This is a genomic window from Streptomyces sp. NPDC040405, assembly GCF_055595765.1.
In genome coordinates, this window is sequence record NZ_JBVIVI010000021.1 from 1 (window position 1) to 55,441 (window position 55,441).

General features: G+C 70.0%; 63 protein-coding genes (1 of these 63 cut by a window edge). 39 read left to right on the forward strand and 24 right to left on the reverse strand.

The annotated features are described in order from the left end of the window. The first annotated feature begins 1,273 nt into the window (after positions 1–1,273). Both ACZ59A_RS42285 and ACZ59A_RS42290 read left to right on the forward strand, forming a co-directional pair. On the forward strand, positions 1,274–2,038 hold the full coding sequence (locus ACZ59A_RS42285; protein WP_470970492.1) for a hypothetical protein: 765 nt from the start codon (positions 1,274–1,276) through the stop codon (positions 2,036–2,038). Further along, positions 2,035–2,508, forward strand: coding sequence for a helix-turn-helix domain-containing protein (locus ACZ59A_RS42290; RefSeq protein WP_470970494.1), 474 nt, complete (start codon positions 2,035–2,037; stop codon positions 2,506–2,508). The genes ACZ59A_RS42285 and ACZ59A_RS42290 overlap by 4 nt, the downstream gene beginning before the upstream one ends. A gap of 121 nt (positions 2,509–2,629) precedes the next feature. On the opposite strand, the gene ACZ59A_RS42295 is transcribed toward ACZ59A_RS42290, so the two are convergent. The 3 genes from ACZ59A_RS42295 to ACZ59A_RS42305 all read right to left on the reverse strand — a co-directional run bounded on the left by ACZ59A_RS42295 (position 2,630) and on the right by ACZ59A_RS42305 (position 5,086). Beyond that, positions 2,630–3,217, reverse strand: coding sequence for a transcriptional regulator (locus ACZ59A_RS42295; RefSeq protein WP_470970496.1), 588 nt, complete (start codon positions 3,215–3,217; stop codon positions 2,630–2,632). After that, positions 3,217–4,785 carry a helix-turn-helix transcriptional regulator gene (locus ACZ59A_RS42300; protein ID WP_470970498.1) on the reverse strand — a complete coding sequence of 523 codons (1,569 nt, stop codon included), beginning with the start codon at positions 4,783–4,785 and terminating at the stop codon, positions 3,217–3,219. Before ACZ59A_RS42300 ends, ACZ59A_RS42295 begins: the two co-directional genes overlap by 1 nt. Positions 4,786–4,927: 142 nt before the next feature. Beyond that, the gene (locus tag ACZ59A_RS42305) at positions 4,928–5,086 is read right to left on the reverse strand and encodes a hypothetical protein (protein ID WP_470970501.1); all 159 of its coding nucleotides are present in this window, start codon (positions 5,084–5,086) and stop codon (positions 4,928–4,930) included. 301 nt (positions 5,087–5,387) lie between these two features. Here ACZ59A_RS42305 and ACZ59A_RS42310 point away from each other — a divergent pair, with 301 nt between their 5' ends. After that, on the forward strand, positions 5,388–5,804 hold the full coding sequence (locus ACZ59A_RS42310; protein ID WP_470970503.1) for a hypothetical protein: 417 nt from the start codon (positions 5,388–5,390) through the stop codon (positions 5,802–5,804). Positions 5,805–5,823: 19 nt separating this feature from the next. Here ACZ59A_RS42310 and ACZ59A_RS42315 read toward each other — a convergent pair whose 3' ends face one another. The 7 genes from ACZ59A_RS42315 to ACZ59A_RS42345 all read right to left on the reverse strand — a co-directional run bounded on the left by ACZ59A_RS42315 (position 5,824) and on the right by ACZ59A_RS42345 (position 14,655). Beyond that, positions 5,824–6,321 (reverse strand): hypothetical protein, encoded by a 498-nt coding sequence (locus tag ACZ59A_RS42315; RefSeq protein WP_470970505.1) that lies wholly within the window; start codon positions 6,319–6,321, stop codon positions 5,824–5,826. A gap of 87 nt (positions 6,322–6,408) precedes the next feature. Then, a complete protein-coding gene (locus tag ACZ59A_RS42320) occupies positions 6,409–6,693 on the reverse strand; it encodes a hypothetical protein (protein ID WP_470970507.1) in 285 nt (94 codons plus the stop codon). 36 nt (positions 6,694–6,729) lie between these two features. Next, positions 6,730–7,038 (reverse strand): hypothetical protein, encoded by a 309-nt coding sequence (locus ACZ59A_RS42325; protein WP_470970509.1) that lies wholly within the window; start codon positions 7,036–7,038, stop codon positions 6,730–6,732. A gap of 66 nt (positions 7,039–7,104) precedes the next feature. Further along, a complete protein-coding gene (locus tag ACZ59A_RS42330) occupies positions 7,105–8,445 on the reverse strand; it encodes a hypothetical protein (RefSeq protein WP_470970512.1) in 1,341 nt (446 codons plus the stop codon). 409 nt (positions 8,446–8,854) lie between these two features. Then, on the reverse strand, positions 8,855–9,076 hold the full coding sequence (locus tag ACZ59A_RS42335) for a hypothetical protein (protein ID WP_470970514.1): 222 nt from the start codon (positions 9,074–9,076) through the stop codon (positions 8,855–8,857). Positions 9,077–10,885: 1,809 nt separating this feature from the next. Beyond that, entirely contained in the window at positions 10,886–14,050 is a 3,165-nt protein-coding gene (locus ACZ59A_RS42340; RefSeq protein ID WP_470970516.1) for an ATP-binding protein, read from the reverse strand. A 389-nt stretch (positions 14,051–14,439) separates the two neighbouring features. Beyond that, complete coding sequence (locus tag ACZ59A_RS42345) at positions 14,440–14,655, reverse strand: hypothetical protein (protein ID WP_470970519.1); 216 nt, start codon at positions 14,653–14,655, stop codon at positions 14,440–14,442. Positions 14,656–15,316: 661 nt separating this feature from the next. Between ACZ59A_RS42345 and ACZ59A_RS42350 the strand changes: the two genes are divergently transcribed. From ACZ59A_RS42350 to ACZ59A_RS42360, 3 genes are read left to right on the forward strand one after another with little or no spacing between them, the layout of a single operon-like run. Then, positions 15,317–15,556: a hypothetical protein gene (locus ACZ59A_RS42350; RefSeq protein ID WP_470970521.1), complete on the forward strand. Its 240-nt coding sequence runs from the start codon at positions 15,317–15,319 to the stop codon at positions 15,554–15,556. 55 nt (positions 15,557–15,611) lie between these two features. Beyond that, positions 15,612–15,803 carry a hypothetical protein gene (locus ACZ59A_RS42355; protein WP_470970523.1) on the forward strand — a complete coding sequence of 64 codons (192 nt, stop codon included), beginning with the start codon at positions 15,612–15,614 and terminating at the stop codon, positions 15,801–15,803. Further along, the gene (locus ACZ59A_RS42360) at positions 15,800–16,015 is read left to right on the forward strand and encodes a hypothetical protein (protein WP_470970526.1); all 216 of its coding nucleotides are present in this window, start codon (positions 15,800–15,802) and stop codon (positions 16,013–16,015) included. The genes ACZ59A_RS42355 and ACZ59A_RS42360 overlap by 4 nt, the downstream gene beginning before the upstream one ends. Positions 16,016–16,266: 251 nt before the next feature. Here the strand turns inward: ACZ59A_RS42360 and ACZ59A_RS42365 are convergent, their stop codons facing one another. The 5 genes from ACZ59A_RS42365 to ACZ59A_RS42385 all read right to left on the reverse strand — a co-directional run bounded on the left by ACZ59A_RS42365 (position 16,267) and on the right by ACZ59A_RS42385 (position 20,619). Further along, positions 16,267–17,358, reverse strand: coding sequence for a phosphoenolpyruvate carboxykinase (ATP) (locus ACZ59A_RS42365; RefSeq protein ID WP_470970528.1), 1,092 nt, complete (start codon positions 17,356–17,358; stop codon positions 16,267–16,269). A gap of 70 nt (positions 17,359–17,428) precedes the next feature. Next, positions 17,429–18,331, reverse strand: a complete 903-nt coding sequence (locus ACZ59A_RS42370) for a lactate/malate family dehydrogenase (protein ID WP_470970531.1) — start codon at positions 18,329–18,331, stop codon at positions 17,429–17,431. Next, entirely contained in the window at positions 18,328–19,554 is a 1,227-nt protein-coding gene (locus tag ACZ59A_RS42375; RefSeq protein ID WP_470970533.1) for a phosphotransferase, read from the reverse strand. The genes ACZ59A_RS42370 and ACZ59A_RS42375 overlap by 4 nt, the downstream gene beginning before the upstream one ends. 172 nt (positions 19,555–19,726) lie before the next feature. Further along, complete coding sequence (locus tag ACZ59A_RS42380; protein ID WP_470970535.1) at positions 19,727–20,128, reverse strand: DUF6415 family natural product biosynthesis protein; 402 nt, start codon at positions 20,126–20,128, stop codon at positions 19,727–19,729. Then, a complete protein-coding gene (locus ACZ59A_RS42385) occupies positions 20,125–20,619 on the reverse strand; it encodes a hypothetical protein (RefSeq protein WP_470970538.1) in 495 nt (164 codons plus the stop codon). Before ACZ59A_RS42385 ends, ACZ59A_RS42380 begins: the two co-directional genes overlap by 4 nt. A gap of 195 nt (positions 20,620–20,814) precedes the next feature. Between ACZ59A_RS42385 and ACZ59A_RS42390 the strand changes: the two genes are divergently transcribed. Further along, positions 20,815–22,122, forward strand: a complete 1,308-nt coding sequence (locus ACZ59A_RS42390; protein ID WP_470970540.1) for a hypothetical protein — start codon at positions 20,815–20,817, stop codon at positions 22,120–22,122. After that, entirely contained in the window at positions 22,119–22,718 is a 600-nt protein-coding gene (locus ACZ59A_RS42395; RefSeq protein WP_470970542.1) for a GNAT family N-acetyltransferase, read from the forward strand. Before ACZ59A_RS42390 ends, ACZ59A_RS42395 begins: the two co-directional genes overlap by 4 nt. Positions 22,719–22,802: 84 nt before the next feature. On the opposite strand, the gene ACZ59A_RS42400 is transcribed toward ACZ59A_RS42395, so the two are convergent. The 4 genes from ACZ59A_RS42400 to ACZ59A_RS42415 all read right to left on the reverse strand — a co-directional run bounded on the left by ACZ59A_RS42400 (position 22,803) and on the right by ACZ59A_RS42415 (position 25,842). Beyond that, a complete protein-coding gene (locus ACZ59A_RS42400) occupies positions 22,803–23,441 on the reverse strand; it encodes a hypothetical protein (RefSeq protein WP_470970545.1) in 639 nt (212 codons plus the stop codon). A gap of 571 nt (positions 23,442–24,012) precedes the next feature. Then, positions 24,013–24,405: a DUF6083 domain-containing protein gene (locus ACZ59A_RS42405; RefSeq protein WP_470970547.1), complete on the reverse strand. Its 393-nt coding sequence runs from the start codon at positions 24,403–24,405 to the stop codon at positions 24,013–24,015. Positions 24,406–25,112: 707 nt separating this feature from the next. Continuing rightward, positions 25,113–25,271 (reverse strand): hypothetical protein, encoded by a 159-nt coding sequence (locus tag ACZ59A_RS42410; RefSeq protein WP_470970549.1) that lies wholly within the window; start codon positions 25,269–25,271, stop codon positions 25,113–25,115. A 94-nt stretch (positions 25,272–25,365) separates the two neighbouring features. Continuing rightward, a complete protein-coding gene (locus ACZ59A_RS42415; RefSeq protein ID WP_470970552.1) occupies positions 25,366–25,842 on the reverse strand; it encodes a hypothetical protein in 477 nt (158 codons plus the stop codon). Between the two features lie 24 nt (positions 25,843–25,866). Here ACZ59A_RS42415 and ACZ59A_RS42420 point away from each other — a divergent pair, with 24 nt between their 5' ends. Further along, on the forward strand, positions 25,867–26,337 hold the full coding sequence (locus tag ACZ59A_RS42420; RefSeq protein ID WP_470970554.1) for a DUF6233 domain-containing protein: 471 nt from the start codon (positions 25,867–25,869) through the stop codon (positions 26,335–26,337). Between the two features lie 92 nt (positions 26,338–26,429). On the opposite strand, the gene ACZ59A_RS42425 is transcribed toward ACZ59A_RS42420, so the two are convergent. From ACZ59A_RS42425 to ACZ59A_RS42435, 3 genes are all read right to left on the reverse strand, one after another. Next, positions 26,430–28,850, reverse strand: a complete 2,421-nt coding sequence (locus tag ACZ59A_RS42425; protein ID WP_470970556.1) for a helix-turn-helix domain-containing protein — start codon at positions 28,848–28,850, stop codon at positions 26,430–26,432. An 838-nt stretch (positions 28,851–29,688) separates the two neighbouring features. Beyond that, the gene (locus ACZ59A_RS42430; RefSeq protein WP_470970559.1) at positions 29,689–30,345 is read right to left on the reverse strand and encodes a GNAT family N-acetyltransferase; all 657 of its coding nucleotides are present in this window, start codon (positions 30,343–30,345) and stop codon (positions 29,689–29,691) included. Between the two features lie 2 nt (positions 30,346–30,347). Beyond that, complete coding sequence (locus ACZ59A_RS42435; RefSeq protein ID WP_470970561.1) at positions 30,348–31,121, reverse strand: GntR family transcriptional regulator; 774 nt, start codon at positions 31,119–31,121, stop codon at positions 30,348–30,350. A gap of 433 nt (positions 31,122–31,554) precedes the next feature. Between ACZ59A_RS42435 and ACZ59A_RS42440 the strand changes: the two genes are divergently transcribed. The 29 genes from ACZ59A_RS42440 to ACZ59A_RS42580 all read left to right on the forward strand — a co-directional run bounded on the left by ACZ59A_RS42440 (position 31,555) and on the right by ACZ59A_RS42580 (position 53,048). Further along, positions 31,555–32,340, forward strand: a complete 786-nt coding sequence (locus ACZ59A_RS42440; RefSeq protein WP_470970564.1) for a hypothetical protein — start codon at positions 31,555–31,557, stop codon at positions 32,338–32,340. Positions 32,341–32,484: 144 nt separating this feature from the next. Then, positions 32,485–32,931 carry an RNA polymerase sigma factor gene (locus tag ACZ59A_RS42445; RefSeq protein ID WP_470970566.1) on the forward strand — a complete coding sequence of 149 codons (447 nt, stop codon included), beginning with the start codon at positions 32,485–32,487 and terminating at the stop codon, positions 32,929–32,931. A 326-nt stretch (positions 32,932–33,257) separates the two neighbouring features. Then, the gene (locus ACZ59A_RS42450) at positions 33,258–33,632 is read left to right on the forward strand and encodes an ATP-binding protein (RefSeq protein ID WP_470970569.1); all 375 of its coding nucleotides are present in this window, start codon (positions 33,258–33,260) and stop codon (positions 33,630–33,632) included. Beyond that, a complete protein-coding gene (locus tag ACZ59A_RS42455) occupies positions 33,629–33,787 on the forward strand; it encodes a hypothetical protein (protein WP_470970571.1) in 159 nt (52 codons plus the stop codon). Before ACZ59A_RS42450 ends, ACZ59A_RS42455 begins: the two co-directional genes overlap by 4 nt. 203 nt (positions 33,788–33,990) lie before the next feature. Further along, positions 33,991–34,275: a hypothetical protein gene (locus tag ACZ59A_RS42460; RefSeq protein WP_470970573.1), complete on the forward strand. Its 285-nt coding sequence runs from the start codon at positions 33,991–33,993 to the stop codon at positions 34,273–34,275. 147 nt (positions 34,276–34,422) lie between these two features. After that, positions 34,423–34,569 carry a hypothetical protein gene (locus tag ACZ59A_RS42465; RefSeq protein WP_470970576.1) on the forward strand — a complete coding sequence of 49 codons (147 nt, stop codon included), beginning with the start codon at positions 34,423–34,425 and terminating at the stop codon, positions 34,567–34,569. A 239-nt stretch (positions 34,570–34,808) separates the two neighbouring features. Continuing rightward, positions 34,809–35,054: a hypothetical protein gene (locus ACZ59A_RS42470; protein ID WP_470970578.1), complete on the forward strand. Its 246-nt coding sequence runs from the start codon at positions 34,809–34,811 to the stop codon at positions 35,052–35,054. A gap of 106 nt (positions 35,055–35,160) precedes the next feature. Further along, complete coding sequence (locus tag ACZ59A_RS42475; RefSeq protein ID WP_470970580.1) at positions 35,161–35,739, forward strand: DUF6197 family protein; 579 nt, start codon at positions 35,161–35,163, stop codon at positions 35,737–35,739. Positions 35,740–35,889: 150 nt separating this feature from the next. Then, entirely contained in the window at positions 35,890–37,941 is a 2,052-nt protein-coding gene (locus ACZ59A_RS42480; RefSeq protein ID WP_470970583.1) for a hypothetical protein, read from the forward strand. Between the two features lie 121 nt (positions 37,942–38,062). Next, complete coding sequence (locus tag ACZ59A_RS42485) at positions 38,063–38,533, forward strand: hypothetical protein (RefSeq protein WP_470970585.1); 471 nt, start codon at positions 38,063–38,065, stop codon at positions 38,531–38,533. Then, positions 38,533–38,736 (forward strand): hypothetical protein, encoded by a 204-nt coding sequence (locus ACZ59A_RS42490; RefSeq protein WP_470970587.1) that lies wholly within the window; start codon positions 38,533–38,535, stop codon positions 38,734–38,736. Before ACZ59A_RS42485 ends, ACZ59A_RS42490 begins: the two co-directional genes overlap by 1 nt. 336 nt (positions 38,737–39,072) lie before the next feature. Beyond that, positions 39,073–40,875 (forward strand): hypothetical protein, encoded by a 1,803-nt coding sequence (locus ACZ59A_RS42495; protein WP_470970590.1) that lies wholly within the window; start codon positions 39,073–39,075, stop codon positions 40,873–40,875. 2 nt (positions 40,876–40,877) lie between these two features. Continuing rightward, the gene (locus tag ACZ59A_RS42500; protein ID WP_470970592.1) at positions 40,878–41,459 is read left to right on the forward strand and encodes a hypothetical protein; all 582 of its coding nucleotides are present in this window, start codon (positions 40,878–40,880) and stop codon (positions 41,457–41,459) included. 77 nt (positions 41,460–41,536) lie between these two features. Continuing rightward, complete coding sequence (locus ACZ59A_RS42505; RefSeq protein WP_470970593.1) at positions 41,537–42,397, forward strand: hypothetical protein; 861 nt, start codon at positions 41,537–41,539, stop codon at positions 42,395–42,397. Next, positions 42,394–43,818, forward strand: coding sequence for an ATP-binding protein (locus tag ACZ59A_RS42510; protein ID WP_470970596.1), 1,425 nt, complete (start codon positions 42,394–42,396; stop codon positions 43,816–43,818). The genes ACZ59A_RS42505 and ACZ59A_RS42510 overlap by 4 nt, the downstream gene beginning before the upstream one ends. 70 nt (positions 43,819–43,888) lie before the next feature. Continuing rightward, complete coding sequence (locus ACZ59A_RS42515) at positions 43,889–44,401, forward strand: hypothetical protein (RefSeq protein ID WP_470970598.1); 513 nt, start codon at positions 43,889–43,891, stop codon at positions 44,399–44,401. Between the two features lie 166 nt (positions 44,402–44,567). Further along, on the forward strand, positions 44,568–45,437 hold the full coding sequence (locus ACZ59A_RS42520) for a hypothetical protein (protein WP_470970600.1): 870 nt from the start codon (positions 44,568–44,570) through the stop codon (positions 45,435–45,437). Beyond that, positions 45,434–45,700 carry a hypothetical protein gene (locus tag ACZ59A_RS42525; RefSeq protein ID WP_470970602.1) on the forward strand — a complete coding sequence of 89 codons (267 nt, stop codon included), beginning with the start codon at positions 45,434–45,436 and terminating at the stop codon, positions 45,698–45,700. The genes ACZ59A_RS42520 and ACZ59A_RS42525 overlap by 4 nt, the downstream gene beginning before the upstream one ends. A gap of 52 nt (positions 45,701–45,752) precedes the next feature. Continuing rightward, positions 45,753–46,229, forward strand: a complete 477-nt coding sequence (locus ACZ59A_RS42530) for an RRQRL motif-containing zinc-binding protein (RefSeq protein WP_470970604.1) — start codon at positions 45,753–45,755, stop codon at positions 46,227–46,229. A gap of 83 nt (positions 46,230–46,312) precedes the next feature. After that, positions 46,313–46,555 (forward strand): hypothetical protein, encoded by a 243-nt coding sequence (locus ACZ59A_RS42535; RefSeq protein WP_470970606.1) that lies wholly within the window; start codon positions 46,313–46,315, stop codon positions 46,553–46,555. Beyond that, entirely contained in the window at positions 46,555–47,181 is a 627-nt protein-coding gene (locus ACZ59A_RS42540) for a GGDEF domain-containing protein (RefSeq protein ID WP_470970609.1), read from the forward strand. The genes ACZ59A_RS42535 and ACZ59A_RS42540 overlap by 1 nt, the downstream gene beginning before the upstream one ends. Positions 47,182–47,633: 452 nt before the next feature. Further along, a complete protein-coding gene (locus ACZ59A_RS42545; protein ID WP_470970611.1) occupies positions 47,634–48,005 on the forward strand; it encodes a hypothetical protein in 372 nt (123 codons plus the stop codon). 70 nt (positions 48,006–48,075) lie between these two features. After that, the gene (locus tag ACZ59A_RS42550) at positions 48,076–48,861 is read left to right on the forward strand and encodes an NUDIX domain-containing protein (RefSeq protein WP_470970613.1); all 786 of its coding nucleotides are present in this window, start codon (positions 48,076–48,078) and stop codon (positions 48,859–48,861) included. Between the two features lie 211 nt (positions 48,862–49,072). Continuing rightward, entirely contained in the window at positions 49,073–49,426 is a 354-nt protein-coding gene (locus ACZ59A_RS42555) for a hypothetical protein (protein ID WP_470970615.1), read from the forward strand. Next, positions 49,423–49,980, forward strand: a complete 558-nt coding sequence (locus tag ACZ59A_RS42560; RefSeq protein WP_470970617.1) for a hypothetical protein — start codon at positions 49,423–49,425, stop codon at positions 49,978–49,980. Before ACZ59A_RS42555 ends, ACZ59A_RS42560 begins: the two co-directional genes overlap by 4 nt. Then, positions 49,980–50,822, forward strand: coding sequence for an AAA family ATPase (locus ACZ59A_RS42565; protein WP_470970620.1), 843 nt, complete (start codon positions 49,980–49,982; stop codon positions 50,820–50,822). Before ACZ59A_RS42560 ends, ACZ59A_RS42565 begins: the two co-directional genes overlap by 1 nt. Positions 50,823–50,948: 126 nt before the next feature. Then, complete coding sequence (locus tag ACZ59A_RS42570; protein WP_470970622.1) at positions 50,949–51,539, forward strand: hypothetical protein; 591 nt, start codon at positions 50,949–50,951, stop codon at positions 51,537–51,539. A 141-nt stretch (positions 51,540–51,680) separates the two neighbouring features. After that, complete coding sequence (locus ACZ59A_RS42575) at positions 51,681–52,244, forward strand: hypothetical protein (protein WP_470970624.1); 564 nt, start codon at positions 51,681–51,683, stop codon at positions 52,242–52,244. An 84-nt stretch (positions 52,245–52,328) separates the two neighbouring features. Continuing rightward, complete coding sequence (locus ACZ59A_RS42580) at positions 52,329–53,048, forward strand: hypothetical protein (RefSeq protein WP_470970627.1); 720 nt, start codon at positions 52,329–52,331, stop codon at positions 53,046–53,048. A gap of 6 nt (positions 53,049–53,054) precedes the next feature. Here the strand turns inward: ACZ59A_RS42580 and ACZ59A_RS42585 are convergent, their stop codons facing one another. Both ACZ59A_RS42585 and ACZ59A_RS42590 read right to left on the reverse strand, forming a co-directional pair. Beyond that, complete coding sequence (locus ACZ59A_RS42585) at positions 53,055–54,053, reverse strand: hypothetical protein (protein WP_470970629.1); 999 nt, start codon at positions 54,051–54,053, stop codon at positions 53,055–53,057. After that, on the reverse strand, positions 54,050–54,691 hold the full coding sequence (locus tag ACZ59A_RS42590; protein WP_470970631.1) for a ParA family protein: 642 nt from the start codon (positions 54,689–54,691) through the stop codon (positions 54,050–54,052). Before ACZ59A_RS42590 ends, ACZ59A_RS42585 begins: the two co-directional genes overlap by 4 nt. A gap of 202 nt (positions 54,692–54,893) precedes the next feature. On the opposite strand from ACZ59A_RS42590, the gene ACZ59A_RS42595 reads away from it, so the two are divergent. Beyond that, positions 54,894–55,441, forward strand: the 5' portion of a protein-coding gene (locus ACZ59A_RS42595) for an ATP-binding protein (RefSeq protein ID WP_470970634.1). It continues 1,684 nt past the right edge of the window; the window shows 548 of its 2,232 coding nt (coding positions 1–548); it begins with the start codon at positions 54,894–54,896; the stop codon falls past the right edge of the window.

The window sequence follows — 55,441 nt, forward strand, 5'->3', positions numbered from 1 at the left end:
GCGCGCGTCCTCCTCCGGAGGAACGACGCACGGCCCTACGGGCCGTAAAGACGATAACCCCCTCCGGGGGTTAAACAATTCCTCCGGAATTGTTTATGAATTCCTCCGGAATTCATCGCGTGCCGCTCTGATTGATGCGCGGCCAGTCAAGCGTGTGCGGGACTGATTTGGCGGAGTGCCGCGTCGGTGGCTCATGTTCACGTGACGTCAACTCGGTTTACTGGAGTGAAGGTTTAAGATGGGCGGGCTGTAGGAAGGGTGGCGGTGGGTCGGCAGTCATCCCGGGTGCAGCAGCCCTTGGGTGATGGAGCGTGAGCTCTTGGCAGGGCCGTGAGTCACCTCTTCGACCAGTCCCCTGGTGACGCCCCTGGCGTCGTTCACGGGTGACCATACGCCTTGCACCCCTTTCGTGTCCAGTCCTGTCGAACCTGCTGCATCACTCCGTGATGCTGGGTAGTGTCTGTGAAAACTGGCCACTCTCTCTCAGGCCAACCGATCCAGAGACACTACTTTAAAGAAAGGGGCATAACGTGAATCCCGAGACGTTCACCGCACGTACACTAATCCGCCGGTCCATTCAACGGAAAGCCACGGGAATGGACCGTGCAAAGGTAGCTGAAGAGACCGCGAATGCGCGAGGGTGGGAGCGCCAGGCGGGGCGTGGAATTGATGAGCCAGGCCGGTTGGAGACCTTACGTCGGGCTGAGTGGAAGCACACCGAATGGCGCCGCATCGGCTACGTGATGACCGAGCAGCAGCTGGATACCTACGACCCGCAGGCGGACCCGAAAGCGGCCCAGTGGGAGCAAGCTCGCGTTAGACGAGTGGCCGCGTCGAAGGACGGCGCGGGGGCTGGCCGGACGGGAGAGCCGTAGCAACTTGGGCCGGGAGCCGGACGGTTGTGAGTGGCCGGGCGTCAGCTGCGCGCAGATGAAGGTTGAGGGGCTGGTGCGCGGTTGGGGTGGACCTCAACCACCTAATACTTGGGGAGCGTCAAGAACCTGCTGGTCAGAGGCGTATGGGTTCGGCGATCTGTCCCCCTACGAGGTACACATCGCAGGCGATGTGTACCTGCTGAGCAGTCACATCGCCGATGAAATGTCGGCGAGGCTGACGTTCTCAGCGCAAAAACGTCAGCTAGACCGACATTTGGAGGCTGAGTGTCGACGGCCGCCGTGGCGTCCCGTGGAGCGGGCTGTTGGTGCTCGCCGGGTGGTGTTGTGTCCCCCCAGGAGGGACACAACACGCCGGAACGTCAGCGAGGCCGACATAAATGTCGGCGTGGCTGACATACTTCTGCCAGTTCAAGATCAGCGAAGTGGAGAGGAGCCTCGTGCCATCCGAGCCACAGCGCCGTCGGCCGGTACCGAAGCGCGAGTCGCGCCCGGAGTTGCCCCTCGATGACGAGATCCAGGCGTGGTCCAAGCCCGTTCGGCCAGCTGAGGACCTGGATTCGGTCGCTCGCCGCTACCCGCGCCGGAAGCTCTCGCTCAGCAATGAGCGCAAGCCGATGGAGTTCTACGACACCGCGGAGCGGCCCAAGGCGTTCTCCATGGACTCGCTGGAGTTCTTCTTCCTGATCGCGCAGTACTTCCGCGAGGCGCTGCCGCTGCGGCTTATCCTCCTGATGATCGCTTGCCAGAAGGCCGGCGGTCAGATCCGGCTGACCCAGGAGGAGATGTCGACAGTCTTGGACGTACACCGAGGGAAGCTCAACGAGGCGCTGGGGGAAGTCATGTCCCACGGCATCGTCTTCAAGGTGCGACGGGGGGTCTACCAGTTCAACCCGCCCTACTCGTACCGTGTAGCGGAGTTCATCCCGGGCACGGAGACCGTCGAGGCCGAGTACCGGCAGGTCGATCAGGACAAGACGATCGAGAAGATCCGCAAGGATGAGAGCCTGCCGCAGCTGGTGCGGTTCCCATCGCTGGAGCATATGCGTGAGGCGATCGAGGAACTGCGGGAGAAGCGGGCGAAGGAACGCGCTGTACGCCGGTTGGCCCGCGCGCGGCGCCAGGAGGAAGGAACAGCCCAGTGAGCACCTTGAAGTGGTCGGCGACCAACGCTGACAGCCTTCTCGCGGACCTGGACCTGCCGCCCGCCTCCTACCGCGCACTGCTGAAGCTCCGTGGACGCAGCGAGCCGGGCGGGCGCATCGCGATGGACCAGGCCACCCTGGGCAAGCTCCTCAAGCTGAGCCGCCCCAGCGTGAACGCCGCGCTGCGAGAGCTGGAGCTGGCCAAGCTCGTCAAGAAGGTCCGCAACGGCGTCTACCAGATCAACCCGATGCTGGCCGGCTACAACTCCCCCGAGGACGCCGAGGCCGCCGTCAGGGCGATGCCCAAGGACGAGCGCCTGGACAGCAAGGGCTACGTGGCGAGCTACCACAAGGCCGTCGCCGCCTACCAGGACCAGCTGGCCGAGCAGCGCCAGAAGCGGGCCGCGCTCGCCGCCGCCAAGAAGGCCGCCGCGGCCAAGCGCCGCGGTTCACTGCACGCGGTCGGCTGACCCGGTCCCCAAGCGCGTTCGCTGGGTCATGCAAATACTGCGCACCATCGGGCGTTACAGTCACAGCGATGGGCCCGGAGTCAATTCCAGTGACTCCGGGCCCGTCATGTTCGTACGGCTTTCAGGCAGCCCAGCCAACTGAGGAGACGTGGGTGTAGGAGTCCCAGTCGGTACCGAGGCTGGTGGTGATGATCTCGTCCCAGATGTCTTCCAGCTCCTGGTCGTCGCCGTCCATCCAGGCATCGACCGCGCGGTCCCATACGTTGCGCACGCTGATGTTGCGGGTCTCCAGATCGCGCTGGTGCTTGCGTTCGACGGCGGTCTGGTCGACGGGGTCGATCTCGATGCGGGTTCCGCGGCCGCGGTTGTTGAGCCGGCGCTTGAGGTCGGCGGCCACGTTGCGGCGGCGCAGGTCCCAGTACGCGGCGTCCAGGCGGGCCAGGTTGGCCTTGCTCGGGCTCTGCTCCTCGGCCAGCCAGGCGATGAGCGTGCGGGGCCGAACGTGGACCCCTGCCCGATCCAGGGCCTCGTATCCGGCATCGCTGGCGGTGAGGTAGCGCAAGCGGGCGGCCAGGCCGCGCTCGGAGTCGACGGGGGACTCGATGCCGGTGACCATCCGCTCGATGCCCTCGGCCAGCGCCTCCCCTCCACGGTGACCTCGGGCGCGGAAGGTGCCCAGGTGCGTCCAGCGGCCTCCTGAGCCGGCCATCAGCGGGCCGCCTTGCCGACGGTGTACTCACCGGACGCCTTGGCGTCGCTGTGTTTGATCTTCATCTGGGCGACGCCCCGTCCCTCGGGGAACACCTGGCGCCAGTCGCCGGTGACGTGCAGCTCGTCGGTGCCCATCATCGCGATGACCTCCAGACCCGCCTGGTGCGCCTTGTACGCCTTGCCCCAGAGGTTGGCGTACGCCTGACTGTGGATGATGTGCATCCAATCCGGGCGGATGATGTCGCGGTTATGAATCGACTCACCCATCGTGGAAATGAACTTCGAATACATCGCCTTGATGTATTCCGAGGTGACCGTATCGTCCTCGGAAATAGCGGTCTCCCGCGCGGCGGTAAGAGTCTTCCGCAGCGCGTCCAGGAAATTCTCTGTCGCACCGGACGTCCACGACTCGTGAACAACCGGCGCGTCCAGAAGCCCGTACTTCGGCCCGGAAAGGCGCAGCAGGAGGCGCAGGGTGGCGTCGGTGACCCACACGGGGCCGGGCTGGTCACGGTCGCCGAGCGGGTCGGGCAGGTGCGGGTGACTGCACGGCGAGGGGGTGATCAGGTGGACTCCGGAGCGCTTGGGGTCCACACCGTCCGTGCCGGTGGAGTGCTCCAGCTTCCCGATCGGCAACCACGTCTTGAGGGCGGAGAGGTAGGCGGCGTTGACGTCCAGGGCGGTGACCGCGATGTCCCCGCGGCTTTTGAGGGAGTAGTCGGGGTGGTGGAAGTTGGGGCGGGCCTCCCAGATCTGGTCCGGCTCCTTCTTCGAGGGCTTCTTGAGGATGTCGGGCAGGGCCGGGTAGGCGGTGTAGGCGTAGCGGGCGGTGGCCCGGGTCTCGGCGAACAGGTGCATGACGTCGGGGATGGCGCGCTTGATCAGGGCCTGCATCGCGGCGTCCGTGTCGCCTTCGGCGCGCTCCAGCTCCTCGTGCACGGCCTGGCCGATGAGGCCGGCAGTCTCCGCCTGAGCGCGGGCCGCGGACTTCGCCCGGCGCTGCGGCCGCGAGGGCACCGGTGCCGGAACCGGTGAAGGCTCAGTGGCCGGAGCGGGTGACGGTGCGCTGGCCGGAGCCGACGAGGGCGTAGCGGCGGCTTGGGGGGCCACGGTGGCGGGGGGCTGGCACATGGCGCCGGGGTGCAGGGAACGGCCGTCCGTGGCCTTGTAGGGCGTCGTGGCGCCGCAGCGGAGGCAGGGGGCGGGCTCGCCCTGCAGGGCCAGCCCGTCGGGGCGCCACGCAGTCTCAGGGACGGTGAGCTCGGCGGCCGGGGCGCTGTTCGTGCCGGTGGTCTCCGCGGGTGCCTGGGCCGGGGCGGGGTGGATCTGGGCCAGACCCTCCAGCAGCCGGAGGTACTTGAAGCGCCCCGGCGGCTGTGGATCGGTGGTGCCGTCCTCCCAGTTGGCGACCGTCTGCCGCCCGACCCCCACCGCCTCGGCGACCTGGGCGCGGGAGAGACCGGCGGCCTGCCGCAGCCGCAGACGCTCGGCTGGCTCCGGCATCCGTGCCGTCAGCCGCGCTTCCTGCAACAACGCTTCCACGCTGTCCATTTGGTCATCACTCATACCTCAACACTACACTCTACTAGGCATAGAATGGCAATCACCTAGGCGACAATTAGGCGTTTATTTGCGTGAGGCTGTGTGCTGGGCCAGCGTCGATCAGCATCTGGGCGCAGTTCGGCCCGGTGAGTTGCGGCAGGGCGGGTCAGAAGACGGTGCCGCGCAGGGCGCGGCGGTCACCGGTGAGGGCGAAGCGGCGGGCGGCCAGCCCGTGGTCGAGAAGTTCACCGATCTCCTCGCACAGCGGGGCCAGGCGGGCGGCGGCCTGGTCCTCGGAGAGGTAGCCGGGGGCGACTTCGAGCATCAGCTCGCCGATCCGGTACGAAGCGGCGGCGAGCTGGTCTACGACGCGGCGAAGCTCGACGGTGTGGGGATCGGATCGGTAGGCGGCACCGGTTGTCCGATGGGTGGCTGTGGTGCGGGTGTGCGGCGGGTGTCCTGGACAGCCTGCTGGACGATGGCGCGGACGGTGTCGGGCCTCAGGTGGGCGCGGCCAGTGCCGTGAGCGGCGGCCGCCAGGCGGCGGGTGATGAGGTCAACCACGACGTCCAGACGGGCGGCCGCGTCCCTGACGGTCAGGGACGTGCCCTGGACGGGCCCTGGACGTGGACAGCACTGCGGTGGCCCGGTTGTACGGGGCGGCCCGGGACGGCTGCGATATCTGCCGCGAGGACCTGCTGGAGCAACTGGGCCGGGACCCGGGCCACGTGGCCGCGCTGGCTCTGTGGGCCTGCACGCGCGTGATGGACACCTTCAACGGCTTGCCCATGGAGATGCTCGATCGCGGCGATCCGGCCTTTCGGCAGCTGGCACGGGCCTACTCGAACAGCACCTTCCGGCACGGCTTCGAGACGCGCGAGCTGACTGACCTGCACGAGGTCTGCCTGGGCTTAGACCCGCACGCCCTCCAGCTCGCCGCAGAACGAGCTTTGCAGTTCCTACCCTCGGACTCAGCCGATCCGGTCTTGCTCGGCTCCCTGGCCGGCGCCTACACGCCCGGCGACGAGGACGATGCCCCCTGACGGTGGCCAGGGCGCGCTGTTACGCGTTGTCGCCGGCCAGGTTCAGCGGGATTCGCATCCACGTGGCCAGTCCCCGCGCCACCACCAGTTCGATGTGCGCGACATCGGGAATCGGACCAGTGATCATCGCGACATCTCCGGCGGCTGCAACGGCGGCGCGCCACTCAGACGACGTCGGCATGGTGCCGTCGTAGAAAACCGTGCCCTCGGGATGCCGGATCAGCAGGTGGTCACCGCGCAACGTCAATGTCGCATGCCAGCCCTGCGCCCGCTGTGGAGCGCGCATCGCGGGATCCAGTGGCTGCCCGCCAGCCGCGCGTACGGCCTTCTCTACGACATCGCCCACCAACAAGTTGTTTTGCCCACCGACCACCTGCAATGTGTCCGGCTGGATCATGATGATGACCGGATCAGGCCCAAAGTTCGCAGACTGCGCGTCCATCCGTACTGCCGGTAGGGAGACGGCCGCCGTACTCGCCCCATCCGAACCCGGCGGGTGCCCCTCGTTCTCCAGCATCACGACCTCTTCTCGGTAGCGGCGAGACATGTAGCAGCGCCACCGGCCGAGATTCTGACCGGGGTCGCTGCTGTCGGGGTGTGCAGGTCAGGCTTCGACGTATGCCACCACGATCACCGTACGCAGCGCGGTGACGTAGTAGATGAGGCGGACGTCGTCCACATCGTCGGCGTAGTCGCGCAGCTCGGGATGGGAGCCGGGGATGGGGGCGCCGAGGTCGGGTTCTATGGACAGGACGGCGAGGGCGCGGTCGAGCCCGGGATGCGTCTGGTCGCCGACGGCGGCGGCCTCCTCGCTCCAGCCGCCCGACGCGACCTCGCCCACCAGCTGCTCACCGCGCTCGCCCTGCGCGCCACCACCCTGACCACCCACACCGCCGAACTCCACCAGGCGACCCGCCCGCACGGGTCAGCCGGCGGCCTCTGGATCGATGCCCTGGGCGCGGGCCAGGGCGGTCAGTAGACGCTTGACGTCGCCCAGTTCCTGCCGCACCACGCCGATGTCCTGTTCCATCGTGCCGAGCCGCTGAGCGATCGAGCGGTCCCCGGGCGTGCCGATGGCGTCGGCGAGGGAGTCGATGTTGCCGAACGCGGTGCGCTGCTGCTCACCGATCGTCGCCAGCTGCTCGCTGTGCTCCGCAAGCGTCCGCCCAGTGCGGAACGCCTCCGCCTCCAGGTCCCGCAGCCGCTCGTCGTACGTCGCCGTCTCGTTCGCCATGCCCACCATTCTCTCAGGCGCTGTGCCTTGGATCAGCCGCTTCCGCAAGCATGGGCCCACCAGTGCTCACGCCCTTCGACGTGCGCGCTTCAGCCACCGCCGCAGCGCGCCCCGCCGCCCGTCTTCACCCGAGCCGGGCGGCGGGAAGGGCGGCAGCAGTGGCCCCTGCCAGGGCTGCCCCGGGGCAGTGTCTGCGGGAACGACTGGCGGCTGCTCGGGCCTGGGCGGAACGCCTGCCGCTGGCTGACCGGCGGGGGCCGGATCCGCGTCGGGCACGGCAGCGGGGGCATCCGTGGTGGCCGCCTGGTTCATGCCAGCCGCTGGGGCATCCTGCGTTGGCCGCAGCTCTGTAGACGGGTGCGGCTCGGGCGAGGTGGGTTCTGCTGCGTTCATCTCGGCGGGCGGCTGGTTGCTCGGTATCGGTGCTGGCGGTCGCGGCGCAGCTGGTGGTGTGGCGGGTGGTGCGGACTGGTGGACCGTGCGCCGTCGACGGGCCTCGGCCTGGGCGTGGCCGCGCTGCGCGGCCGTGACCGGGGGTGGGCAGCGCGGTGGGGTGGTCTGGTCCTCGTCGGTGGTCCAGTAGGCGAGTTGCCAGTGCTCGCCCGCCCACATGCGCAGCTGGGGTAGGTACCCACCGTCGAAGACCTCCCATCCGGCGCCCACGGCCAGGACGTGGGTCCCTGGGGCGAGGGGTTCGATCAGGGTGGGGTGCTCGGAGCGGACTGCCACATGGAAGGCGCCATCGGCCGCGGGCACGTTCAGCGCGAGAGCGATATAGGGGCGGCCCTGGCGGTCGCGGTTGACGCGCTGAACAGTGCCGAGGACAGCGATGGGATAGGTGAACACCTCACCTCGGCGGCACTGCTGGAACAACTCGGTATACGACTCCGCAGTGGGCCCGTAGCAGAACCGGCCCCACGGGATCAGGCCGCCGCCGTGGGGCCGGACCTTGAAGCGCTTGACCAAGTCCTTCTCGAAGTCGTGCGCCATCAGGAGCTGAGCGATCTTGACCGCGCTGTTCACCGCTGGCGGCAGAAGGGGCCGCACCGTCGTGACGGAGTGCCGGACGACGTCCTGCGCGATCACATCCTCATCAGGCACGGTGGTCGGGACGTGGCTGATGTTCTCCGGCAGATTCAGACGGAGGATGCCCTTTTCATCGACCTCGGCCAGGCCGTGGGAGCCGTGCGCGATGTGGTGGCTCACCAAGGTGGGGTTGAGCGGGCAGTCAACGTCGTGCTCCGTCTTCCCCTTGAGCCGGTACTGCGCTTGAACGGGAGCGCCTTTGTTGGTGTGCGCGCGGACCGCGACGACCGTTGCGGTGCACTTCCAGCAGATCAGCTCGCCGCTGAACTGACGAGGCGGCCCAATGTGATGCCGAAAGACGTGGCGTCCGGTGCTCTCCACCCGTGCCCGGTGCATGCCCGTACTCCCCTCGGCGTCGAACCCCAGCGCGGCCGCGCCCTGCTCCGGCTCAAGCCGAGAGCAGCTGTGCGCTCAGGGCAATCTCCCCCGTAGTTTGCCGCCTTGGGGTGCGATGGTCGACCGGGCCACACCACCAGCCCAGACCGCCGTCTGCGGGCTCAGGCGCCGTACGCGGCCGCGACAGCTGGTACCACCAGCCGACTCGCCCTCTGCCGCTTCCCGGACGCCTGCGGTCATCGCTTGGGCCGTTGCCGTGTCCATCGATTCCAGCGCGCGGGCATCGGCGTCGTTCTGGTCCTCGCCGTGCTCCTTCACCTTTCCATCGTGCAGCGCGTGGCGCCCCTGGGGCAGCCCCCGGCAAGGGCTCCGCATCCAGGCGGCACGGCGTCGGTCACGCGTCCGATTCGTCGCCCTCTTGTGAGGTCGGGGCCCCGCTCTCGGCTGCGGCTTCTCGCGCGCGTCGCTTCTTGTTGATCCAGTCGTGCATCGCCTCGATGAGGGCCTCGGACGGCGAGCGCTCCTCGGCTGCGGCAAGAGCCTCGAACTCGTCCCGCAGCGGCTTGGGTGGGCGGAACCCCATCACCCGCGTCTTCCCCGTGGCCGGTCGTCCCATCACCCCTCCAGCGTTTCTGTTTAACAGAATCTAGCAGCAACCTGCCCCGATGACTTGACAAGGGGTGAGGCGTCAGTGATTTTTGTTAAACAGAAACCTGCGCCTAGCAGGGGTTACTTCTGAGAAGAGTGCGGCTGCGTGTGCCCTCTCTTCGGCCTAGCCCGGGGCGGCCGTCATCCGCCAAGAGTCCGACCGCCCCGGTGCTCCACATCCCCACGAATGAGTGAGAGGGAGCGTCTCCATGATCGGTCATGGCAAGGGACACAGCACAACCCTGTTCGCCATCTTCAGCGGCGCGGGTATTTCCTGCGCTGCGCCGGCGTCACTGCCGCTCGGCGAGGGATTCCATCGCGATCTGCTGCGTGGCTGCCTGGACGCCACGGACCGGTTCGCACCGGGTCTGCTCGGCGAACCTGACCGTGCGGCCCTGTCATCGCGGCGCTGGGATGTGCTCGCGCGGCTGGCCTCGTCCGCGGACGAGGCCGACCTGCCGGCGGTGACCTCGGTGCTGGCAAGTCTGCGGGTCGTGGTGCCCACCGAGGCGCACATGCTCGCGGCCGTTCACCTTGCTGCCGGCGGGCTGCACGTGACGGTGAATCTGGATGACGGGATCGAGCGAGCCTATGACCTGCTGTCCGGCCGTGCCGAACTGCCCGACGCGGCACCGGCATCTCTGACGCAGGCGCTGGCAGCCTGGCGGGGCAAGTTCCCGCGCAGCCAGACACCGCTGCGCGTCGCGCACAGCGCGGCCGCGGTGGGCCGGGCTCGCGGTGGCCTGGTCAAGCTCCGTGGTTCGATCGATGCTCCGCAGTTGCTGATCGGTGCCCGGGCGACCGTCGACACGGCGGAATCGGTCCACCTGGGCCGGGCCCGCACCTCCGTGCTGGACACGCTCACCAACGACCGCCTTGTGGTGGTCACCGGGTTCTCCGGGGCCGATCTGGACTGCACGCAGGAACTCCTTCCACGGCTGCGCCGCGGTGCTTTTTGCTGGGTCGCCCCCCGCGTCAGTCACCACCTCGCGGCGCAGCTGCGGCAGATCGACCCCGACCAGCCCCAGCACGGGCGCGCAGCCGAGCATGTGCGGGCGGCGCTGGCCGCACACGGCCACCGCCTGCCCCCATGGCCCCAGGCTTCCTGGCCGGAGGCCGGATACGCCGAACAGATCGCGGTATGGAACCGGGCGCTGCCCGGCGCGGTGGCGATGCAGGCATGCGGCTGGATGCTGGCCGACGCAGGCCACCAGAACCGGGCCGCGGAGGTACTCGGCCATCTGATCGCCCGCAGCCCCAGCGGCCGGGCAGAAGTCCGGCTTGCCGACGTGCTGTCCACGCGGAACGCGGCGGGCGACCGGCTACGGGCAGATGCCCTGTACGCCTCGGCGGCCGGCCGGGGCGGCGCGCCCCGGGCGGTGCGGATGTGCGCCCTGGCCCGCAGCGCGCGGGACCGCCCCCTGCCCGGCCGTATCGCGGCCCTGGGTGTGCTGGCTGCATGGGAACCCGTGCGCGCGGTCGAGCTGGCGGCCGATCTCGTGACCGCCGCTGCGGCCGGGCAGAGGGCACCCGGCCGCGTGCTGCGCTGGGCGGCCGGGTGCACCGCGATGGCGGTACGCCGGACCCTGGCCCGCATACGGCGCCGGACCGTGAGCGTGGGCCGGCGGCACGCGGCACTGTACGTGCACCTGGCGACGCTTGAGGCCCTGACCACTGGAGTGCGGGCCGCGACCATCACCGGGCTGGACTGGGCGATGGACGTCTACACGCATCTGGGCGACGCCGAGGGCTATCGCCGCGCGCACGCCGCCCGCGCCTACGCCGCCGCAGCGCCGCGCAGCGACTCCAGCCCCACGCCGAGTTCGGCCACCAGGGCTGGCTCCGGCAGCAGCACCGCTTGGCTCCACGGCAGTTCCTGGAGTACCTCGGCCGATGTATGCGCAGCACCGAGCAGCCCGCCGGCCAGCGCCGCCACGGTGTCGGTGTCGCCGCCCAGCTCAACCGCCTGACACAGCCCGTCGCGCAGGGACGTGGCGCCGGTGACACAGCTCAAGGCCGCAGCCACGGTCTCGGCGGGGTCCAGGCTCACCCCCTCACCAGCAGGGCGGAAGTTTCCGGCGCGCACCGCCTGCAGCAGTGCAGCCAGGCGGTGCGCGCCCGCCCCGATCAGCTCGCCCGCCCGGGCCTGTTCCTCCATCGCCACCGCGAGCAGTACGTCGGGGGAGGCGTCTTCGACCGACCAGGCGGCGCAGGCTGCCATGACGCAGGAGGCCACCAGCGCGTCGGGATCGGGGTGGGTGGCCCGGGTCCATTCCACCGCCCGGCGCCGCATCCGCTCCACATCGCCCGGCGCCGTGGCCCAGCCCAGCGGCAGGGCCCTCATCGGCCCGCCGTTGGTGGTCCCTCCGCTGTCGGGGACCGTACCGGTGGCGCGGAAATGCTCGATCGCCGCCGTGGTGGAGGGGCCGATCCCCTGGATCGGCGGATGCTCGGCCAGCGCACGCAGGAAGGTGGCCGCAGTACCGCCGCCGGCGGTATCGATCAGGTGGCGGGCCACCAGCAGCGTGAGCGCGGTGTCATCGGAGGTCGCGCCGCGCGGCCAGTCCTGGCGGGCGGGCAGCGCCTCGAACTCCGCCCGCGCGGGTACCGGCCCCGGCTCGTTCTCGACCGGCAGCCCCAGTGCGTCACCGCAGGCGTAAGCGGTCAGCGCCCCGGAGATGCGCTCAGCGACCCGGTAGCCAACCGGCGGGTTCAGATCCCGCAGGAGCCCGAAGCCGTGAGCGAGGATCGACGCGCGCGCGGCAGCACCGTGCTCGGCCGCTTCCCGCTCACGCCGGGTGGCGGCCGAAGCGGCCGCCAGCGTCAGCTGTGCGTGCGCGACGTCGTATCCGGTGCGGGACGCGGAGAACGTCTCCAGTGCCGACGCCGCCAGCTGGTAGGCGCTCTCCCCATCACCGTCACGCAACGCCAGGTCCGCCCGCGAGTGGGCGATTTTGGCGCGCTCCAGCGGCTCACCGAGATCAGCGGCCAGTTGCTCGGCCTGCTCGAACAGGGCGAGCCCGCCCTCACGGTCCCCCTGGGCGATCCTGGTACGGCCCACCGCGTGCAAACTGTGGAGCGCACCGCGGGCATCGGCGGTCTCGCGCCGCATCCTGAGTGCCTCACCGTGCAGGCGCTCCGCCTCCGCCCACTGCCCGCGCGCCTCGGCCACGTTGCCGAGGTTACCCAGCAGCACCGTCTGGATCCCGGTGTCGCGCTCCGCCTCGGGCATGCCATTGACCAGATCCTGTGCAGCGGAGAACCGGGCGTATCCCTCATCGACGTCACCGCCGAAGAACGCCACCGCACCGAGCATGCCCAGGCAGCGGGCCCGGCCCGTCACCAACCCGGCGGCCTCAGCCGCCGCCAGCGCCTGCCCGATCAACTCACCGGCCGCACGGAAATCACCGAGGTACAACTCAATGTCCGCCAGACGCTGCAGCGCCGCGACCCGGTCGGCACCCGGCATGTCCAACACGGACCGCGCCTGTGCACGGGCCGCGGTGAAATCGCCGCGGACGAATTCCAACTGCGAACGCAGCAACCCCACTCGCGGGTCGTCCTCCGGCAACTGCGCGACCAGCTCGGCGGCCTGATCCCAGTTCCCCAAGGTGATCATGGTGTTGCCCAGCAGCGGGCCGATCTCTTCTAGTGACATATGCGGCCTGACCCTCTGATAGAGGACGAGAGCGGAGTGGTACATGCCCGCCTGCTCGGCGCGGCCGGCGGCCGACAGCGCCGTTCGCACCATATCCGCCGTCCGTCCGCCCCGTTCGAAATGCGTTGCCGCTGACGCGTATGCCCCGGCGTTCTCGCACCAATGCGCCGCCCGCCGGTGCAGCATCAGCCGCCGGTTCACGCCGATCTTGTCGTAGACCGCGCGCCGCATCAGCGAATGCACGAACGCGATCTCACCCTGCGAGCCCTCAGTGATCAGCCGCAGCCCCACTGCGGTATCGAGCGTCTCGACCGCCGCGGCCTCGTCCACGTCCATCACATGGGCCACTGCTTCCAGGTCCTGCGTGGTCTCGGCGACCACCGCCGCGGCCTGCAGAAACTGCAGGGTCCGAGGGTCAGCCCGCGATAAACGGGCCCGCAGCACCGCATCCAGCCGCGCGGGAATCTGGGCCGCTTCCGGCCCGGCCGGATCAGGGCCGGCAGGTGAGGCCAACAGCGCGAGGGTCTCTTTCAGGAAGAACGGGTTGCCACCCGTCAGCGACAACAGCCGGTCGACGAGCTGATCGTCCGGGCTGACGCCCATCCGCGCGGCCTGACGCACGTACTCGCCGATGTGCGCGCGCTCCAGCGGCACCACGGTCAGCACCGCGTAGCCGTCGGCGGTCCACGACGTCAGCAGGTCCGCCAGCGCCGGCGCCGCATGCAGCTGCTCCTCCTGAATGGTCAGCAGCGCCAGGACCCGCCGGCCGCGGATCTTACGGAGCAGGTAGTTGATGAAGTACAGGGTGTCCTGGTCGGCCTGGTGCAGGTCCTCGACCACGAACAGCAAGCCGTTCTCATCGGCCAGGCCGATGAGGATGCTCGCCAGCTCCTCGTAAACGCCGTCCAGCGACGCCTGCTGTTCGCCACGCCTCCGTACCAGCGCATCGCCGAGGCTGGCCAGGAACGGGCCGATAAACGGCAGCGAGTCCAGCAGCCGCGGCGAGGCGCCCACCAGCGTGCTGCGTATCGACTCGTTGTCACGCCCCAGGTGCCCGGCCAGCGCTTCCTTGACGGGCAGCAGCGGCTCAGCACCGACCCCGAGGCACTGCGCGGAGATCACCCGCACCCCCAGGCCGGACGCGACAGCAGCCGCAGCGCCCGACAGGCGGGACTTCCCCACCCCCGACTCACCCAGCAGCAGCACCGCATGGCCCGGGTCACCACCGGCAACCCGGGTCAGATGATCGCGGATCAGGTCCTGCTCAAGCACGCGATCGACCATCGGCTCAACGTCAGCCCCGGCCGCCGTACTCACACGAGGATCATCCCCGCGCCTCCCCCGCCGCACCATCCACAACCTCCCGTGAAGCACACTCAAACAGACCGGCACAAGCACCGTGTTCCCGATCCAACAGGGAAAGGGTCTTCTCCAGCAACAGGGCCACCGACCGGCGCCTTTGACTTCACAGGACGCGGCGCCGGGCGCCGCTGTTCGCGGGGGAGACGCAGCAGCAGTGGTACGCCCAATCCTGGTACGCATGGCGGCGAGGAGCAGGTCACGAACCGCATTTCGTCGGGAGCCCGACGCGGGGCCAGCGTCACGAACCGCAAAGGCCACCCGGATGACTCCGGGCAGCCTTCGTCTTCGCCACCGCGTTCCACGTTGCCGAGTCAGCGCCGGGTGACAGCGAATCCGAGCCCAGCCATCAGAGCCGCCGCAGCCGTCCAGCCGACGCTCAAGGGCCCGATCAGCGCCGGGTGCTGGTAGGTGACATACACCAGGCCCGCCACGATAAGCGCGATCACCGCCAGGGCGAGCAGCAGGAGATACACCCGCACGTCCCGGTTCTGGTCGTTGCGGCGCGGGCTGTTCGGATCGGTAGTCATCGGTCCTCTTCAGGTTTCGGGCATGCGGGAGCCGCACGCGTGGTCGGAAAGGGGGCTCTGTCACGTGCATCGACGGACGGAGTCAGACAGCAGCGCTGACTGCAAGCAGCACTGTGGGGCAGGCGACGGTTAGCGGCGCAACCTCGCCGGCACCAAGAACGGTGTCACCGAGGGACGCCGGACGAACAGGCTCTGACCTGTGAACTTCGTGATTCTGAGACCTGGGCCGTGAACTTCGTGAACGGAACCGTTGGTTCCCTTCATTGATCCGGGCGGCCCGCCGGTGCACATCGCCACGCGGGACCGAGAAGCCCCTGCCACGTACGGGATTGGCTCGCCGTCGGGATTCTCGGGTCGGTGGTCATGGATCCTCAGTCGGGTCTCAGGGGATGCCGGAGCCGCACGCCGGCGGCGTGCTGGCCATGCGGGAGGCAGAGCCGAGCAGCGGCACCCGCCATAGAGGAGGCGGTGTTTACCGGCGCAACCCCGGCGGCGCACCCATCACTGTGCCACCCGCAAGGCGACTCAAGGGGACCTGACCTGCGAGCATCCCCCTTCTGTGGCAAGGGTTTCGCATACCCGTCCGACACCAGTCCAACGGCCCAGCCCCGTGCTGGGCGGGAGCCACGACCGCGTGGCCACTGCTTCTAAAATCAGCTGCATGTCTGATCTTGTAACCGATGAACTGATTGACCTGCAGAGATCCGCTGATGCGGAGCACCGAGGGCTACCCGGGCTGGACGGCGAGAAGCACCGGGCCCAGTGGGAGCGGTGGCGCACGGCGGCCGAGCGAGTGCAGGCGGCGGTGACAGAGCACGCCACCGCGGGCGGGCTGAACCGCTACGAGGTGGAACGGGATGTGAAGCGATCCTCGCGCCACCCGGAGGAGTCAGCGGGCTAGGCGGTTCCCCTGGTACAGGCCGCCGAGCCATCGTCCCGCCCGTACGATGATCGCCGTGACCATTGTTCGCCGGGCCCTGAGGGCCGGGCCCCGGGCGCCGTCGCCGGTGTCCGCTACAACCTCCCCGCACCGCAAGGGCGCCGTCGAGGCCGACCTGGACGCCGAGCTGCCAGCGATCCAGCTTCCGGACCTGGACGACCTACGCAACCGCGGCGTACTCGGAGCACCGGGGAGGAGCCAGCAGTGAGCAGCACTCGCCGCCCCCTGGGAACCGGTCCCCGAGCCGACGAGCCGGAGCTGTCGCCAGGCGACAGCCGCGAGCGCGCCCGCACGGCTGCGGAGCGGGCTACCGCCGAACCGTCCAACCCGTCCGACGAGGACCAGCAGCCGACACGGTCGCCGGGGCGCCGCCGACTGGGCGCCGGGCCAGAGCCGGGCCCGCCACCCCTCCAGTTGTGAACCCCCAGAAGTCGACGCCGCGGCTCGCCGACGAGCGAGCGTCTGCCCGGCGCGGGCCGCCTCCGCCGCCAATCCGGATGAGGTGGATCTGGAGGGGACGCTGATCGAATGGCGCGGGGGCGGGCCGTGTGGTGACGCACGAGCGCCCGTCGACAACCAAGGTCGACGGGCGCAAGGCGGTCCGCTGGGTCATGACTCCAGCTCGGCGGCCGATCGGGCGACGCCCCAGACGGGATCTCAGCCGGTCAGGGTCACAGGCTGTCGGCGAGTTTGGCCAGGAAGTCGGCATTCGCGGCAGTGTCGTGTCCCAGGACGATTTGATGGTGCGGGAGGGTGGCGAGATGGTCGGCGACGGTGGCGCGGGCCAGGTCGTTGCCGCCGCCGTTGATCCCGTGGGCGAGGGCGAAGTGGTCCGGGTAGCGGTCTTCGGTGGCACCGCTCATGAAGTCGTCTTCGTTCAGCGTCCGGTCGCCATCGATCAGGGACGGGGCAGCGGCGGGGTCGATGCGGGGGAACAGCAGTGCGGCAGCGTGGCCGCCGGTCGCCAGTTCCATGCCGAACCAGGTGGCGAACTGGTCGGGGAACACCTGGACCTTCTTCTCCCTCTTCCCTCCGGGCTCCCACAGCGGCTCGCGTCGGCCGGCCAGCAGCGCGTCGGTGACGTCCTGGTGCTGGGTTGGGTGGAGCTGCTCTCCGGCGTTGAGCCGGTCACGGACGATGTCGTACAGCCCGAGGGCGTCGAGGAGGCCGAGGCCGATGGCCGCCGCCGACGGCCACGGCAGGACACGCAGCTCGTTGCCGATGAGTTTGACGAACACCCGGTCGTTGGCCAGCAGCTGGGAGTCGCGAGTGGCCAGCAGTAGCGCCGTGGTGGTCTTGCCGGAGCCCTTGGAGCCGAAGGCCAGCAGCGCCTTGCCGTCGCGGACGACAGCGGAGGCGTGCAAGAGCGTCCACCCGTCGCGCAGCAGGGTGGCGCGGATCATCTCCCGCGCGATCCGTGCGGCGGCCAGCGCCACCGGCTCACGGGCGCAGCCGGAGATGGTCAGGCGGCCGGCCATCGACTCGGAGCGGTAGGCCAGCCCTTCGTCGGGCGAGACGGCAGTGATGATGGTGCCTGTGCTGTCGCGGGTGAGGAGCAGTTTGGCCTTGGCGTAGGTGACCTCCTCGCGGGGGCGGTCGGCCACCAGCGCGGCTAGGTCGGCGTATGCCAGCTCGTCGATGTCGGCGGTGAGCAGGGGGCCGGTGCTGAGGTTTTGGGTGGGGACCTCGAATGCGTTCCACCAGGGGCCGAAGTAGCGGCGGGACCAGTCGGTGACGAAGCCGGTGTTGCTCAATACGGTCACGCTCGCATTCAGGGCGTGGATCCGGGTTGCGGTGTGGGTATTCACGTCTCTCCAGGTTGAGTGGTGTGGATCAGGACAGCGGAACCGCCAGCGAGCTGTAGGCGGTCCGGAGTTTGTTGGCGGCCGTGGCCAGTTGCCGGTCTTCGTCCCAGTTCAGGTCAGGCAGGCACGCTATGGGCTCGCCTGCGGTGAATCGCAACGGAATTCCCATCCAGTCGCCGCGGTGTTCGCAGGTCAGTTCCTCGGTGCCGTCGACCAGGCCGAGGGCTTTGCGCAGGGTGGACAGCACGGCTCCGGCGGGTCCGGAGCGGGTGCGGCCGAGGCTCGCGCTGATCCGGCCGGGGCGGGTGCGCAGTTCCGCGCGTACCTCCGCAAGGGGGACTGTGGCAGGCGTGCCGTTGACGGTGGTCGATGAGGCGCACACCACGGCGCCGTCGCCGTGTTCGCCGATGACGTGGCCGTGCACGGCGGCCGGGGGCACGTGGAGCAGGTGGGCCAGGGTGAGCCGGTAGCGGGCGGAGTCGAGGTTCGAGCCGATCCCGTACACGCGCGGGCAGCCGGAGGTCTCGGCGACCAGCCGGGTCATCAGGTCGACCGGGTTGGTGACCACGAGCACGGTCCCCTGGTAGCCGCGCAGCGCCGTGGCCAGAGAGCGGATGACGGGAGTATTGGCCGCCGCGCCGCCCATCCGTACGTCGGCGGCATGGGTGTTGGTGAACGCGGCCCGCACGGCGACGACGACGGCGTGGCAGCCGGTCAGGTCCGCCACACGGCGGGCTTCGGGGTGCACGGGCGATCCGGTGGTCTGGCGCATGTCATCGAGGTCAGCGGCCAGCGCCGCCGCCTGCTCGATGGTGCGGGAGACGACGAGCAGGCGATGGCAGATGCCGGAGGCCACCAGCGTGGCCGCGACGCTCTGGCCGACGGCTCCGGCACCGACGATCCCGACCGAGCCCACCGGTCCCGGGATCACGCGGCGACCGCCTGAGCCCGGCCGAGCGCGCTCTCCCACACGGCGCGCGCATCGACGCCGGCCGCCAGCTCCGAGCTGAGCTGATCGGCCATCCGGCACAGGTCGACGGCCCGGCCGACGAGCGCGTTGCCCCGGTCGGGAAGCGGCAGCGCGCCGGGCGCGGACAGGTACGTGGTGAGGATGTTGACGCTGTCCATCAGCCACAGCACCAGCAGCTCCCGCAGCCACGAGCGGCGGACCCGGGCGGGCAGGACGTCCGTGCGCGCCGCGGCGAAGGCGCTGACCCCGTGCATGGCCTGCTGGCCCGTCTCGGCGCCGGGCCGGGCAGCGGCCAGCAGCAGCACGGTTCGGCTGATCAGCTTCGCGGCATCCACAGCAGGAGGGGCGAGCAGCAGGCCGGGGTCGATGAACACCGGCTGACCGGATGTTCCTTCAGGGAACACCACGTGCTCCGGCTTGAGATCCCCGTACGCCAGCACCCTCCGGCTCCCCTGCTGGGGCAGCCCCGTGGCCTGGAGCCGGTGCAGCCGGACCACGACGTCGCGCAGCAGCCCGACGACCAGGGCGCGGTCGTCGGGCGCGCACCGTTCGGCCCCGAGCCGTTCCACATAGGTCGGGCCGCTCAGGCCGTTGAACTTGCGCCGGAAGGTCCCCCGGATGCTGCGCTCCCCGATGACCCGGGCCGGGCCGAGCAGCCGGGCCGCGGACGGGTGGTGAAGCCGCCGCAGTTCGCCGAACGTGCCGCCGAGGAGTTCGGCCGCATCGTGCGGACGCTGCAGGAGCAGGTCGGCCAGGGTCGGGCCGGTCACCGACTCGGTGAACAGCACCCCTCGCGCCAGTCCGGCCACCGGACAGACCCGGAGAGAGCCTTGCTGGGCCAGGAGCCACAGCTGCGCCGCCTCCCGATCCATCAGCGCGTCCGTGCGCTGCACGTACGCCTGCTGCGCGGCCCGGACATCCGGCCACGGACCGCAGGCGCCCCGCAGCAGCGAGACCAGCGACACCGGGAAGGCGTACTTGGCGTACAAGGTGCGCCCGTCCACGCGGATCCGGCGCACGTAGCCGGTGACGCTCGGGACGTGGTCGCCGAGGTCGACGTCGGCGCGCGGCCACAGGGCGGCAGCAGCGGCAGCGATCTCGCTGGCGGCGAAGGCGAACACCTCGCCGGCATCCGGGACGGGGGGAACGGGGTCGGGCGATGTGCTCACGGCTGTGGTGCTCACGTACGCCTCCAACGGCAGTGGATGGGAACCCCGCCCGGGGCACCGGGCTGAGGTCGGCGCATGGTGGCTGAGCAGGAGTCCCCGGCAAGCCGGTTGAGGAGCGGGCCCACCTGCCGGGGACTCCTGTGCGCCCGAGCCACGGGGGAGGCATCGGGCGTCTCGGGGGAGATGGTCAGGAAGGTGGAAGGCGCTGGAGCCGGTCGAGACGCTCGTACAGGATGCGAACGAGCCGGGCGCGGTTCTGCGCGGACGCGAGGGTGGCGCGGGGCTCCACCGACAGGCGCCGGCGGGCTTCGCCGAGCACGGTTTCGGTGAGCGGGTGCAGCGGGCTGAGGCGCGGCAGCTGGGCACACAGCGCCCGTACTTCTTCTGCGACGAGGCGTGCGTGCCCGGCCAGCAGCCGGGCGATCTGCTCGCAGTCGCCCGGCGGGAGCGTGTCCCCGGTCGTGGGCAGTGCGATCACGGCTGTGGCCAGCAGCATGACCGGTTCCCGGTCGAGGGGGAAGTCCCGGGTGAGCGAGCCGTCGGGGTCGCACAGCACCGTGCCGGAGGTCTGCACCGGGGTGTCGCTCACGACGCCATCGCCTCTCCGTACGAGGGCGCCAGGTCCTGCAGGCCCGCGGCCAGCCCGTCAGGGTCGACGAGCACCGGGGTGTCGAGGTCGCGCGGTGTGCCGACCCAGTCCGCCGCCACGCTGCTGTCCTGCGCGGTGCGCGGCATGAGCAGCTGGTGGCCCCGGCCGAGGACCCGCACACCCGGGATACCGGCGAACACCTCGCCGCTGTTCGTCGGCACCATCACGTACAGCACGCCGCGCAAGTGGTCCGCGACGACCAGGTAGCCGCGCCGGGTGCTGACGCGCATCGCGGCGAGCGCGTCCAGGCCCAGCTGCAGGGGCTTCACGGACACCGCTTGCCAGTCCTCGCCGCATGCCACGAACTCGGTGTGATTGCGGCCCCGGACCCAGTGCGCTCGCTTGCTGTCGGTCTCGGCAGCCAGCTCATCCCACGTCGGGGCGGGCTGGCTGGTTCCCTTGGCCGCTCCGTTAGCGGAGGACTTCTCCATGGCCACCTCCCTGATTGGTCGTCACGTCACCGACTACGCAAGCAGCAGAGGCCGAGTCGGAGCGACGCCAGCCTGATGCAAGAACGATGCAATTCGGTCCAGGACGGGTGAACCCTGGCCAAGACCGGGCATGGGACGCATGGGGGCGGTACGGTCTGCGCACCCTCTCCCACCTCGCGGACTCCGGAGCCCGGCATGGCCGACCACCGCAACGCCATCCCCAACCCCGTGCTGCGCCAGGTGCGCGTGGACGAATTCCAGATGAGCCGTATGGAGTTCGCCGCAAAGGTACGCAAGACCGGCAAGGAGCTGGGCGAGCCCGTCGGGTGCCAGGCCCGGTTAGTGGCGGCCTGGGAAGACGGGGAGGTCGGTTGTCCCCGTGGCGTGTACCGGCGGATCCTGACCCGGATGACCGGCCGCAGCATGGCCCAACTGGGCTTCCGCACCGGCCCGACTGCGGCCAGCGCGACATGCGAGCTGCGGGAGGAGAGTGATTCGGTGGAACGGCGCCACTTCCTGCGCGACGGGGCAGGCGTCGTCCTGGGGCTTCCGATCGGCACCGACGAGAAGGCCCCGGGGAAGATCGGCGCGACCCAGGTGCGAGCCGTCACCAAGGCCGTGGCCACCCTGTACGAGAAGGACCACGACCACGGCTCGGCGACGGTACGCCAGGAGGCATCCCGAGCACTGCACACCGCCTACCAGTGGCTGCAGAACGGCACCTACACCACGAAGACCGAGACGAAGCTGCGCTCGGCGGTCGGCGCGCTGTCGATCGCGGCCGGGTGGCTGTCCTACGACTCCGGCCGCGCGGGAGATGCCCACTCGCTGTACGGCGAGGCCCTCGCCGCCGCGCGCATCGCGGACGATCCGGAGCTGGAAGCGCACGCGTTCAGCTGCCTGAGCCTGCTGGCCAAGGCCCAGGGACGGCCGCGCGAAGCAATCGCAGCCGCACAGGGTGCGCAGACCGTCGCCCGTAACCTCGGCTCCCCGCGCCTGCTGAGCCTGTTCCACATGCGCGAGGCCGGCGGCTGGGCACTGTCGGGCGACGCCAGCGCGACCGACCGGGCGATCGTGAAGGCCCACCACCACTACGCCCAAGGCCCCACCGACGCCGATCCGCCGTGGCTCGGCTTCTACGCCCCTGGTGAACTGGCCGGGCTGGAGTCCCTGGCCCGCGCAGATCTCGGTCAGCACGAACGCGCCGCCGCGGGCGCCGAACAAGCCGTCCTGCTGCACGGCGGGGCGTTCGCGAGGAACTCCGCTCTGTACACGGCCGACATCGCCATCCAACATGCGGTGAGGGACCAGCCCGAGCCGGAGGCCGCCGCCGAAGCCGCGGGCAAGGTCCTGGCGTTCCTCCCCGAGGTGCGTTCCGACCGGCTGCTGCAGTCGCTGCACGACGTCGCGGGCGCACTCCAGCGACACAACCGAGTGCCCGCGGTTGCCGACTGGATCGAGGAGTACCGCTCCATCACCGCCATCGAAGGAGGACGGGCGTGACCCCCAGCACCCGCACAGACGTCGTGATCCGCACCTACGGACCCGGCCAGGTCGCGCCGCTGGTCGACACGATCGCCGACATCTGGGCGGATGCTCACCCGGAGATCGTGGACACCCCAGGCGCCGCCACCGACGGCCTGTCCGTGCCCGCGCTGCGCCGCCAGGTCCTCGGACACGTCCGCCACCACCAGGAGGGCTTCACCCTGGTCGCCGCGTACGCGCACGGCTCGATGATCGGCTTCGGATACGCCTTCCCCTGCACGCCGGAGTACTGGTACGGCCCGGAGCTGCTGCCGCAGATCCCCGAAAACGTCCGCGCCGGCCGCCTCATGGGACTGTGTGAACTCGCCGTCACCCCAGCCTGGCAGAGCCAGGGCATCGGCACCCGCCTGCACGCCGCGCTCCTCACGGCCATCAACCCCGAGTGGGCGTCCCTGCTGGTACGCCCCGACAACACCACGGGGCGCGCACTGTACGACCGGCTCGGCTACCGGTACACGGGCCCGTACCGCAACGAACCAGGCGGGCAGGTCTACGACCTGCTGCTCCTCCAGGTCGACGGCGAGCACGTCCCACAGGCCAGCGGAGACCGCTGACAACGCTCATGCACGCCCTGCTGCTCGACCTCCCCCAGCCCTGATCGGTCTGTCACGGGTGGGGGGGGCACAAAATCCCAGGGCTCAGCGTCGGCGCCATTCTTCGCCACTGAAGACCCGGTAGAGGAACTTGCGCTCGACTCCCAAGCGGCTGGCGATGGCGGTGACCTGGCGTTCCTTTTGCAGGTGGGGCTGGGCGTCCCGCATGACATCGCCCAGCTTGGCCAGAGCGACGGCGGAACGGATGTCTGCTGCCGCCCGGTGCAGGTGGGCCTTGGCGATCTCGTCTTCGATGTTGTTGCCGGTGTAGACGGGACCTTCGGCCATCTCGCCGAGGCGGTTGGCAAGCGTCAGGTGCGCTGAGTCCCAGTCCTCGTGTTCGCTGTGGTGCGGGTGTCCGGCCTGGATCCAGGTTGCTGCCCAGCGGGTGCCGTCGCTGCTGGCGGCGACGGCCGCCTGGTTGTGGTCGTCCCACTGGATACGGGTCGTTGCAGCTTCGAGAACCGCTTCGGCGACCGCGAGGTGGAGTGCGTGTTCGCCCTCCGTCATGAGCGGGTGGACCGTGGCCGTGGGCGTCTTGGACCAAATCAGGAAGACCCAGCCGTCCAGGTGGTTGCGCAGCTCATAGACAACGCCGTCCCACTGAAAGGACGTCACCACCTTGGCGTCGTCCAGGTCGGCGATCTCGTCCGGCCGGTAGGTGGTGTCGAAGTCGAGCGGCATTGAGACTCCTCATCTCGATGTGGGTACTAAAGTACCCACATCGATCGGGAAGTGTCTACCTAGGTACCCGTTTGGGGTGTCTCGATGGCCCGTTCATGGAGGGGCTGGTTACGCCCGCCGTGCCTCCTCCCCCGCGACCGCCGTACGGCGCAGCAGGGCCAGAGCTGACCGCCGGTACTCGGATGCCGCCGGGCGGGCTGAACCGCTACGAGGTAGAGCGGGAGACCAAGCGCGCCGCACGCCATCCGGATGAGCCGGCGGAGTAGAACTCACATCTGCGGTCGACGCCATGATGACCGACGCGGCCCGGACGACCGCTCGTGGCCAGGCGGTGCCCCACACAAGAGGCAGGCCCTCGTACACCTGCCCCTGTACCGGCCGCTGGCGGGCTACGCCTCCAGGTAGGCCACAACCACCCCTGCTGCGCGCTACCCGCGCCACGCGTCACCTGACGCGGCCGCGCCACGCCGCTGCGGTTGTCCCGAGCCGGCCAGGACAGCTGGGTCGGAGAGAGTGGACAACATATGCCCGGCCCCAGCACCGGTTTCCCGCGTGGTCCGGGTCCACAAGATCAATCGTCGAAGGGGTCGTCCATGTAGTCGGGCTCGGTCGCGCGTCGAAGGCGCTTCTGGTTGAGGGCCCGACGGCCGAGCAGAGAGAGCGGCACGGCGGCTTGCGGGACACGCGGACAGACCGCGGCGTGGGCGACCTGGCACACCATGCTGGGATCGGTGACATCGGAGAGGCGACGAGCGAGGTGGGCGGTGACGATCCATCGGTGGGGCTCGGGTACGTCACTCGCCCTCAACGGAGCAGCCGGATCGTTGCTTTCCAGCAAGATCTGGGCACCATGCTGGGTGGTCCACAGCTCACCAGGAAGCCCGCATGAGAGGCACAGCGGAGTCTCCCCTACGGGGGATGCAGATGTCGAGGCGGTGCTGGCGGCGATGTCGGTGCTGGACATGGCATTCCTCCAAGGGACGGTAGGTGGGAGTTCGATGCGGCCTGGGCAACGGGAATGGGCCAGGGACGGGATTCGTGCGTGATGAGGACGCGGGCACGCGAACGCCCCCGCCACATGGGCGGGGGCGTTCGGGGGAAGACAGTGACGCCAAGCCGCGGCCCGGGGCCGTGACCGAGCGGTAGGTCCGCGAGGCTGAGCGGCCCTCTGAGGGCTGCGGTCGGGCTTCACCTGTTGGGGTTCATCAGAAGCCTCCAGACGGGGCCGAGCCCGGGCATGCGAAAGGCCCCGTTCGCGTGCGAACGGGGCCTCGGGAACGGCCTGTCTGCCTCAACGCGGCAGGGCAACAAAAAGGCGAAGGTCACTAACCTTCGCCTCACACTCTTCGCGTATCCACTTTGCGCACGCGTCACGTGCCGACCATTCCGTGCCCCAGGATCAAGCCCGATCGTCAGGATATGACGGGACGACAAAGGCCACCGTTCTTTGAACAGTGGCCCCGCACAACGCGGACAGCGTAGCGGATTTTATGCCCACTCATCCAGAGGTAGACGCCACCCGTCTGTCGTGCCTTGGGGGCCTGATCGCGGCCAGGGCAACTGCCGCAGTGGAGCGTCCTGTCCGCGAGCGCCGAGGGGCTGGTCACAGAAACGCCCCGTACGCCTGCCGCGCCTCCGCGGCCGCCAGCGCCCCCTCGGTGTCAGGGACGGTCAGTACAGCTGGACGCGGGTGAGGACGATGTACGGCGGGTCGGCGTCAGCGACAATGACGTACTCCGCGACGCCGAGTACTCCGTCCCGGCCGAGCGGCATGCGTCTCTGCTGGGGCCACTTCACCGAAGCGGTGCTGCCCGGCACCATGCCCCGCATCTGGTTGATCTGAACAGTCGCCGCGATGATCGCCCCGAAGACCTCACCCGGCAGCGATAAGTCGGCCAGCAGCCCATCGACCTCTTCGGACAGTTCACAAGGCCAGCCTTCCGGCTCCTGGCCCTCCAGCTAACTCAACGGGCCGCCCGGCCGCTTCGCGGCACGCGATGGCCGCCGCGACACTCTTCGTGGGCAAGGTGCCGTTCAGCGCAGACTCGGTGAACCGGTCGCCGACCGGATCGGTGTCCAGCATCGCCTCGCACCACCACCGTCGCAGAACCCACTCCGAAGCCTCCGGCGCGGCCGCCAGAAGCTCGCGGTAGAACTCCATCCGCCGCTCACCGTCGAGCGCGGCCGCGATGCCCTCCGCGTTACGCGGCACCCGGTCCGGCTCCGAAACGTGCGAGTGAATCGGCTGTGCACTCATGCTGGCCCCTTCCATCTGCCCAGAGTCTGCCGCGCCCAGGACTGCCCCGTCGACCGGATCGGCGTTGCGGTGGCATTCCGCGGGCATGCGGCCGGCCTTCTCCGCCCGTGCCCGTGCTCGCTTCTCGGTATCGGTCGCGGCCACCTCAGTCGAACTAGAATCCGAATTATGGACGTGGAGGAGTGGCGCGCGAGAGCCGGGCCGTGGGCCCGCGCCCGGTTGCCGGACGACCAGGAGCTGGATGTCGTCCTCACCCAGTGGACGCGCACCAGGGATGGCATCTGGTGGGCGGAATGCGAGGCGATCCTGCCCGCTCGCTACGAGCATGCCGACGGCCGCACCCGAACCACCGGGGCACCCACCCCGATCAGCGTCCCCAGTGAGCGAATCACCCCGATCCCCGGCGAGGACTACACGCTGGTGCCGACTGACGGGGCGGTCGTGGGGCGGCAGTGGGTGGTGGAGAAGCTCCACCAGTACGCCGATGACGATCCGTCCCGCCGCCTGCACCGCCGCGACTGCTGGCAGGTCAAGGGCGAGCACGAGCGCATCACCACCGAAGACGCCATGGGGCGGCTCGCCCGGCGGGCCATCGCGGTGTGCGATGTGTGCCGCCCCGATCGGGCTCTGCGTTGCTGACCGCCAGAGGGCCTCGGAGGGCTGGGCGCCCGCGCTCAGGGTGGCGCGGCCGGCCGCGATTCCATACGCCCTCTGGCCCTGTGCCGTCCTGATCATGCCGCCCGCCCCCGCCCCCGGCCGCGGCCGCGTACCTCACGGTTGATCCGCGCCTGCTCACAGCCCAGGCACAACCCGCCGTCCGGGGTCACCCGCCGGACGTCCCGCCCGCAGCCAGCACAGACCGGGCCGTCGTCCGCGGGCTCAGCCGTCGTACGGGTCGCCGCTTCCAGCTCGGCGGTACGGGTGGCCAGCAGATGCTCCGCAGTCCGCTGCCGGGCCTCCTTGGCGACCTGCGCGGCCGCGGCCTTGGCCTCGTCCTTGGGGGTGTCGAGAGGTTGGTTACGCAGGGCCGTCCCGTACGCCCGCCGCGCCTCCTCCTCCGCGGCCGCCGTACGGCGCAGCAGGGCCAGAGCGGACCGCCGGTACTCGGATGCCGCCAGCTCGGCCCGGTTCCGGGCGAACACCGCGGCGAACACCCCGTTGAGGCCGCGTGCCTGCGCATCGGCCACCGCCTGGTCCAAGTCAGCTCGCACCGTGGCCTCGACGTCCTCGACCACGGCGGCGATGTCGGCCCGGTCGGCGAGATCGGCCCCGGCGGCGGCCGCGGTCCGCACCGCCTCACCGATAGCCGTCTCCACCGCCCGCCAGTCGCCGCACCGCCCGCACAGCCCCGCCGCCCGCGGCGCGCCGCAGTCCTGGCACGGCAGCGCCTTCCGGGCCTGCTCGGCGACGTCGGCCTCGGCCCGGGACCGCGCGGCATCGGCTTCCCGGGCAGCACGCCGGGCTTCCGCCCGCTCGTGCCGGACCGCCTCCCACTCGGCATCGGCCGCTGCGCGCTGGCGCAGCCGGTCCTCGGTCACCGTGCGCCGCTCGGCCGGCCTCGCACCGAGCATCTCCGCGTCGACCTCGGCGGCCACCTCCCGGCGTACCGCGCGCCGGTCGCCGACCAGGACCTCGCAGGACTCGCACGCCCCGCCGGTATCCATCCTCCGCCCCTCATCGCACCGCATGTCCGCACACGCCGACCGGCGGGGCAGTCCGCGACCGATCAGCCAGCCGACCGGATCGGCGACCGCCTCCGGCCCGCCCTGCGCGCTCAGCCGCCGAGTCAGCCGAGCCGCGACTACGGCATCAACTCCCCCCGGATTCACCACCGCAGCCACAGCCCCGCGCGCAACGCGAGCGGCCCTGATGACCGCGTGCCGGGCGCCACCGCGCTCCAGCCGCGCCCACAGCGCCGCCACCGGAGCCAAGACCACCTCAAGATCGCGAGGGAGCCGAGGGGGCACTCCCTCCCGCTGCTGGCCGCTGTGACCGGACGTCACCGATGCCAGCAGCCGCGCTGCGGGATCAGCCGACTTCGGCCCGTGGTCCTGGCCGGGGTCCTGGTTGTCACCGTGCTGATCGGAGGAAATTTTCGGCTGTTCCCCGCACAGCGGGCCACCCTCGCGCGCACGCGCGCAACCCGGCCGATCACAGCACCTCAACGCGGCGTTGCCGGAACAACACCACTCACCCGCACCAACAACACCGACACCAGCCCCAGAAGGGTGCTCAGAGTGAAGGGGGGGCGCAGCGTCGGGCTCTCCACCATCCGCGTCCTCTACAGGGGAGCCGTCCTTGACCTGCGACGTCTCCCGGCCCGCGGTGGCGTCATTGCCCCCTGGCGCAACACCGGGGTCTGAAAAATCAAGGTTCGGCACGCGAACGGGCTGCCCCTGCACAGCGGGCCCGGCGCCCTTGCCGTGCGCGGCCGCGACCGCCGGCACCACCAGGCGGCCACGATGATGCAGCCCCGAGACCGTTTGCCGACGCGGCCGCTCCACGACCCCGGCATCCTCCAGCCGCTGAAGTACGGACTCGGCCCCGGCGATCTCACACCCCAGCAGACGCGCCAGCGTCGCCGCCGCACGGCCGCGCCGCGGGCTGACCTTGCCCCCGCACAGCCGCACCCGCCCCGTCTCGGTCGCCTCCAGGACCAGCAGCAGCAGCGCCAGCCGATCCGTGCTGCCGCCCCGGCCCTTGCGCCCGGCCAGCAGCCCAGGCGGAGTATCCGGCCGACCGCGATGCCTCCAGCCCGGGCCGAACACGGCCTCGGCCAGCCGCAGGAACGTCGCCAACTCAGGCTGCGTCAACGCCAGCGGATGCCCCGCCTTCCCGCGCGCGGCCGACAGCGGCACGACCGTGCACTCCAGGCCCGTGTCCTCATTCCAGTCCCCCGTGGTCGTGTCCGTCTTGACCAGGCCAGCCTGGCGCAGCATCCGCAGGATCCGGCGCACACGCGACACCGACAGCCCCAGCCATCGAGCCAGCTCACCGGCCCGAATCCTCGCCACACCCGACTCCGCCGACGTCTTGGCAGCCAGCACCACGACCACCAACCGGGCCGAGTCTGGCACGCCCTCCAGCCCCGGTGCGTGCAGCAGCTCCTGCACCGCACGCCGCAGCCGTGAACGAGCATCAGACCCCAGCACCAGCGGATGACTGGGCCCGCGCCGAGGCGCCGGCCCCGCCTGGTCCGGCACGACCCGCAGCCGTGGCCGCGACCGGAACGCCCGCTCACTCGCAGCGGCCTCCGCCGCTGCGGCACTCACCGCTTTGCCCGAACGACCGCGCGCTCGGCGCAGCGGACCCCGGCGTCCGGGTGACGCACGGGAGTGGAGCAGGGTGTGATGTTCGTCTCGATTGACCAGCGCGTTCGCCGGTCGCGCCGGTAAAACCGGCGTACATGAGCCCGCCGAAGATGGCGAGCCGTGGATTTGTCGTGCAAGATGGTGCTGCCTCCCGCCACGCGGGCAGCAAAAAGGGAGCCGCCCACTGGGTGGATCTCGGTTCCTTGCCAGAACCTGAAAATCGAACCGTTCGATGCGGCGCCAACCGGTCGAACAATCCCTCCGCAGGCCGTACCGGGCCGTTGGAGATCAGAAGGGCGCTGGACCTTGGTGACGCCAATCACCAGGGGACCGAGCGGCCCGGGGCGGCTTGAAGACCCGAAGGGCGCCGCCCCTGAGAGCTACGTCATCCCGACCTCCTCCACCCCAGGGGTGCGTCCGGACGTCTGCGGAGACAACAAACACCCCGCCGAAGGGCCAGCCAACGCGCGCATGCGGCTGCTGGCACCACGGCGGGGTGCGGTGTGTCTGGGGGAGGGTAGCGGTACCCTGGTCCATGTCGATCATCCTCGTATGGCTATAAGGGTGTTCGGCAGGTCGTCGGGCCCCTATGGCAAAGGCCCCTCGACCACGGCCCCCTCTCGACTTGCTCAAGGTCGATGGGGCCACTTTTTTGTTTTTGATCAACGTCGGACACACCCTACTCCCCCGACGGAGCGTTAGAGGGGCCAGGGGCGGCCGTGTCGCCGGGGAGACGTTGACCGCAAGTTACTGTGAACGAGGGCTCAGTCGTCGTACCCAAGGACAGCGACTCCGCCTCACGCAGCGGGTTGTCCGGATACATGACGACTGAGGACGAGCGCTGAGCCATCCATCCCGACAGGCGATGCGGCGGCGCTTCCGTACGGACGTGCTCGAATCCTTCCCGCAGGTAGTAGCCCTGCAAGGCGGTGTTAGACCGCCAACAGTCCAACCTAATCCAGGGCCTATTGGCCTTGGCGGCAACCGCGCCGACCCAGTCGAGGATTCGGCCTCCAAGGTTCTGTCCGGACACTGCTCGCGATGTGATCAGCTTGGCCACGTACAAGGCAGACTCCGGGGAGTCCTCGAAAGTCCAGAAGTCCGTGTCGGGGTTCGCCAACGTTACGGTCCCCACGGCCTCGCCTGATTCGATGACGATCCAGGTGCGTCCGTTCTCGATGTCGATGCGCCACTTCTCCAGGGCACGATCCCGGAAGCCTGCAGTCCGCCACTGGTCGATACCGGCACGGGCGAGCCAGCGCTCTGCCTCGACGCGCAAGCGCATAAGTTCCATCTGGTCGGCTTGAGTGGCAAGACGCACGGCCTGCGTCGACATGGTCAAACCTCCATCTCGTAGACGAGCGTGTTGAGGTGACCCGGCGCCACGGTAACCATGACACGCACGGGGACGCCGTCCGCACCATAGCCAACGCGGGTGTGGCGCACGACGGGCGTCCCAACGCCTTCCGGAAGCTCAAGGCGCTCCGCCTCTGCGGGGGTAGTCGGGGGCCAAGAGCGAATTTCATCGCGTAGTCGGACCTGCGGATGCCCAATGTGGGCGAGGATGCCTCCGGGTCTGGTGACATCCTCTTCGCGCATCAGCTCTGTCTTCATAGCGATGTCTGTCGGGAACCAGCTGTCTGCGAGCTGGAACGGCTCACCATCAACTCGCCGGACGCGACGCCGGATCACCACAAAAGTGCCGGGGTCAACGTCGAGCCAACCAGCGATGTCGGCGGGCGCTGGTTCGACGGTGACCTTCGGACGGTCCTGAGTTGCTACGCGGCCCTGTTCCGTGGCCGCAGCCTTCCAGTCGTCGCGACCGCCAACCGGGTCATCCCGTCGACTCCCTCGCTCGAATTGGTGGAGATGCCACTCCAGGGGCCTCACCGAGCGTACGAAAACACCCTTGCCCTGGTGGGCCTCCAGCTGGCCGCTGGCCTTCAGTAGGGAGATGACCCGATAGATCGTCTTCTCTCCCACCTTGTACTGGGCAGCCAGGTCGCGTGTGCTCGGCAGTTGGTCGCCTGGGCGGAGCTCTCCCGACGCGACCTTCCCCAGCAGGTCATCCGCGATCTCGCGGGCAGGCGGTGACTTCTTACTCGGTGGCATGCGTTGGAGCCTAGCTCAGCTTCGGGCTAGAAGTCTTGATCGGGAGCGAAAACTTCGTGTCTGAAGTTTAGGTAGCCCGGAAGGGGGGTCCCTGGCACCCTGTCAAATCACCCTGAAGCCTCATCAAATCCCTTTCCCTACTTCGTGCCTGAAGTTGTTGACGTTCCGTCGGTGCCCAAGCTACGGTCTGTCTCGTTCGTACTTCAGGCACGAAGTTGGCGGCGAGCCACTAGCTCTGTGTCCACGTGCGAAGACAACCGCATAGCTCGTTCGCGTCCGAGGTGACGACCAGCAGGTCAAGAGATCCCTCACCGAACGGGAGCACCACCCCGCACCGCGATGCGGTGTCCACGCGCTCAGGGTCCGTACCTGCTCCCTGAGCTGCGGAGACTGCACCCGCTACCTCTTCCGAAGCGCCGTTCATGGAGATCGAATGAAGCCCAACCCGAAGCGCACCCCCCTGAAGGTCAGCTCGATCCCGAGTCACCACGCCCAGATCCGCGAAGGCGAGCGCAAGTCCATCGTGTGTCCCGACTGCTCCGAGTGGCACCCGGTCCGCCGCAGCATGGTCTGGCCGCACCGCATGGAGCGCACCGAGCGCGGTACGAACGCGCGCCGCTGCCCCGGGAGTGCTCGCCGCGTCGAGATCGATGTGGATCTCGCCACCTGGGGGCGCAAGGTCGCCGAGGCCGACGCCACCGTGACCGGGCGCCGCGGCAACCGGGTTAACCGCAAGCCGCGGCCCGCCGCACCGCCGCCGGTTAGCCGGATGGGTGAGGCGCCCAAGCCGCAGGCTGCGGCGCAGGATCAGTTCCGCCGGGCGTTCGCCGAGCATCAGGCGATGTGCCGGGTATGCCGCCTCGGTGATACCTGCCTGGCGGTCAAGGCGCTGCGCGACCGGTACCGAGCTGGCGACCACACCCTGATTTCCGAGCGGACCCGCGCCGCCCAGGCCGTTACCACCCACCGCGCCACCTGCGCCGTATGCAGCAGCGGGGCGCGATGCGAGACAGGCCGCGAGCTGGAGTTGCGGCACCTTCACACCGATGCCACCTGGACTCTGGCCCGGGAGCAGCGGGCGACCCGCGAGCGCGAGCAGATGCACACCGAACGCCAGGAGAGCGACAGGCGCGCACGTCAACGCGCTGCTGAGTGGCGCCGAGTCGAACGCTCGGTGCGCAGCACGGACCGCCTGCGCCGTCAGCAGGTCCAGATCTGATCTACCCCTGCGCTACCTGTCGCCGCCGACCTGCTGATCTGAAGGGTTCGGCGGCGGCAGGGGGTCAGCAGGACGACCTCACGATGACGGCCCCGGGATGTGCCCCGGGGCCGTTGTCGTTTGCCCAAGACACGGAGATCGACTATGACCACGACCGCACGCGCCCGCCGCTACTCGCAGACCGAGCAGGCGTTCATCGACTGCCAGGACGCGCTCTTGAGCTACATCACCAACCGCCTGCCGGCTGCCGACTGGCACCAGGCGGAAGACCTCGCCCAGGAGACCTGGATCCGTGCGCTCACTCAGCCCTACCGCAACCACGCCACCGCCACGGAAGGCGTTCCCGGCTGGATCGCCCACGAGGCACGCATCGTGCTGCGCCGCTTCGTCTCGCCCGTGCCCGCCAGCGATGCCGACTGGGAACAGCTGACCCAGGTGCTCGGAAACTCCACCGACTGGCCGGAGCACTGGCACCAGGTCCTCGTGGACGAGGGCCAGGCCGCGCTGCTGCGACTCGCAGTGCGGGAGATCCCTCCCACTCCGGCCGCTGTTTTTCGGCGCCCGCCGACGCCGGTCGTGGCGGCCGCCTAACCCGTACCAGCGACCACGGTCCTGGGCATCTCCGATCCTTCGGTGGATGTGTAGGACCGCGGCTGCTCGTCCGAGTAGTCGGCCAAAACGATGAAGGCCCCGGGCTCGCACCCCGGGGCCAAGTCGGTCGCCAACTCATCTGGAGGAACACGACCTTGAACACCATCATGACAGCTCCCCCGCCCCCTCGCGTACACGAGGGAGACAGTGACCCGAGCTTGCTGGAAGCGCTGCGCCGTGTCCGGCAAGCTCACCAGGAGCGGCCGCATCTTCCCACCGTTCCCGGGCTGCACTCCCAACACCGGGTCCGCGGCTTCGTCGCTCAGATGATCGCCAATGCGGAAACCCTCAGCGCCGTGCGGCGGTTAGTCGGCACGGTGCCGATGGCGTACGGCGCCGACCACGACACCGCCGAGACCGCGCAATTGGTGGTCTCCGAACTAGTCGGCAACGCCGTACGGGCCTGCGGCGACGGCACGGTGCTGGTAGTGGAGGCGAGCGCCACGGACACCGGTATCGAGGTGGCCGTGCACGACCCTCGCGGCGATCTGCTGCCGACCCGCCGGGAGACGGTGAGCGACGACGCGGAGTGCGGGCGCGGCCTGCAACTGCTCGACGTGCTCGCCCCCGGCTGGACCGTCGAGCCCTCCCCGCTCGGCAAGCAGATCCGTTGCCAGATCGAGGGGCGGTCCGGGCGATGAAGCGGCTGGGACGGTTAGTCGTCCGCGCGGCCATCCGCGCGGCCATCTTCTCGGCGGACATCTCGTCCGGGTCATGCGGCCAGTGCCATCAGCCGGTCCATGCGGTGGGCGGCGTCTACACCTGCCACAGCTGCGGCCACAACGGCTCCCTCTGATCGCGCACCGCGCTGCTCCTGGCCTCGGCCGGGGGCAGCGCCGCACCGAGCAGCCTGCGCTGCCCTGGTGCCCGCCCGCGCTGGCGGCCGCCAGGAGTGCGCAGGACGCACTGCCCCGCCCGGCGGGGCCCGATACGCAACGAACCCCCAGGGATGTCGCCCTGGGGGTTCTTTTCGCAGGTCAACCATCGAGAGGAATGACCGTGAACAGCATCGCAGCGCTGTCCGTGAGGTCCGTGAGGGATGAGATCGGCCCTCGTCGGCGCGGCGCCATTTACGCGAACCCCCAGGGGCGGTTCGAGGTCCTGGCGCTGATCACGGACCCGAGGAAGGCGTCCGCGCTCCTGGGCCGTGCCGCTGCGCGGTGGGCGGTGATCGTGCGCGACACGTGTCACCCCCAGGGCGAGCCGTACGCGATCGGCACGGCGTGGACCACCACCGACTACCTGATCCGCCCCGGCAAGAGCGCCTTCGCCAAGGCCGCCTGACGAGTCGCCACGGTCTGTCTCCGCTTCCCCGATCGAACCCGGAAGTGGAGACAGGCCGTGGCAGCTCGCCCGAGCAGCCACACGGCGACAGCCCCGGAACTCTGACCTTCCGGGGCTGTCTCAACAGGCCCTGATCTGGAGGAACCTGTGAGGAACACCATCGCACGACTGTCCGTCGTCGCCCAGGACCACGAACGCGCCGATCGCCCCCAAGGTCAGCAGCAGTCGCCGCCCCCGCCGCCGCCGAGGGAGCACCCAGAGCTGCCCACCCGGCTGCCCGGAGCCTCGCTGTGACCAGCTGCGGCAAACGCTCGCGGAGAGGAAACCGGGCCGCGCCCACATCGTGACCGTCACCGATATAGCCCGCGCCACGCAGGCGGCCGCCGCGCATGTGCTCGCCGCCCGAGGCCCGAGGAACCCGGCCGCCCTTGCCCTGCTGCTTGCCGCCGCCACGACGGCCGGCGCGGCCTGGGACGCAGGCCACCCCGTCACCGAGATCCACCTGCTTCGTACTTCGACTCCAAGGAGGCCCAATGGCCCGCATCACCGATGACCGTATGAAGGCTGAGGCCGACTACTTCGCCAACGTCGCCGCGCCCCGCGCGGACGCCGCGGCCGCCGACGGCGAGAGCGTCGCCGCCGACCCCTCCACCAGCGACTACACCCGAGCCTGTGCCGCCCGCGCCGCCGAGATCGCCCGTAGGGGCGCCGCCGAATACCGGCACATCGCCACCGAGCTTCGCGCAGGCGAAATCCCCGAGGGCCTGGACCTCTCCTGAACCTGTCGGTTGCCTCCTCCGCCCGTCCCGGTCCGCGTGGCCGGTACGGGCGGGGCCGAGGGGAGCCGGACAGCCCGGACCCAACGAACCGTGAGATGAGGCCCGTATGCCCAAGAAGACGATCGCTCCCGCTGTACCCACCGCCGCTGCGGTGTTCACCGATGAGGCGCTGAGCAAGGCGGCCGACCTCGCCACCAACTACTACCGGCCGGTGTGGACCGGCCCGTCCGGCGAGGAATCTTCCGGCGAGGCCATCGCTCACCACCTGGAGGCCACCGTCACCCTGCTCGACAAGGACGGCTGGATCCGCATCTACGACCACGGCAAGGACTGGTCGACCGGCACGGACCTCCCGGCCGACGACACGATGACGGTGAAGGCCATGCTCAAGTCCCTGCTGGGTATGGTCCGCGACGAGATCGGCACCGACCCGCGCCGGACCTTGCCCACCGCGCTGCGCCACATCGGTGAGGGTGGCGGCCACGGTGACACGGACACCGCCAACATCGCGTCCGTAGTCCTGGACCTGGTGATCCGGGCCCACACCGGATCGGAGACTGCTCTCGCCGCGCCGTGGTCGGAGCGGCTTACCCGTACCCACGCGGACATCACCGCCCTGCTCACCGCGGGCGCCCGGTTCGCCCGCACCTACGGGCCCGCCATCCGGGGCACGCAGGCCGCCTGATCCGCCCGCACCGCCTGCCCAACCCGGACGGCCGGGACGGGCGGTGAGGGTAGCCGGACAGATCGGATCCACTGCCCAACGCACATCGTGATCTCGAAGGCCCCGCACCCATCTGCCGGTGCGGGGCCGCTCTGTTGAAAGGAGGGCGGCGTGGCCGCTCGTACCGCCCGCAGGAAGCCCGCCGGACGGAAGAAGCCCGTGGCGGCCAAGTCCCCCAGCAACAAGCCGACCACCACCACCCCGGCGCCGGCCGCCGCCGAGCCGACTCCGGCGCCCGAACACACGGAGGCGGACCCGCGGATCGCGGACGCTCGGGATCGGGCCGCGGACATCATCGGCCTCGCCCGCGACAAGGCCGGTGTCCTGCAACACCAGGCCGAGACCGACGCCGCGCGCAGCGTCACCGACACCCACCGGCAGATCGAGGCCCTGATGGCCACGGCCCACACCCAGGCCGCCGACATCACCGCCCAGGCCGACCGGGACGCCGAGCAGCAGCGCGGAGTCGTCGCCCAGGAGCTGACCGAGGCGCGCGGCGAGGCCGACCAGCTGTTGGCCGACGCGCGTTCCCGCGCCGATGACCTGGTCACCGCGGCCCGGGCGCAGGTTGGCGAACTCACGGCTCTGGCCACCCAGGACAGCGATGCGACCCGCACGGCCGTCGCCGAGCTGCGTCGCATGGCCGAGGACGACCTGACCCAGATCAGCGACCTGGTCAAGCGCCGCCGCGAGGAGGCGGGAGAGATCCTGTCCCGCGCGCAGGAGCAGGCCGAGCAGCTGGTGGCCGCGGCGCAGACCGAGGTGGAGCAGGCCCGTACGCGGGCGGCCGGGCTCGCCGCCGCGGCCGCCGAGCAGTACGACGCCCGCCGCGCCGAGGGCGAACAGCTCTACGCCGACGCGGTGAAGGCGGCCGACGCCCGGCGCCGCGAGGCCGACCAGGCCGTGACCGCCGCCCATACCGAGGCGGAAGAGGCCCGGAGCGCCCTCCGCGTCGAGCTGCGCGACCTGAGGGAGCGGTTCGACACCGAGGCCGAGAAGAAGCGGAGTGAGCTGTCCGCGGAACTCGGCAAGCTCCAGCAGGAGCGCGACGGACAGCGGGAGCGGCTGCGCCGCGAGGCGAAGACCGTTGCGCAGGAGCTGCGGGAGGCGGCCGAGAAGGAAGCCGAACGCATCACCGGCGAGGCCGAGAAGAAGGCGAAGGGCATCGCCGAGCGGGCGCAAGCCGATGAAGCCCGTGCGACTCGGCTGCTGAACGAAGCCCGCCATGCGAAGCGGGCTACCTCCCGGCGGCGGGGCTGGCGTCAGAAGGTGTGGAAGGGAGCGCCGTGGGTGGCGCTGGCCGCCGGTGTCGGGCTCGCCGCCTCCGGTGAGTACGAACTGGCCCGCATGGTCGGCATCAACGAGTACGTCGCCCCGCTGCTGCCGGTGTCGATCGACGTCTACTGCGTCACCGCCTTCCGCGCCAAGCAGGACATCGGGTACGCGCTCGGACTGATGGCGTCGGCGAACGTGGTCTTCCACCTGTCCGAGCAGGCCCACCTCGTACCCGAGGGGCAGTCCGCGCCGTGGTGGCTGACCACCTTCGTCGTGTTGATCTTCGTCGCCGTCATCTGGCGCGTCCACTCCCTCATGCACGACACCGGTACGGACGGACACGGTGGTACGGACACTGCGACGGAGACGGACGGACGGACCAATGCGGCCGCCCGTACAACCCCGTCCGGTACGGACTCGTACGGCACGTCAGCCAGTACGCCACCCGCTCGTACGGAGCCTGTACGCGACACCCCGCACAACACCGCCTCGTCATCGGCGAATAAGGGTCTGACCAGCGCGTACAGCGACCGTACAAGCGGCGTACAAGCAGCCTCGGGCGGGGGGCCGCGTACTAGTACGGAGCGCCCCAGCCGTACCGGGACAGCGACCCCCGCGAGCCAGACGCGTACTAGTACGGTCACCGCTCGCACGACCCCGTCCGGCGACGCGCCCGCCGCCCGTACCAGTACGGCCAAGCCCGCTCGTACAGACGCCGAACTGCTCCCCGCCGTACAAGACCTGCCGCGCGAGGAAGACGGCTTCGTCAACATCAGCCGCGTCCGCACCCGGCTCCACGTCAACCAGGACCGCGCGGTGCGCCTGCTCAAGGACGCCGGCCTGCTGCGCCCCGCGGACGCGAACAAGTACCTCACCCAACCGAAGTGATGCGCCTGCGCACCGTCGTCCCGGTCCTGTACCGGGGCGGCGGTGCTGGTCGGATCCAGATCCAGCAACACGGCACCCCGGCGCAGCATCAGCGCCACCCCGCAGAGGAGTGAAAACCCTGATGAGCGACGAAAAGAAGCCGGGCAGGAAGGTGTGGACGCCCGACTTGCTCGCGGAAGGCCCTGAGAAGCGCCGCGTGTTCATCGAGCAGCGCCGACAGTTCCTCGCCCCCCTGCTCGCCGAGTCGAAGGCCCTACTCGCCGAGGTCGAGGCCGATCTGAACGAGGCCGACAAGCTGCCCGGCGACCTGCCGTTCCAGGCGAAACTGCGGGCGCACCACACGGTCCGGCCGCTCGCGAGGGTCGTCGCAGACCTTGAGGACGTGATCGTCCAGCTCACCGCGTACAGCGCGCGGTACCGGCGCAGCTACGAGGAACTGCCCGACAAGCGGGCCGCGAAGGAGGCCGAGCGGCAGCGCTTGAAGGAGCTGAAGGCCGGCGGCGGGCAGCCTCAGATCGAGGCGCCCGAGCCGAAAGCGGAACCCGCTCAGGACACGAACCCGTTCTTCGCGCACCTCAACAAGGGCGCGTGATGCCGGGCAAGGATCCCGCGCGGTCGAAGCGCCTCACGTTCGAGCTGTGGTCGCCCCGGATCAACAGGGCGACCACAGCTCGCGACCGCGTCGTCGTCCTGGTCGACGCGGCCCGGGCACACCTTCCCGACGACGATCCGATGTGGGCGGCGCTGGACGAACAGCTCGCCAAGTACCTGAAGGAGAAGGGCTTCGGCTCGTAACTCTCCGCGTTCAAAATCAACGTTCAAATCAAGGAATCCGGCCGCCCAGGCTGTCGCCACACGCGCGCGTCACGCGCGCGCGTACGCGAGCCCGGTCGTCACGTCAAGTAGCCGTGAGGAGAGCCCTCGATGACCGACGACGGTCGGGGTGCGGGCGTCGTCCCGCTCCCCGTGATCAACCTGTCGCCCCCCGGTAGCGATGTCCCGGACGACGGCGTACCGCCGCCGCTGGATGCCGGTGACCTTGCCCCGCCGCCCGACTTCTTCCTGCCGTTCCCGACCCCCGGTGACGGTGACGATTCGAGCAAGGTCGACCCGGATGACGTCGCCCCGCAGATGGTCGCCAATGCCTCAAGCGGAACCGGAACGCCTGCTCGCGCGACCGCCTCCATGGCGATGGTCACGATGGCGGCGATCGCCGTCGCGGCGCTGCGCGGTACATGGTCGGTGGCGAACTACCTGAAGGCGCGGCGCGAGCATCATGACTCTGTCGCCGACAAGGCGCGCGCGGCGGCCGACAAGCAGAAGGTCGCGAACGCGGCGGCCGGCGCGAAGAAGGGCGTCCAGTCCGGGCCCGAGTTCGGGCGCGGCGCGGCGGGCAAGGGCGGCGGCGGTCGCTCGGGCGGGTCCGGTACCAGCGGCGGTTCGGGGCGCGGCGCCTTCGGGCAGCAGCAGAAGCCCCGGAAGGGCGGCGGCCGAGGCAGCTCGGTGAACGGCTCGACCGGTGCCAGTGGTCGCGGCGCGGGACCGAAGGAACCGAAGGGGCCGAAGAACGGCTCGACCGGGGCCGGCGGCCGCAGCACGGGACCGAAGGGACCGAAGAACGGAACTACCAGTGGCGGCTCGGGCGCCTCGGGCAAGGGCTCGAAGGGCGCCGCCGGAGGCGGTACCGGATCGTCGGGCTCGGGCTCGGGCAAGGGCTCAACGAGCGGAGCGAAGAAGTCCTCGGGCACGCTCGGGAAGCTCGCGCTCGGCCGACAGCAGCGGAAGAACGACGAGGCGAAGGCTGGTCGACAGGCTGCCGCGGATCATCGGAAGGCTGACCTGGCCGACCGTGCGGCGGCCCGGAAGGACGCGGCAGCCGAGGCGGCCGATCGGCGCAAGCGCAAGGCCGAGAAGCGCAAGGCGAAGCGCGAGCGCGAGGCCGGAGGCACCGACCCGAAGGACCCGAAGAAGACCGGGACCGACAAGGACGGCACGAAGAAGGACGACGACTCGAAGGCGAAGGATCCGAAGGCCGACAAGGCCAAGCCTGACGAGAAGGTCGACCTCACGAAGAAGCCGAAGGCCAGCGACGGCACCGGGGGGAAGAGGGACGACGGCGAGAAGGTCGACCTCACGAAGAAGCCGAAGGCTGGCAGCTCGAAGGGCGGGACGCAGAAGAAGCCGAAGGCGCCGCGGAAGAAAGGGCCCCGCAGCTGGCGCCGGAAGCGGAAGGGGAGCACGACCGGACCGAAGCCGCGTCCCGGTCGGCGGCGCAGGAAGGGCCGCAGCACGAGTGACCCCGGGGCCATGCCCGGCGGCGACGGCGAGTGGCTGCGGCCCCCGCCCGGCTGGGACATGTCCTACTCGGTGAAGACCGAGATCATCCGGCCGCCCCGCCCGACGCCTCAGCCCAGGGGCATCACCACAGGGCCGAAGGGACTGCCCGTTGGCAGGTCCGGCGAGGTCACGCCCACCCGGTCCGTACCGAAAGAGAGTCCGATCGTCATGGGTACAGCCGTTGCAGTCGGCGAGGTCGGCGACACCCAGTTCGTTGACGCCGACCTGACCGTGTACGACCTGATCGAGTCCGATGAAGAGATGAGCGAGCAGATCCTTCAGGGCGTTGATCACATGAACCTCGTCGCCTCGAAGTGTGAAGGGCTGAAGTCCGGGCTCGAATCGCTGTACGCGATGTGCATCGAGAAGAAGGTGCCCGGTGTCCTCACGAAGTGGTGCATCCGCCTCATGGAGCGGGCCGGGAGTGTGCAGGACAAGGCCGAGGGGCTGCGTGATTCTCTGCCGCGCGCGTCCGAGGCGATCCTGACGGCACGGGACACGGCCATCGAGGCCGACAAGCTGCGCGCCGACCGGGTGAAAGATGCCGGGCACGTGGCACCGGCAGAGCGTGAGTACCACGACCGAAGCGGGGCCTGATCATGAGCGAGTCCGAAGCCCCCGCCGAGAGCGGCGGGGAGATCGAACCGACGAACGTACAGACCGGCGCCGAGGTCGCCGCGTCCGGTGCGCCCGACTTGCCGGCCCCCAATGGGGAGGTAGTTGCGTCGGCCGGGGGCGAGGATGCGGACGCGCCGGCCGATGACGGTGATCTGCCCGTCCTGCGCGGCGGGCGGATCATCGACGTCATCTCGGACGCGATGACGTTCACGCTCGTCATCGCGCGCCTGGGGATCGCGGCGGTGGCGATGCGACTGCTCTCGCAGGCCGTGAAGGGTGCGTACTCGTACGTCGAAGACTGCGCGAAGACCGTCGACGGGCTCTCCGACATCGCCGCGTCGCTGGCCGTCGATGACTCGGTCACCTCGTCGCACCATGACGCGGCGGCCACGATGCGCGAATCCCTCGCCCTCGCCGAAGCGCTCTCTGACGAGGCGGCCGAGATGTCGACCGAGTTCGACAACGCGGCCGGCGCCCACGAGTCGGACTACGGCGACGTGAACGAGGCGATGCAGGCCGGGCCGTACGACGTCGCCGAGCGCGAGTGGTACAGCAACCGCTGATCCGAATCCGCCCCTGAAGGCGCCCGGCCCGCACGAGGGGCCGGGCGCCTTCCGCATACCTGAAAGGAGCGCCGGCGATGCCGCTGCGCACGTACATCGAAACCACCCGCCGCGCCGGTGCGGCCGCGGTCAGCGGCGTCGGCCGGCTCGCAACCCTCGCGGGCAGCAGCGCCATGGCGGCAGGGCTGTTCACCGACGCCGGCACCGTGCCAGCGATCATCACCACGATCGCGGCCGGACTGGCCGGGGCGTTCCTGTCACCCCGGCTCCAGCTCGCCCACCCGATGAAGAAGCCGATCACGTTCGTGATCTACCTGACGCCGCACACCGTGCTCGTCTCGAACCTCGTCACCGAGCTTGTGTGGGACGCGACCGAGGGTCGGCTGGCTCAGGGCGGCGTCGCTGTGCTGTGGACTGCCGGAGTGTGGTGGCTGCGCCCCGGGCACCTCGCGAAGCGCGTCGCGAAGTGGCCCGAGCCCACCGTCGAGACCGACGAGACCGAGGGCACTGAGGACGCCACGGGCGCCGAAGTCGAGCCCGCCGTCGCGATTCCCGACGATCCGGCGGGCCGATGGTGGGCCCTGAACGCGGCGAAGAAGGGCGGCGTCGCCGAGGGCACACGCGTGGTCGGTGTGCGGGCGATCGAGGACCGGCGCCGCGCCGCCGTCGCGCTCGCCGCGATCGAGCAGGGCGAGCCCGTACCCGACATCAAGATCAAGCGCCTGTCGGCCCTGATGAACGTGCCCGAGCAGCTGCTTGAGGTACAAGCGATCCCCGGGTACGGCGCCGGGGTCGCGATGCTGCTGATCGGCCCCAAGCCCGAGGCGGGCCCGACGCCCGACGAGGACGTGTGGGCCGAGATCGGCCGGTCCGCGCTGCCCGGTGTGACGCTCACCGAGATCAACGAGTACGACATGTCGAAGGAGCTCAGCCCGTGACGCCGGCAAGCCTCGCGAAGAAGCACGTCGAGGAAAAGCAGGTGATGCGCGAGTACATGCTGCGCACCAGGCCGGGCGGTGTGAAGGGCGCCGACCACGACGCCCTGTGTGACCTGCTGGAGGTCGAGGATCCCTCGCGTGTGATCTTCGAGCAGGGGCGAGGCCGGCAGGCAGTCGTCCGCGTCTTCCCCGTGAACCCGCTCGCGAAGATGCGCGCGATCACCCTCGAAGACCTTGAGATGGACGAGAACGGCTGCATCCGCATCGGCTCGTACTACGACGGCGAGCCGCTGCGGATGCGGGTCCACGACCCCGAGACCGGCAACGCGCAGCGCATCATCATCTTCGGCACGACCGGCGCCGGTAAGTCCCGCGCCCTTCAGGCGTTCCTCGCCGCGTGCAAACGCAACGGGGTCGTCGTGCACCTCGCCGACCTCAAAGGGGGGCAGTCCGTACCCGAGGCGAAGGGCAACGTCGCCACGCACGTGCGGACGCTGAAAGAGGCGATGGGCCTGCTGCGGGCCGCTGTCGCGAAGGCCGAAGCGCGGTTCAACCGATACGCCGACATGGGCCGCTCGGGCTTCCTGATCAACAACCCGGATCCGCTCGAATACGTCGTCATTGACGAGGCGAACCGCCTGCTTGAGAAGGGCAGCCCGTTCAGGGCCGAGGCGGCACGACTGATCAAGGAAATCGGACGCACCGGGCGCAGCGTCGGCATCGGCATCGTGCTCGCGGCACAGGCCGGACACCTTGACGAACTCGGTGGCAGCGACACGTTGAGGGCCATGCTGAAGGAAGGCGAGGTCATCCTTCTTCGGTGGTCGTCCCAGATGATGGCCTCTCTCGTGGGCGACGGCCTGCTGCCGTACGGAGAGAACCTTCAGCCCATCCCGAAGATCCTCGGCCGCGCCCGCCGTATCCAGCGATGGGGAGCGCCCGTCGACCGCAGCCAGGAGAAGCCGAACTCACAGGGGATGTGCTACCACCTGACATCGGCTCGCCCCACGTCGATGGCTCGCTTCTTCCTCATCGGCTCGTTGTCGCCGCATGAGGGGCACGACCCGGTAATCCGGCAGCTCTACGGGGCCGATCCAGCCCCGGGCGAGCCCCTGACGCTGATCTTCCCGCCGCCCAAGGAAGGCAAGGGGGGAACGACGGCGGCCGCCGACAGCGACGGCCTGGAGCACGACGAGGGCGACGAGAGCGAATCGCTGCCAGCGATGCCGAGGACCCTGAAGGAACGCATCATCGCGGCGCTCGGATCCGGCCCCCTGTCCGAAGCAGACCTTCTCGCGGCCCTCGATGAGGACGGCGGGAAGGAAGCGATGCGCGGGTCCGTGCGCACCACGATCAGCACCCTGCGAGGCAAGGACAAGGTCGCCCCGAAGGATGCATCCGGCCTGATCAGCCTCATGTGATCTATGGGCGCCCCGAGAACGGCCTCGGGGCGCCCTCCGCTTGCCCGTCCTGGAGGAAGGCCCCCAAACGATGCCGCACGTCCCCAACCGCGGAGCCGCGCCGCTCTCGCCGGCGCAGGAAGCGACCGCAGAGGCCCTGATCGAGGCCGCCCTGAAGATCCCCGCCATCCACACCGAGCCGCTGAAGTCGTACAAGGACGAGACCCCGCCGCGCCCCACCGGGGCACAGCCCGTACACCAGCCGGACAGCCGACACGTCCCGCAGTGGGCGACCGGTGTCGCCGTCGCCGGCACGGGGATCGGCGTGATGTCGATCGGCGTCGGCCTCGGCGCGAAGCTGTTCTTCGAGTCCGTCACGACCGACGGCGTGATCGTCATCGGCCTGATCGCCGCCGCCCCGCTCCTGCTCATCTCGGCTGCCAGCACCGTCCTGTCCAAGGTGAAGAAGACCACGCCGCCGGACGTCACGAACAACTTCAACGGCCCGGTGAGCATCAAGAACGACAACCGCACGTCGGTGCAGAACACGAACAAGCCCTTCAGCTTCCAGCGCACGACCAATTCGCGAACGTCACCCCGCTGAACCGGTTCTGAGCGCACTCTGTGCCGCCTCGACCCCGCGCCCGCTGGGGCCGGGGCGGTCGCAGTGGCTCCTCAACCACGCACCTCTCCCCTGCCCGGCCCGCGGCCTGTGCCTGCCCGCGAGCGGCCCGGCCGGGGCTCCAACTCGCATGCCGAACGGAGAACCCGTGACCACCCTCGACATCGACCAACAGCCGTTCTCGCTGAGCGACGCTCCGGGCTTCACGCCCTTCCACGGGGTGCCCGTCGTCGCGGTCGGCGAGTGCGAAGAGGCGCTGATCATGCTCGGCCAGCCGGACGAGCGCACGATCCTGGCCGCTACCTCCGCCCAGTACCGGACCATCTACGGCCAGCGCATCCTCCCCGGCCCCGCCCTCGACAACCTGTACCGAGGGATCCGCCGCACCTGGGCACGTGCCGTTCCCGGCGGCGACTACTGCCCCTGGCAGCTTGAGGAGACGGCCGACAGCACCCCCCACGCCCAGCCCGTCACGATCGTGAACGCCGAGTGGCTGGAGACCGAGGACGTAGCCATAGAGGAGGAGTGCCCCAACTGCGGCAGGGTCAGCCGGGCCACCCAATACAGGTGCTCGCCCGGCCGCATCGGCTGGTCGCCGGTACGCCGCTGCCGCTACTGCCCCACCCAGTGGCCCAGCGCCGACGTCTACCGCGTCTGCGTCTACAAGATGCGGTCCGCCCGGCAGCGGGATGACGGTGACGCGTTCGTGCGGTGCTTTGCGTGCGGCCCCGGTGAAGGCGCCATCGCGACTGGCCAGCCCATCGACCAACCGCTGTGCCAGACCTGCCGCGACCAGCACACCCCCGGCACCTGGCAGGCCCTCATCGCCGCCGGATACGCCACGGCGCACTCCGACGCCCAGCGCGACCGCTGGCTCTACACCGCGGCCCTGCGCGGCACCCCGCCGGCCGAAGCGGCGGCCGCGTGGACTGAGCGGTGCGCGCTGGTCCGTCGCCGTGCCCTTGCCGCTGGCCAGGAGACCAAGGACAAGACCGCGGACATGGAGGCTCGGCCGTGACGCCGCTGGAGCGGCTGTTGAGCGAGGAGCTGCCCACGGGAACCTTCGGCGACGGCGTACCGCCCTCGCCCACTCCCGAGCCCCCCGAACAGGCCCAGCCTCGCACTCCCGGTCACGTGGCAGCCGAGCACCGCCGGGTCCTCGCTGAGGCGCTCTGCGGCTGGGATTACGACCGCCCCCGCCGACACCTGCGCGCGGTTCCGAAGCCGGACACCAGCACCGAGCCCGCGACGGACCACCACCTGCTACCCGAGACCGGCTGACCGCCAAGGCGGGCTGGACGCCACCCGCTCACATCATCATCAGGAGGCATCCATGGCGCCCTCGAAACGGCCCGCCGCCTTACCCCCCGCCGCCAGGCCGCCCGTCCGGGACGTCGAGATCTACACCCGCAAGCCGTCCGGCGCTCTCCCGGAATACGACTGGAACAACGCTCCCGAGGGCCTGCTGACCAGGCGCCAGCTACGCGCGGCAGAACTACGCCCCGGCGGACACGATCCGGTCGCAGAACTCAAGTGCCGCCGGTGCTCATACCGGCCGCTCACTGAATGCACCCACAAAGCGGCGCTCTACGACATCGACTTGGCCAAGCCAAAGATCCCCATGACCTTGGCCAAGGAGGAGGCGCTGGACAAGGCGATGGCCGCCCGGCAGACCTGTCCCGAGTGCCGCCGCCGTTTCCACCACTGTCTTTCGACGTCGCTCGGCATCTGCCTGGAGTGCCACGACGGCACCCCTGCCGACCCCGACACGTACATCGCACCCTCCAGCGGTCACCAGCTGGCCGCCTGACCAACCGATGACGCACGCGAGGCGCGCCCTTCCGCCTGCAAGCACCGGGCGCGCCCCATCAACTCCACGAGGAGCGACACGAGATGACCACACCCACGACCACGACCGCAACCACCGCGGTACCGCCCGCGCCGGTCAGCACACCCAGCTGCCGGGACTGCGCCGGCCGCCCCGCCGAGCGGATCGCCCTGTACAGCGCGGGCGACCCGCGCGCCCTGGGCGAGGCCGACCGCGCGGCCGCGGCCAGCGGCCCGGGCGCCCATGTCCACTACGCCGCCCGCGGCGACCGATACGTGGTCGTGCAGCCGCACGGGGAGGCCCGGTGATGCTGGAGGCATTACTGTCCGCCGCTGCCATACCGGCCACCGGATGGGCCGTGCACGCGGGTCTACTGCACCGACGGCTGACCGCCGTACGACACGATCCGCTGTCGAGCCTGCTCACCCGCGAGGGGTGGAGTCGCCGCGCCCGCCGGATCATCCGCCGCCCCGGCGCCGCCGTGATCCTCATCGACCTCGACGGCTTTAAGGAGATCAACGACCGGTTTGGTCATGCCGCCGGCGACGCGGTGATCGCCGCGACCGGCGAACGTCTGGCCGCCTGGTGCGGCCGGGCCGGAGCCGCGGCCGCCGGTCGGCTCGGGGGCGATGAGTTCGTCATCGCCATGGCGAGCCTTGCCGCGGACGCGCTGACGACGCTGCGGACCGCGCTGGTCCAACCGGTCGAGCACGCCGGGCAGATACTGCGGCCCGGCGCCTCGCTGGGCGTCGCCCGCTTGGCCGACCTCGCCGAACCGACCCTGTCCTCGGCCTTGGGCGCCGCCGACCGCGCCATGTACCGGGACAAGGGCCGGACCCGCCGCGGCCGTCGACGCCCAGTGCTCGCCCCGATCGCCTTCGCGATCCGCAAGACCATCGCCCCGCTCGCCGAGACCTTCGGAAAGGCGGCGTAAGCGGCCATCGACACGACTTCCCGACCAACCCGCTCCCGCCCGGCTGCGACCCGCCGCCGCACCCGGGTCCGGCGCGGTCGACCCGGTCCTACCCCGACCTCGCCCTCCTGGTCCTGGCCGTCGCAGCCGCGATCTGCGGGGTGCTGCTCATGGTGATCGCCACGATCAAGGTCGCCGTCACCGCGGCCGCCGTCCTAGCGGGCGCGCCAGCGGTCCGGCTGGCGTTCGCACTCGCCGAGCGCTGCCTGCACCGACGGGACTGACCACCGCTGCGCCCCGCCCGACGGGGCGCAGTGCGTCATCGTCCCGGTCATCCGGCTGGCCGTTCTGCGGCCGTCCCAGTCACCTCCGCTGACAGGAGGAAGCCCCCGCCCCATGGTGGGCGGCCCGTTCGAGACGGGCCGGGGGCTCTGCGTGCAACTCGCGCGCTCACGTCGAAAAGGAGAACCTGCATGCCCCAGCAGCTCGTCACCCTGCAGACCGATCAGCCCTTGGTCCCGCAGTGCCGCCCCGCCACGGAACCGGCGCCCACTGTCGGGCTCCTCCCGTCCCTGCACACCGCGCCGGCGGGCGCCCTGGTCCACGTCCAGGGCCTGATCACGGCCGTGTCCTACAACCGGCATCACTCCTACCGCCGGGTGACCATCTCCGACACCACCGGGTCCGCGGTCGTCCACCTCGCCGACGACATCACCTCCCGCCGCAAGGGCGAGCTGGCAGTGGGGCGAGCCCTGGCTGTCATCGGCTGCACCGCCCCTGCCGAGGTCTACGACGTACTTGCGGCCAAATGGCAGACCGCGGACGTCTCCATGTCTCTGACCTGAGCGCCAGTTTCTGACCCCCTGTATCGCTACGTGAGACGGGCCGCACGCACCAGCCCGAATAGGAGAAATCATGAATGAGACCCGCTACACCGCTGACGTCGTGGCCCTCGACCCGGACCGCTACGTCCCGGTCGACCACCCCGGTGTGACCGTGCCCGAGGATCGGCGCAGCTGGTCGGTGAGCTGGCCGGGGTACGCACCGGTGAACATCACGCCGCCCGAGCTGCGGCCACAGGCGCTGACCCAGCACGTGCCCGGCTGGGCCGAGCGGCACGCCACACCGGACCTGGTGCACGACTGGGCCGAGCGGCAGGCCCACGCTCTGGTGCCCTTCGAACTTGAGCAGGGCTGGCCGCTGCACCCGCACGGGCGCACCGGCCGCACCGGACGGAATCTTGGCCGGTGGGGTGAGAACGCCGCCGCCGACCCCATCGTGGTCGCCGGAACCGGTGAGCAGCGGTGGGTGCTGCTGATCACCCGCGACGACATCGGCGTCGAGGCCATCCCAGGCGGCATGACCGAACCCGGCGAGACCGCTCCGGCCACCCTGCGGCGAGAGCTGCGCGAGGAGACCGGAATCGACCTCACCGACCAGCAGCCCACCATCCTCGGCCGCCAGGTCGTCGACGACTGGCGCACCACCGACCACGCCTGGGTCGCCTCCACCAGCGCGCTCTACCAGCTGCCCACGCAGATCACCGCCACCGCCGGCGACGACGCCGCCGACGCGGGCTGGTTCCCGTTCGGCTCCCTCGACCAGCTCACGGCAGCGGTCACCGCAGCCGGACGCACCCTCTACGCCGCGCATCGCCCACTGCTCCAGGCCGCTCTCGACCACCTCAACCAGCAGTCATGACCCTGCAACTCCCCAGCCGCACCAAAACCAGCCCTCGAAACCGCCCCTGAACTGGGGTTGCTGAACCCTGACCAGTCCTGACAACGGTGAAGGGCCCTACCGGATATCCGGCAGGGCCCTTCGCGCGCCCGGGTGGCCGCCTCGTGTGGCTGCACTCCACGGCCCCCGGGATCCGAACCCGCCCCACGGGGGCGAGAAGGAAGTCACCATCATGCCCGATCCCCGAGCGATCACCCTCAGCGACCTCATCGGTCCCGATCACGCCGGGCAGTTCCTGGCGGACCGGATATACGACCTCACCAGCCAAGACCTCATACCCCACGAGACGGCCGAGCGCATGGTGTGCTTGGCCGCGGCCGCCGGTGACCCGTGGATCCTCGCGGACGCCGGACAGCTATGGACCCTGCGGCCGGACAACGACCCCGCCCAGTTGCCCGCGCAGCTGTACGTGGTCCGCCGTACCAGCGCCGAGGTCCTGGTCGAAGACGAGCACGAGCAGCGGGAAACGCTGGGGCTGTCGATCCTCGCGGCCTACGACCTTGACCACTGGTACTGGGCGCGGTGAGCGCCCCCGCCCGTACGACCGGCACGCGGCACACATCGCGCACCGCCGACAGCGGCACCACGCCGGACCCGATCCTCGGAACCGGCCGCGTCACCCTCGCCCGGACCGGCGGAGGAGCCGGCCCCGACTGGGGCGCGTACATCCTGCTCTACACCACCCAGCCCATGCCCGGCGGCGGCCGCGCGGCGATCATCGCTACCGCCGCGCCCGACCACCCTGGCCTTGACCCCGCGTGGGGCCTTCACCAGCCGGTCACCCGCTACGCCGACCCGGGAACCGCGACGCGGCCGCTGTGGGACTACGCCGCCGCCGCGAACACCCCCCAGGGCCGCGAGCCCGCGGCCCGCTACGAACTCCACCTCGCCCTCTACCTGCTGGACGCGGCCCTGGCGCCCCGCTTGCTCCCGCAGCTGGGCGCCGTCGACCTCCCCGCGGCCGCGTGGGAGATCGCCCCGTACCGCACCATCCATCTGCCTCCGGGTGCCACCCACGCCGGACACACCGCTGTCCGGATCGGCCGCCTGGTCACTCTCACAGTCAAGGAGACCGCCTGATGAGCTACCCCCTGCCGCTCCCCGAGACCGGCGTCATCGTCCTCATCGGCGCGGCCGGCAGCGGTAAGTCGCACATCGCTGCCGCCTTCCCGCGCAGCTGGCGGCTGTCGCTCGACGTCTGCCGGGCCCGAGTGGCCGACGACGCCGGATCGCAGGCAGCGACGTCGGCCGCGGTGGCCGTCTTCGACGCGGCGCTCGCCGGCCGCCTCCAGCACCGCAAGCCGACGGTGATCGACTGCACCAACACCAACGAACTCCACCGCGTCAGCCTGGTCAATCGGGCCCACAGCCATGAGATGCCCGCCGTAGCGATCGTGGCCCGCACCTCGTTGGCGGCCTGCCAGATCCGCCAGGCGACCAGGCCCGCAAACCGGCAGGTGCCCCCGCACATCATCGAGCGGCAGCACCAGGGCGTGCCCAGCGGGCAGCAACTGCTGAGCGAGCAATTCGATCAGGTCTACGACGCCGACCGTCTGGACCTGATGCGGCTGCTCTTGGAACGCTCCGCGGCCGCCGGCCTCGACACCTTGGCCGATGTCCGCGCGACGTTCGGCTCGGACCTCGCCAACACCTTCACCTTCGACGCCAGCAGCGAGGACAGCCGCGGCACCTTCGCGGTCGCTGGGCGAGCCGTCGTCGCGCGCTGGTCGGACGACGGCGAGCCGTTCGATCACCACTGGCAGGCCCGAATCGACAGCGACACCTGCCCGGACTGCGGCCGGGCGCTGTGGGCCCGGGTCGCCGGCGCCCAGGACCTACTGCACGTCTACACCGGGCAGACCGGCAAGTTGCCCGACGACCCGCTGTGCCTTCAGTGCGATGCGCCCGACTACGCGGTCTGACGTGCTGCCCGATCCACCCGTCACGGCACGGGTGGTGAGGGGAGTCGGACAGCCCACAAAGCCGGCCACTCCACCCGCCCAGCGGCCACTGACTGGCCCACCTGATCACTGGAGAGAGATCACCCCATGACGCCCAACCGCCCCGCCATCGCACACCGTCTCGCCCTGTTCGGCGCCCTCACCGCGGTCTTCGGGGAACTGCATCCGCTATTCGATCAATGGGCGCAGAACGACAACGACGCCGCACACAAGGGCACCTACGGCGACCACCTGGTCTACCGAGACGGAACCGCGGTCGGGGACGAGAAGACCGACCGCACCGGCGAGCCGACCATGACCGCCACCAAGCTCGGCCGACGCTGCGCCGCGCGCCACGTCGCCTCGTACACCGTCGGCCAACTCGCCTCCACCGTCGCGATGACCCGCGCACTCGGCTACCGCGTCCCTGCTGGCGCCCTGCTCGCCGGAGCCGCGATCAACGCAGCCACACACCTGATCATCGACCGCCGCAAGCCGCTACTCTGGCTCGCCAACAAAGCAGGAAAGACCGGCTACATCAACCACTGCACCGTCGTACGCAAGCCCAACGGCCGCGCCGAGATCAGCGGCCCCGGGACCGCGCTGATGGAACTCGACCAGGCACTTCACCGAGCGATCGGCACCGCCGCCGCCCTCACCACAACGGTGCTCGCCACACGCAACTACCGACGCCGATGACCCGCTCCGCGCGGCCGCCGCACGGAGTGCTGATCGCCGACTTCACGCGCCGCACCGCCGCCATGGTGTGACGCGCTGCTCGCCTTCTCAATTCACGGCCCGGGGCCTCGCCCCGGGCCGGTTCACGTTCGAAGGGCTCAAATGGCATCCCCTGACTACATCAACCGACGCGTCAGCGACGTCACCGCCGAGCTGATCGCACACGGCCTACCGCTCACCACGCCCGCCGGTCCTCTGGCAATCGACCCCAACGGCTGGTTGATCCACAACCCGGCGGTCGACCGCACCAGCCCCGCCTGGTGCACCGCTGTACGCATGCTCGCCGACCATCACCACACACCGCTGATCGACCAGATCCCCACCGCGGACGCGCTCCTCAAAGACCGCGGCATCCGCGGCCTGGCCACCCTCCACCGCAACCTGGCCGGCGGCGCCCCGATCGACTACCGGTTCACCCGCTGCCCCTACTGCCAGGGCCTCGGCGAGGACCCCACCGAACCGAGCTGCGACGAACTCGGCTGCCGGGTGCCCGCCGACATCAGCGACCATCCCCACGGCTGCCCCGTCTGCCTGGGCGCGAACTGCGAACCCGAGTACTACGCGGAACAGCAGATGACCCAGGTTGAGCAACTGCTCGCCGACGCCCTCACCACCAGGACGCCGCCCCGCCGGACAGTCCTCCGCAGTCTGCTGCACCGCCGCTGAACGCGACGCTCCACCCGACCAGCCAGACCGCCGGGCGTCCCGTACGGGACGCCCGGCGGTCTGGCTGGTCGGGTGGAGCCTGTCTTGCCACTGCCACCCATCAAGCTGGTCAATCCGGGAGTGCGCTGCCCTCAGTGCCGCGGCACCGAGCTGGAGGCCGACATCCTGCGCTACTCCAGCGGCGGTGGCGCGGACGTCACCAGCTTCACCTGCAGCCGGTGCGCCGCCGCATGGGAGCCATGGGAGACGCCCTTCCCCGCGCCGAACTACGTGACCGCGTACGCCAGCGCCCCGCCCCTCACGGACGAGGAGTGCGAGCGGGTGCTGCTCGCCGCCGACATCAACAGCCGCGCAACGGTCGCCCTCACCAGCAATGGCCTATCCGTGCCCAGCGGCGACCACCGCCACCTCCTGCTCCGCAAGGCCGCCTGGCTCGACTGGGCCGCCCACGACCGCGAGGTGAGCTGGTACCTCGGCGTCGCCCCGCCATACAGGTCAACCAGGGCACCGCATGGGCCGATCAGGCTGCCCACACCCTCCTGGCCTGGGACCTGGAGCACGACCAGGACGACGTCGCCGGACCGATCGGCCCGGACTCCCCCACGTGGAACGCCGCCGGCGGAGCCCGCGCCTACGTACGACAGGAGTACCGCGCGCTACTCGACCAGCTACAGGAAGCCGAGGACCGCGCCGATATGGAGCCGCGCCGCGGCCCCGACGGCCGCCCGCTCTAGGGGCGTCAGCAACGACGAGGCCCCGCACCCCGGATCTACGGATCCCGGGTGCGGGGCCTTTTGTGTTTGAGCGGGCCTACACGTCCGGGAAGTTCTGGCTGGCGCGTGCCATGTGGTCGTGCAATCGCGCGGCCAGCTTGTCAGCACGGGCCTGATCGACCTTCGCTGCCTTCTTGTAAGCCGCCGCCATGCCGCGGGTCTTTCGGGAGAACTCGCGCGCCCCGTCCACGTACGCCTTGAACGCCTGGATCGGGTCGGCGGCCGCCTCCTTGTCAGCGGCCTCCTGCTCAGCCTGCTTCTTGGCCAGGTCGCGGACCCTCTCCGCGAGTTCTTCTTCGTTCAGCTCGACATCAGCCTTGCGGGGAATCTGCTGCACGATGCCGGTGATCGTCTTTTGGCTCACCTTGTCCTTGCCGGTGACTTCGGCCACCGTCCGGTACGCGTCTGCCGCGACGTTGGCGCCGTAATCCTCGCGCACATAGGTGAGCGCTTCAGCCGCCCGCTGACTGATCAAGAGGGGCCGTTCGCTCGCGGCTGGCTCCGAGTCCCGCATGCGGGACTGATCGTTCGATTCAAGTTCGAATCGCTGCGGCGCGGCAAGGATGGACGCTACATCAGCGCCCGAAATTTGACGGTAAGCGTTCGATGTCGACATCTTCGCCACGTCGTTGATGAACGCCTCAGCGGTGTCGTAGTCAGCGCGCCACAGCCGCCCGCGTAGCGCGATGTCCAGAGCCTTGGCCGCCACCCACCAAGCTCGTCGGTACTGGTCGAAGCTGCGCTGACACAGCTCCCAGCGCTCTTCCTCGTCGCGGCTGAGAGGGCCGTGAGCGTCGGGTGCATCGACTGCGGCCGGAAGATCCTCAAGCCGGATCATCGGCTGTGGCCGCCCCTGCGCGATGGCCTGCTCGTCCTGCACCACAGGAACGCCTGATCCGTCCCCGGGCCTCTCCACCACAGCAGGCTCCGCGCCGGTTTCACCGACCTCCTGAGCCGCTTGGGCCTCCTGGGCCTGCTGTGCCCGGCGCGCCTTGCGCTGCCGCCGCAGCTCCTCCGGGTCGACTGTCCTGCTCACTTCTTGATCAGCCCCCGCTGCTCCATCTCCGTCACCAGCTCATCAAAGTGCGTACCACGCGCTGTGATCGGCACGCCTTCCGCAGTGCTTGCGTACCGCTGGATCGCCGGGATCTCCGTCGTGAAGACGTTCCAGTCGTCGGCCAGCAACGTCTTGCGGATACCCCGGGGTGCCACCGTGCTGCCGGTCTGCACACGGCAGAGCAGCACCCAGGTCTCAGGCTTCTTCTTGTCTGCCCGCTTTGGAATCACTTGGTTGATGAAGAAGTCCATCGGCAGCTCATCCATGCGCTCAACATCGCTGTTCGTCGCCGCGCACGCCACGATCGCCAAGTCCGCCACCCGCAGCACGCTCCAGCCGATCCCGGCGTGGTTCTCAAGGTGTCCGCAGTCAACGCCCCCGATGTGCCCCTCGGGCAGCTTCAGCGGAGCTTCCTCGTGGAAGCGAGTGGACGCCGTCTTGTGCACCTCGAAGGGGTAACTGCCGTCCGGGCGTGCCTCCCACCAGCGATATAGCTGCTCGGATTCGTCTGCATCGAACCCGGTCACTGGGTAGCCGCGCTCATGGAGGGCGTGCAGCAACCACGCCATGATCGTGCTCTTCCCCGTCGATCGCGGGGAAATGGTGGCGATGAACATGGTCGGCACGATACTTGGCAGACCATGGTCGATTCGCTGATGACCAGCCTCCGGGCGCGCCAATCGATATCCTCGCGCCCTCAGACGCGGATGACTGGACCAACCACCCGGTGCGCTGCCCGGCGAGGACGACCAGGTGCTCGCCGCCCTTTCTGCGCGTTCGGCCCAACACCCCGACTGAAACCTTTTGGGGCTGGCCGGTATGCGGCGGGTAGGTTGGCCGGGCGAAGTGCGCGATCAGCTCAGGGGATCAGGGGAGAGGCGCGTGGAGGGGACACGGGGACCGGCACAGCCAGATCACGACCCGGGGCAGCACGGTGCGGCCGCGGTCCCGCCGCCGCGGCCCCAGGGGCCGCCGGCGATTGCCCCGAGGACGCCGCCTAAACCGGAGCGGGCGCCGGAGCCGCCGCTGGTGGGTTGGCTGCGGATGCCCCGGCCCGCCGCCGAGCTGGGCGTCTGGCGGTGCGGCCATGTGCCGCGTGAGCCCGAAGATCCGGACCGTGTCCCAACCCGGCAACTGGCCACGGGCGCCCTGCTGTCCCTGCTCGCCGGGTGGATCCTGTGGGGTCTGCTGTGGAATGAATACTTGGGCCCCTACTGGGTGTGGCCCTTCATCGTGCTGGTCCCGGATTCCTGGGGCGGCTCGATGAAATACGTATGGGCTGCGTACACCTACTACGCCATCTGGATCATCGGGTTCGTCATCTTCTTCGGGCGCCTGGGTCGGTGGCCCGAGGCGATGCGCCGCGT

Coding starts and splice junctions, on each gene's coding strand:
- ACZ59A_RS42285 (WP_470970492.1), top strand. CDS start 1,274: ATGTCGGCGTGGCTGACATACTTCTGCCAGTTCAAGATCAGCGAAGTG.
- ACZ59A_RS42295 (WP_470970496.1), bottom strand. CDS start 3,217: ATGGCCGGCTCAGGAGGCCGCTGGACGCACCTGGGCACCTTCCGCGCC.
- ACZ59A_RS42300 (WP_470970498.1), bottom strand. CDS start 4,785: ATGAGTGATGACCAAATGGACAGCGTGGAAGCGTTGTTGCAGGAAGCG.
- ACZ59A_RS42305 (WP_470970501.1), bottom strand. CDS start 5,086: ATGCTCGAAGTCGCCCCCGGCTACCTCTCCGAGGACCAGGCCGCCGCC.
- ACZ59A_RS42315 (WP_470970505.1), bottom strand. CDS start 6,321: ATGCTGGAGAACGAGGGGCACCCGCCGGGTTCGGATGGGGCGAGTACG.
- ACZ59A_RS42325 (WP_470970509.1), bottom strand. CDS start 7,038: ATGGCGAACGAGACGGCGACGTACGACGAGCGGCTGCGGGACCTGGAG.
- ACZ59A_RS42335 (WP_470970514.1), bottom strand. CDS start 9,076: ATGGGACGACCGGCCACGGGGAAGACGCGGGTGATGGGGTTCCGCCCA.
- ACZ59A_RS42340 (WP_470970516.1), bottom strand. CDS start 14,050: ATGGTCGATCGCGTGCTTGAGCAGGACCTGATCCGCGATCATCTGACC.
- ACZ59A_RS42345 (WP_470970519.1), bottom strand. CDS start 14,655: ATGACTACCGATCCGAACAGCCCGCGCCGCAACGACCAGAACCGGGAC.
- ACZ59A_RS42350 (WP_470970521.1), top strand. CDS start 15,317: ATGTCTGATCTTGTAACCGATGAACTGATTGACCTGCAGAGATCCGCT.
- ACZ59A_RS42385 (WP_470970538.1), bottom strand. CDS start 20,619: ATGGAGAAGTCCTCCGCTAACGGAGCGGCCAAGGGAACCAGCCAGCCC.
- ACZ59A_RS42390 (WP_470970540.1), top strand. CDS start 20,815: ATGGCCGACCACCGCAACGCCATCCCCAACCCCGTGCTGCGCCAGGTG.
- ACZ59A_RS42400 (WP_470970545.1), bottom strand. CDS start 23,441: ATGCCGCTCGACTTCGACACCACCTACCGGCCGGACGAGATCGCCGAC.
- ACZ59A_RS42405 (WP_470970547.1), bottom strand. CDS start 24,405: ATGTCCAGCACCGACATCGCCGCCAGCACCGCCTCGACATCTGCATCC.
- ACZ59A_RS42410 (WP_470970549.1), bottom strand. CDS start 25,271: ATGCGGGGCATGGTGCCGGGCAGCACCGCTTCGGTGAAGTGGCCCCAG.
- ACZ59A_RS42420 (WP_470970554.1), top strand. CDS start 25,867: ATGGACGTGGAGGAGTGGCGCGCGAGAGCCGGGCCGTGGGCCCGCGCC.
- ACZ59A_RS42430 (WP_470970559.1), bottom strand. CDS start 30,345: ATGTCGACGCAGGCCGTGCGTCTTGCCACTCAAGCCGACCAGATGGAA.
- ACZ59A_RS42435 (WP_470970561.1), bottom strand. CDS start 31,121: ATGCCACCGAGTAAGAAGTCACCGCCTGCCCGCGAGATCGCGGATGAC.
- ACZ59A_RS42440 (WP_470970564.1), top strand. CDS start 31,555: ATGAAGCCCAACCCGAAGCGCACCCCCCTGAAGGTCAGCTCGATCCCG.
- ACZ59A_RS42445 (WP_470970566.1), top strand. CDS start 32,485: ATGACCACGACCGCACGCGCCCGCCGCTACTCGCAGACCGAGCAGGCG.
- ACZ59A_RS42450 (WP_470970569.1), top strand. CDS start 33,258: ATGATCGCCAATGCGGAAACCCTCAGCGCCGTGCGGCGGTTAGTCGGC.
- ACZ59A_RS42455 (WP_470970571.1), top strand. CDS start 33,629: ATGAAGCGGCTGGGACGGTTAGTCGTCCGCGCGGCCATCCGCGCGGCC.
- ACZ59A_RS42470 (WP_470970578.1), top strand. CDS start 34,809: ATGGCCCGCATCACCGATGACCGTATGAAGGCTGAGGCCGACTACTTC.
- ACZ59A_RS42475 (WP_470970580.1), top strand. CDS start 35,161: ATGCCCAAGAAGACGATCGCTCCCGCTGTACCCACCGCCGCTGCGGTG.
- ACZ59A_RS42485 (WP_470970585.1), top strand. CDS start 38,063: ATGAGCGACGAAAAGAAGCCGGGCAGGAAGGTGTGGACGCCCGACTTG.
- ACZ59A_RS42490 (WP_470970587.1), top strand. CDS start 38,533: ATGCCGGGCAAGGATCCCGCGCGGTCGAAGCGCCTCACGTTCGAGCTG.
- ACZ59A_RS42495 (WP_470970590.1), top strand. CDS start 39,073: ATGGTCGCCAATGCCTCAAGCGGAACCGGAACGCCTGCTCGCGCGACC.
- ACZ59A_RS42500 (WP_470970592.1), top strand. CDS start 40,878: ATGAGCGAGTCCGAAGCCCCCGCCGAGAGCGGCGGGGAGATCGAACCG.
- ACZ59A_RS42505 (WP_470970593.1), top strand. CDS start 41,537: ATGCCGCTGCGCACGTACATCGAAACCACCCGCCGCGCCGGTGCGGCC.
- ACZ59A_RS42515 (WP_470970598.1), top strand. CDS start 43,889: ATGCCGCACGTCCCCAACCGCGGAGCCGCGCCGCTCTCGCCGGCGCAG.
- ACZ59A_RS42530 (WP_470970604.1), top strand. CDS start 45,753: ATGGCGCCCTCGAAACGGCCCGCCGCCTTACCCCCCGCCGCCAGGCCG.
- ACZ59A_RS42535 (WP_470970606.1), top strand. CDS start 46,313: ATGACCACACCCACGACCACGACCGCAACCACCGCGGTACCGCCCGCG.
- ACZ59A_RS42540 (WP_470970609.1), top strand. CDS start 46,555: ATGCTGGAGGCATTACTGTCCGCCGCTGCCATACCGGCCACCGGATGG.
- ACZ59A_RS42545 (WP_470970611.1), top strand. CDS start 47,634: ATGCCCCAGCAGCTCGTCACCCTGCAGACCGATCAGCCCTTGGTCCCG.
- ACZ59A_RS42550 (WP_470970613.1), top strand. CDS start 48,076: ATGAATGAGACCCGCTACACCGCTGACGTCGTGGCCCTCGACCCGGAC.
- ACZ59A_RS42555 (WP_470970615.1), top strand. CDS start 49,073: ATGCCCGATCCCCGAGCGATCACCCTCAGCGACCTCATCGGTCCCGAT.
- ACZ59A_RS42565 (WP_470970620.1), top strand. CDS start 49,980: ATGAGCTACCCCCTGCCGCTCCCCGAGACCGGCGTCATCGTCCTCATC.
- ACZ59A_RS42570 (WP_470970622.1), top strand. CDS start 50,949: ATGACGCCCAACCGCCCCGCCATCGCACACCGTCTCGCCCTGTTCGGC.
- ACZ59A_RS42575 (WP_470970624.1), top strand. CDS start 51,681: ATGGCATCCCCTGACTACATCAACCGACGCGTCAGCGACGTCACCGCC.
- ACZ59A_RS42590 (WP_470970631.1), bottom strand. CDS start 54,691: ATGTTCATCGCCACCATTTCCCCGCGATCGACGGGGAAGAGCACGATC.